Annotated in this window: 45 protein-coding genes; 19 read left to right on the forward strand and 26 right to left on the reverse strand. The window is 71.8% G+C overall.

Annotated elements, in window-relative coordinates; translation table 11 throughout:
• Window positions 1-269 precede the first annotated feature (269 nt).
• From ACFC0D_RS27270 to ACFC0D_RS27290, 5 genes are read right to left on the reverse strand one after another with little or no spacing between them, the layout of a single operon-like run.
• Complete coding sequence (locus ACFC0D_RS27270) at window positions 270-1,547, reverse strand: phosphoribosyltransferase family protein (RefSeq protein WP_376441137.1); 1,278 nt, start codon at window positions 1,545-1,547, stop codon at window positions 270-272.
• A 58-nt stretch (window positions 1,548-1,605) separates the two neighbouring features.
• Window positions 1,606-2,718, reverse strand: coding sequence for a CapA family protein (locus ACFC0D_RS27275; protein WP_376441140.1), 1,113 nt, complete (start codon window positions 2,716-2,718; stop codon window positions 1,606-1,608).
• 40 nt (window positions 2,719-2,758) lie between these two features.
• Entirely contained in the window at window positions 2,759-3,415 is a 657-nt protein-coding gene (locus ACFC0D_RS27280) for a lactate utilization protein C (protein WP_376441143.1), read from the reverse strand.
• Complete coding sequence (locus ACFC0D_RS27285; protein ID WP_376441146.1) at window positions 3,412-4,896, reverse strand: lactate utilization protein B; 1,485 nt, start codon at window positions 4,894-4,896, stop codon at window positions 3,412-3,414. Before ACFC0D_RS27285 ends, ACFC0D_RS27280 begins: the two co-directional genes overlap by 4 nt.
• A complete protein-coding gene (locus ACFC0D_RS27290) occupies window positions 4,893-5,648 on the reverse strand; it encodes a (Fe-S)-binding protein (protein WP_376441149.1) in 756 nt (251 codons plus the stop codon). Before ACFC0D_RS27290 ends, ACFC0D_RS27285 begins: the two co-directional genes overlap by 4 nt.
• Window positions 5,649-5,892: 244 nt before the next feature.
• Between ACFC0D_RS27290 and ACFC0D_RS27295 the strand changes: the two genes are divergently transcribed.
• Window positions 5,893-6,591 carry an alpha/beta fold hydrolase gene (locus tag ACFC0D_RS27295; RefSeq protein ID WP_376441152.1) on the forward strand — a complete coding sequence of 233 codons (699 nt, stop codon included), beginning with the start codon at window positions 5,893-5,895 and terminating at the stop codon, window positions 6,589-6,591.
• Window positions 6,592-6,664: 73 nt separating this feature from the next.
• On the opposite strand, the gene ACFC0D_RS27300 is transcribed toward ACFC0D_RS27295, so the two are convergent.
• From ACFC0D_RS27300 to ACFC0D_RS27310, 3 genes are all read right to left on the reverse strand, one after another.
• Window positions 6,665-7,582, reverse strand: coding sequence for an AAA family ATPase (locus ACFC0D_RS27300; protein WP_376441155.1), 918 nt, complete (start codon window positions 7,580-7,582; stop codon window positions 6,665-6,667).
• 2 nt (window positions 7,583-7,584) lie between these two features.
• On the reverse strand, window positions 7,585-8,805 hold the full coding sequence (locus tag ACFC0D_RS27305; RefSeq protein WP_376441158.1) for an RNA ligase: 1,221 nt from the start codon (window positions 8,803-8,805) through the stop codon (window positions 7,585-7,587).
• Between the two features lie 153 nt (window positions 8,806-8,958).
• Window positions 8,959-9,423 (reverse strand): hypothetical protein, encoded by a 465-nt coding sequence (locus tag ACFC0D_RS27310; protein WP_376441160.1) that lies wholly within the window; start codon window positions 9,421-9,423, stop codon window positions 8,959-8,961.
• Between the two features lie 241 nt (window positions 9,424-9,664).
• Here ACFC0D_RS27310 and ACFC0D_RS27315 point away from each other — a divergent pair, with 241 nt between their 5' ends.
• The 6 genes from ACFC0D_RS27315 to ACFC0D_RS27340 all read left to right on the forward strand — a co-directional run bounded on the left by ACFC0D_RS27315 (window position 9,665) and on the right by ACFC0D_RS27340 (window position 15,652).
• Entirely contained in the window at window positions 9,665-10,288 is a 624-nt protein-coding gene (locus ACFC0D_RS27315) for an ankyrin repeat domain-containing protein (RefSeq protein ID WP_376441163.1), read from the forward strand.
• Window positions 10,285-11,463, forward strand: coding sequence for a YncE family protein (locus ACFC0D_RS27320; protein WP_376441166.1), 1,179 nt, complete (start codon window positions 10,285-10,287; stop codon window positions 11,461-11,463). Before ACFC0D_RS27315 ends, ACFC0D_RS27320 begins: the two co-directional genes overlap by 4 nt.
• Window positions 11,464-11,611: 148 nt before the next feature.
• Window positions 11,612-12,547: an endonuclease/exonuclease/phosphatase family protein gene (locus ACFC0D_RS27325; RefSeq protein WP_376441169.1), complete on the forward strand. Its 936-nt coding sequence runs from the start codon at window positions 11,612-11,614 to the stop codon at window positions 12,545-12,547.
• Window positions 12,548-12,714: 167 nt separating this feature from the next.
• Complete coding sequence (locus tag ACFC0D_RS27330; protein WP_376441172.1) at window positions 12,715-13,431, forward strand: flavodoxin family protein; 717 nt, start codon at window positions 12,715-12,717, stop codon at window positions 13,429-13,431.
• Window positions 13,432-13,556: 125 nt separating this feature from the next.
• Window positions 13,557-14,831: a VWA domain-containing protein gene (locus ACFC0D_RS27335; RefSeq protein WP_376441175.1), complete on the forward strand. Its 1,275-nt coding sequence runs from the start codon at window positions 13,557-13,559 to the stop codon at window positions 14,829-14,831.
• Window positions 14,831-15,652, forward strand: coding sequence for a hypothetical protein (locus ACFC0D_RS27340; protein ID WP_376441178.1), 822 nt, complete (start codon window positions 14,831-14,833; stop codon window positions 15,650-15,652). The genes ACFC0D_RS27335 and ACFC0D_RS27340 overlap by 1 nt, the downstream gene beginning before the upstream one ends.
• Before the next feature lie 76 nt (window positions 15,653-15,728).
• On the opposite strand, the gene ACFC0D_RS27345 is transcribed toward ACFC0D_RS27340, so the two are convergent.
• From ACFC0D_RS27345 to ACFC0D_RS27365, 5 genes are all read right to left on the reverse strand, one after another.
• Window positions 15,729-16,406: a response regulator gene (locus ACFC0D_RS27345; RefSeq protein WP_376441181.1), complete on the reverse strand. Its 678-nt coding sequence runs from the start codon at window positions 16,404-16,406 to the stop codon at window positions 15,729-15,731.
• Window positions 16,403-17,734 (reverse strand): sensor histidine kinase, encoded by a 1,332-nt coding sequence (locus tag ACFC0D_RS27350; protein ID WP_376441183.1) that lies wholly within the window; start codon window positions 17,732-17,734, stop codon window positions 16,403-16,405. Before ACFC0D_RS27350 ends, ACFC0D_RS27345 begins: the two co-directional genes overlap by 4 nt.
• Window positions 17,727-18,893 (reverse strand): acyltransferase, encoded by a 1,167-nt coding sequence (locus ACFC0D_RS27355; RefSeq protein ID WP_376441185.1) that lies wholly within the window; start codon window positions 18,891-18,893, stop codon window positions 17,727-17,729. The genes ACFC0D_RS27350 and ACFC0D_RS27355 overlap by 8 nt, the downstream gene beginning before the upstream one ends.
• A complete protein-coding gene (locus ACFC0D_RS27360) occupies window positions 18,886-19,836 on the reverse strand; it encodes an alpha/beta hydrolase (RefSeq protein ID WP_376441188.1) in 951 nt (316 codons plus the stop codon). The genes ACFC0D_RS27355 and ACFC0D_RS27360 overlap by 8 nt, the downstream gene beginning before the upstream one ends.
• A gap of 148 nt (window positions 19,837-19,984) precedes the next feature.
• Window positions 19,985-21,214 (reverse strand): MFS transporter, encoded by a 1,230-nt coding sequence (locus ACFC0D_RS27365; protein ID WP_376441191.1) that lies wholly within the window; start codon window positions 21,212-21,214, stop codon window positions 19,985-19,987.
• Between the two features lie 64 nt (window positions 21,215-21,278).
• On the opposite strand from ACFC0D_RS27365, the gene ACFC0D_RS27370 reads away from it, so the two are divergent.
• Entirely contained in the window at window positions 21,279-21,665 is a 387-nt protein-coding gene (locus tag ACFC0D_RS27370) for a MerR family transcriptional regulator (protein WP_376441194.1), read from the forward strand.
• A 27-nt stretch (window positions 21,666-21,692) separates the two neighbouring features.
• Here ACFC0D_RS27370 and ACFC0D_RS27375 read toward each other — a convergent pair whose 3' ends face one another.
• From ACFC0D_RS27375 to ACFC0D_RS27385, 3 genes are all read right to left on the reverse strand, one after another.
• Window positions 21,693-22,967 carry a YncE family protein gene (locus ACFC0D_RS27375; RefSeq protein WP_376441195.1) on the reverse strand — a complete coding sequence of 425 codons (1,275 nt, stop codon included), beginning with the start codon at window positions 22,965-22,967 and terminating at the stop codon, window positions 21,693-21,695.
• 178 nt (window positions 22,968-23,145) lie between these two features.
• Complete coding sequence (locus ACFC0D_RS27380) at window positions 23,146-23,625, reverse strand: (2Fe-2S)-binding protein (RefSeq protein WP_376441198.1); 480 nt, start codon at window positions 23,623-23,625, stop codon at window positions 23,146-23,148.
• A 14-nt stretch (window positions 23,626-23,639) separates the two neighbouring features.
• Window positions 23,640-25,994 carry a molybdopterin cofactor-binding domain-containing protein gene (locus ACFC0D_RS27385; protein WP_376441200.1) on the reverse strand — a complete coding sequence of 785 codons (2,355 nt, stop codon included), beginning with the start codon at window positions 25,992-25,994 and terminating at the stop codon, window positions 23,640-23,642.
• A gap of 163 nt (window positions 25,995-26,157) precedes the next feature.
• On the opposite strand from ACFC0D_RS27385, the gene ACFC0D_RS27390 reads away from it, so the two are divergent.
• Both ACFC0D_RS27390 and ACFC0D_RS27395 read left to right on the forward strand, forming a co-directional pair.
• On the forward strand, window positions 26,158-26,853 hold the full coding sequence (locus ACFC0D_RS27390) for an NADPH-dependent F420 reductase (RefSeq protein WP_376441203.1): 696 nt from the start codon (window positions 26,158-26,160) through the stop codon (window positions 26,851-26,853).
• A 107-nt stretch (window positions 26,854-26,960) separates the two neighbouring features.
• Window positions 26,961-27,785, forward strand: coding sequence for a class I SAM-dependent methyltransferase (locus ACFC0D_RS27395; RefSeq protein WP_376441206.1), 825 nt, complete (start codon window positions 26,961-26,963; stop codon window positions 27,783-27,785).
• 130 nt (window positions 27,786-27,915) lie between these two features.
• Here the strand turns inward: ACFC0D_RS27395 and ACFC0D_RS27400 are convergent, their stop codons facing one another.
• Window positions 27,916-28,911, reverse strand: a complete 996-nt coding sequence (locus ACFC0D_RS27400; RefSeq protein WP_376441208.1) for a glutamate ABC transporter substrate-binding protein — start codon at window positions 28,909-28,911, stop codon at window positions 27,916-27,918.
• Window positions 28,912-29,013: 102 nt separating this feature from the next.
• A complete protein-coding gene (locus tag ACFC0D_RS27405; protein ID WP_376441211.1) occupies window positions 29,014-29,403 on the reverse strand; it encodes a hypothetical protein in 390 nt (129 codons plus the stop codon).
• Window positions 29,404-29,551: 148 nt separating this feature from the next.
• Here ACFC0D_RS27405 and ACFC0D_RS27410 point away from each other — a divergent pair, with 148 nt between their 5' ends.
• The gene (locus ACFC0D_RS27410) at window positions 29,552-30,301 is read left to right on the forward strand and encodes a type 1 glutamine amidotransferase (protein ID WP_376441214.1); all 750 of its coding nucleotides are present in this window, start codon (window positions 29,552-29,554) and stop codon (window positions 30,299-30,301) included.
• Between the two features lie 100 nt (window positions 30,302-30,401).
• Window positions 30,402-30,842 (forward strand): OsmC family protein, encoded by a 441-nt coding sequence (locus ACFC0D_RS27415; protein ID WP_329124246.1) that lies wholly within the window; start codon window positions 30,402-30,404, stop codon window positions 30,840-30,842.
• Window positions 30,843-30,857: 15 nt separating this feature from the next.
• On the opposite strand, the gene ACFC0D_RS27420 is transcribed toward ACFC0D_RS27415, so the two are convergent.
• Window positions 30,858-31,550 carry an RraA family protein gene (locus ACFC0D_RS27420; protein WP_376441217.1) on the reverse strand — a complete coding sequence of 231 codons (693 nt, stop codon included), beginning with the start codon at window positions 31,548-31,550 and terminating at the stop codon, window positions 30,858-30,860.
• Window positions 31,551-31,807: 257 nt separating this feature from the next.
• Here ACFC0D_RS27420 and ACFC0D_RS27425 point away from each other — a divergent pair, with 257 nt between their 5' ends.
• Window positions 31,808-32,569 (forward strand): metallophosphoesterase, encoded by a 762-nt coding sequence (locus ACFC0D_RS27425; protein WP_376441220.1) that lies wholly within the window; start codon window positions 31,808-31,810, stop codon window positions 32,567-32,569.
• A 77-nt stretch (window positions 32,570-32,646) separates the two neighbouring features.
• Complete coding sequence (locus tag ACFC0D_RS27430; RefSeq protein ID WP_376441223.1) at window positions 32,647-33,210, forward strand: DJ-1/PfpI/YhbO family deglycase/protease; 564 nt, start codon at window positions 32,647-32,649, stop codon at window positions 33,208-33,210.
• 69 nt (window positions 33,211-33,279) lie between these two features.
• Here ACFC0D_RS27430 and ACFC0D_RS27435 read toward each other — a convergent pair whose 3' ends face one another.
• Window positions 33,280-34,728, reverse strand: coding sequence for a carboxylesterase/lipase family protein (locus ACFC0D_RS27435; RefSeq protein ID WP_376441225.1), 1,449 nt, complete (start codon window positions 34,726-34,728; stop codon window positions 33,280-33,282).
• Window positions 34,729-34,950: 222 nt separating this feature from the next.
• On the opposite strand from ACFC0D_RS27435, the gene ACFC0D_RS27440 reads away from it, so the two are divergent.
• Window positions 34,951-35,310, forward strand: coding sequence for a hypothetical protein (locus tag ACFC0D_RS27440; protein ID WP_376441228.1), 360 nt, complete (start codon window positions 34,951-34,953; stop codon window positions 35,308-35,310).
• Window positions 35,311-35,412: 102 nt separating this feature from the next.
• On the opposite strand, the gene ACFC0D_RS27445 is transcribed toward ACFC0D_RS27440, so the two are convergent.
• The 4 genes from ACFC0D_RS27445 to ACFC0D_RS27460 all read right to left on the reverse strand — a co-directional run bounded on the left by ACFC0D_RS27445 (window position 35,413) and on the right by ACFC0D_RS27460 (window position 37,399).
• A complete protein-coding gene (locus tag ACFC0D_RS27445) occupies window positions 35,413-35,814 on the reverse strand; it encodes a DUF4440 domain-containing protein (RefSeq protein WP_376441231.1) in 402 nt (133 codons plus the stop codon).
• Window positions 35,811-36,341 carry a GNAT family N-acetyltransferase gene (locus ACFC0D_RS27450; RefSeq protein WP_376441234.1) on the reverse strand — a complete coding sequence of 177 codons (531 nt, stop codon included), beginning with the start codon at window positions 36,339-36,341 and terminating at the stop codon, window positions 35,811-35,813. The genes ACFC0D_RS27445 and ACFC0D_RS27450 overlap by 4 nt, the downstream gene beginning before the upstream one ends.
• Window positions 36,342-36,409: 68 nt before the next feature.
• Window positions 36,410-36,925: a DinB family protein gene (locus ACFC0D_RS27455; protein WP_376441236.1), complete on the reverse strand. Its 516-nt coding sequence runs from the start codon at window positions 36,923-36,925 to the stop codon at window positions 36,410-36,412.
• Window positions 36,926-37,033: 108 nt separating this feature from the next.
• Complete coding sequence (locus tag ACFC0D_RS27460; protein ID WP_376441239.1) at window positions 37,034-37,399, reverse strand: cupin domain-containing protein; 366 nt, start codon at window positions 37,397-37,399, stop codon at window positions 37,034-37,036.
• A 565-nt stretch (window positions 37,400-37,964) separates the two neighbouring features.
• On the opposite strand from ACFC0D_RS27460, the gene ACFC0D_RS27465 reads away from it, so the two are divergent.
• From ACFC0D_RS27465 to ACFC0D_RS27480, 4 genes are all read left to right on the forward strand, one after another.
• Window positions 37,965-38,351, forward strand: coding sequence for an SPW repeat protein (locus ACFC0D_RS27465; RefSeq protein WP_376441242.1), 387 nt, complete (start codon window positions 37,965-37,967; stop codon window positions 38,349-38,351).
• A 210-nt stretch (window positions 38,352-38,561) separates the two neighbouring features.
• Window positions 38,562-38,921, forward strand: coding sequence for a DUF805 domain-containing protein (locus tag ACFC0D_RS27470; RefSeq protein WP_376441244.1), 360 nt, complete (start codon window positions 38,562-38,564; stop codon window positions 38,919-38,921).
• A 190-nt stretch (window positions 38,922-39,111) separates the two neighbouring features.
• Window positions 39,112-40,404: an ATP-binding protein gene (locus ACFC0D_RS27475; RefSeq protein WP_376441247.1), complete on the forward strand. Its 1,293-nt coding sequence runs from the start codon at window positions 39,112-39,114 to the stop codon at window positions 40,402-40,404.
• A gap of 143 nt (window positions 40,405-40,547) precedes the next feature.
• Entirely contained in the window at window positions 40,548-41,126 is a 579-nt protein-coding gene (locus tag ACFC0D_RS27480) for a YdeI family protein (protein WP_376441249.1), read from the forward strand.
• A gap of 4 nt (window positions 41,127-41,130) precedes the next feature.
• On the opposite strand, the gene ACFC0D_RS27485 is transcribed toward ACFC0D_RS27480, so the two are convergent.
• Window positions 41,131-41,631: a GNAT family N-acetyltransferase gene (locus tag ACFC0D_RS27485; RefSeq protein WP_376441252.1), complete on the reverse strand. Its 501-nt coding sequence runs from the start codon at window positions 41,629-41,631 to the stop codon at window positions 41,131-41,133.
• Window positions 41,632-41,671: 40 nt separating this feature from the next.
• Window positions 41,672-42,082 carry a hypothetical protein gene (locus ACFC0D_RS27490; RefSeq protein ID WP_376441255.1) on the reverse strand — a complete coding sequence of 137 codons (411 nt, stop codon included), beginning with the start codon at window positions 42,080-42,082 and terminating at the stop codon, window positions 41,672-41,674.
• Between the last annotated feature and the right edge of the window lie 829 nt (window positions 42,083-42,911).

The raw sequence follows: 42,911 nt of genomic DNA on the forward strand, positions 1-42,911 counted from the left end.
GCGGGGATGTCCAGGACGGCGGAGACCGGGGCGGTGGTGGCGAACTTCTGCATGGTGCTCTCCTCGTGTCAGCAGCGCGCACTCCGTCGGCCCGCCGTTTCTGATGATGGAAAGCTACGTTGCGTTCATGAACTTGGCAACAGACTCGTTGCGCAAAATCGCCATCACTGCAGGTGAATTGAGGGAAATCGTTGCAACGACTCTGCCGCCTAACGCAACGACCGTTACGCTACTCGTTGCAACGGATGGGCGCTGAACGCTACGGCCGTTCAGAAGTGGTCACCGAACCAACCGGCCGCGAGTTCACCGACGCGCTCCAGGGTCCCCGGCTCCTCGAAGAGATGAGTGGCGCCGGGGACGACGACGAGCTCGTTCTCGCAGCGCAGTTGACGTTGTGCCTCCTCGTTCAGGTCCACGACGAGGGGGTCGTGGCCGCCCACGATGAGGAGAGTGGGGGCGCGTACGGCCGCCAGGCGTGGACCGGCGAGGTCCGGGCGTCCGCCGCGGGACACCACGGCGGACACGGTCGCGGCAGGGTCGGCGGCGGCCCAGAGGGCGGCCGCCGCACCGGTACTGGCGCCGAAGTAGCCGGTGCGCAGCCCGCCGACGCCGGGCTGTCCGCCGAGCCACGCCGTGGCCCGGGCCAGACGGTCGGCCAGGAGTTCGGTGTCGAACACGTTGGCGCGGTCTGCTGCTTCCGCCTCGGTGAGCAGGTCGAAGAGGAGCGTGCCGAGGCCGGCTCGGTTCAGGTCCTCCGCGACGGCGCGATTGCGGGGGCTGTGCCGGCTGCTGCCGCTGCCGTGGGCGAACAGGACGACCCCTGCCGCGCCCTGAGGCACCACCAGATGCCCCGCCACTTCCAACTCCCCCACCTGGATGCGCACTTCTGCGTCCGTCGCGCCGGATCCGCGCGCGGCACGGTTGCGCGCCAGGCAGGCGAGGACCTCCTCGTCGGCGGTCTGCGAGAAGTCCTCGTAGAACTGGCCGATCGCGTAGAAGAACTCCGGCTCGTGCACGCTGGCCGTCTCGTCCGCCTCCCCGCCGATGCGGGCCGGCCAGCCGGCCGGGGCGACCGGGACCGCGAGCACGATCCGCTCGGCCCCCCGTGCGCGGACGACCCGGCAGGCGGCCAGTGCCGTGGCGCCCGTCGCCAGCCCGTCGTCGACCACCACGGCCGTACGGCCGTCGAGGCGGGCCGGTGGTGTCGTCCCGCGATAACGCTCGGCCCGTTGACGCAACAGCACCCGTTCCCGTTCCTCGACAGCGGCGACGTCACGGTCGGAGACGCCTGTCTCGATCAGCACGTTCTCGTTGAGGACCCGTACGTCTCCCTCCCCGATGGCGCCCATGGCCAGCTCGGGCTGGAAGGGCACTCCCAACTTGCGTACGAGGCAGACGTCGAGAGGTGCCCCGAGTGCGTCGGCAACCTGTTCGGCGACCGGCACGCCGCCGCGCGGAAGGCCCAGGACCACGACGTCGTGGCCCTTCAGATGGTCCAGGCGGGCGGCGAGTTGCCGTCCGGCGTCCGTACGATCGGTGAAGTACATGTCCCGCTCGTCTCCCTGGTCCGGAGCGTGCGCGCGGCCGGTGCCGTGCCGTGTCCCGTCAGGCGGGACGGGCGACGAGGGTTCCGTCCTCGTCGAGGGCGACCTGCGCGCCGTAGGGCCGGCTCGTCCGGCCGAGTACGTCGTGGAGCCACCGCGCATCCCGGCCGGGGGCGTGCTCCAGCCTCATGCGCCGGGCCCGCAGGGGAATGATGCGCACCTCCTGGAGTCCGCCGTCTTCGGGCCTCACCGAGGCGACGGGGAGCAGCCGCAGGTCGTCGCGGTACTGCTCGTAGCCCGTGATGCCCTCGTAGTCGTTGATCAGGTCGCCGCAGCCGTGGAGGACGAGTCTGCCCCGGTACACCTCCACGGGCCGGGAGTGGTGCGAGGAGTGTCCGTGCACGATGTCGGCGCCGCTGTCGATCAGGGCGTGCGCGAAGTCGACGTCGGCACGGGAGAGCGCGTATCCCCAGTTCGAACCCCAGTGGACCGACACCACGACGATGTCGCCCGGTCTCTTGGTCTCCCGTATGCGGGTGGTGAGGCGGGTGGCCGTGGCGTCGGTCGACGCGCCGGCGAAATGGACGCCGCCCAGCTCGTCCGTGGCGGCCCAGTAGCTCGGGATACCGCTGGAGGCCATGCCCAGGGCGTGGACGACGAGCCGACCGCCACCGGGAAGGTCCACGACTGCGGGCCGACCGGCCTCCTCGGTGTCCCGGCCGGCGCCCACCGTGCGCAGCCCGCTCGCGGAGAGAGCGCCGAGGGTGTCGTCGAGACCGACCCGGCCGTAGTCCAGGACATGGTTGTTGGCCAGCACACAGACATCGGGGCGGACGGCCGCCAGGCTCGGCAGGTTCTCCGGGTGCATCCGGTAGTGGACCGCCTTCCCGGGGGCGAACTCGCCGTTCGTGGTGACGGCCGTCTCCAGGTTGGTGATCCGGACGTCGGGCGCGGCATCGTCGAGGGCGCCGAGCGCGACACCCCAGGGATAGGCGAAGTCCACGCGGTGGGGAATCGGTCCGTTCACCGCCTCCGCGAGCGCCACATAGGACCGTGCATCATGCACATACCGCTCGCGGAGGGCCGGATCGCCGGGATGGGGAAGGATCTGGTCGACCCCGCGGCCGAGCATCACATCACCGCAGAGGAACAGTCCGACCAGGTCACTGCCCATACACCCAGGGTAGACGCGGTGGGGCGGGGGCGGCCGGGGATCAGGCCCCGCCCACCAGTACGACCTCCAGCGTGCGCGGGCCGTGCACTCCTTCCACTCGGTCGAGTTCGATGTCGCTGGTCGCGGAGGGGCCGGAGATCCAGGTGAGCGGGCGGGTGGGGTCGAGTCGTTCGAGGGCTTGGGGGACGGAGGAGACGACCTGGTCGGGGACGCGTACGACGCAGATGTGGTGGTCTGGTACGAGGGTGATGCGGCGGCGGCCCTGGTCGGGGCTGCCGTCCAGGACGATCGTGCCCGTCTCGGCGACGGCGATCGCACAGCCTGTGACGACGCTCTCCACCTGGTCGAGGTCGTGCGAGGTGCTCGCGGCCCGGTCGTGGACCCGGGTGGGATCCGCGGCCGACATCCACTCGGGCGGCAGCCCGGGAGGGACGAGGACGTACCTCGACCCCCGTGCGGCGAGCAGCCTCATGATCAGATACGGAAGCTCCTCGGCGTCCGTGCGGTGCACGATCGCCCGGTAGTCGGCGAGGTTCTCGGCCAACAGGTCGACCATCTGTTCCGTCGTCCGTGACCCGTGCTCGCGCAGATAGCCGCGGTCGATGGCCTGCTCGACAGCGTGCTCGTACGTGCCGGGGCCCTCGTGCGGGCCGAGCGCGCGCCGAATCCGCCCCAGAATGACGTCCCTGCCGCTCATCGGCCGGTCTCCTTCGCAGCCGAGCCGTGCGTACGCTGCCACCAGTCGCGGAACGGTTCGGGCGGCAGGGTCGGCAGGTCCCTCGTCGCCGTCCAGGCACGGCCCGGACCCGGCACCGTACGGGGGTGGAAGCGGCGGGTGCGTGCGGCCAGGCGTTGGCCGGTGGCGAGCGCTGCGGGGTGGCGGAACGCCCACTGCGCGGCCCGCATGGCGGCACGCTCGGCCGCGTGTCCCTTGGCGGGTTCGAGGATGACCTTGCTGCCGGCGCGGGTCGTCGGCCCGCCTTGGACGATGCGTTCGCGCAGATGGACCAGGACTTCGGGGATGTCGATGGCGACGGGACAGACGTCGTAGCAGGCGCCGCACAGGGTCGAGGCGTACGGGAGTGAGGCGTCGATCTCGCTCGCGGTGCCGCGGAGTTGGGGGCTGAGGATCGCCCCGATCGGGCCGGGGTAGACGGAGCCGTAGGCGTGACCTCCGGCCCTCTCGTAGACCGGGCAGACATTGAGACAGGCCGAGCAGCGGATACAGCGCAGTGCCTGACGGCCGACGTCGTCGGCGAGGGTGTCGGTGCGACCGTTGTCGAGCAGGACCAGATGGAAGGCCTGTGGACCGTCGCCGTCGGTGGTACCGGTCCACATCGAGGTGTACGGGTTCATCCGTTCGGCCGTCGAGGAACGCGGCAGCGTCTGCAGGAACACCTCCAGATCGCGCCAGGTCGGCACGACCTTCTCGATGCCCACCACCGAGATCAACGTCTCGGGCAGCGTCAGGCACATACGGCCGTTGCCCTCGGACTCGACCACCACAAGGGTCCCGGTCTCGGCAACCATGAAGTTGGCACCCGAGACCCCGACCTTCGCGCGCAGGAACTTCTCCCTCAGGTGGAGCCGGGCCGCCTCCGCCAGCTCGGCGGGTGTGTCCGTCAGACCCTCCGGCGCCGGACGGCCCCAACGACCCATCTCCGAGCGGAAGATGTCGCGAATCTCCCCACGGTTGCGGTGAATCGCCGGCACCAGGATGTGGGACGGCCGGTCCTCACCCAACTGCACGATCAGCTCGGCGAGGTCCGTCTCGTACGCGGCGATCCCTTCCGCCTCCAGAGCCTCGTTGAGGCCGATCTCCTGGGTCGCCATGGACTTCACCTTGACGACCTCGCTCTCGCCCGTCGCCTTCACCAGGCCGACCACGATCCGGTTCGCCTCCGCGGCATCCGCCGCCCAGTGCACCGTCCCACCCGCCGCCGTGACGGACTCCTCCAACTGGACCAGGTACCTGTCCAGATGACGGAGCGTGTGGTCCTTGATCTGCTTCCCGGCCTCCCGCAGCTCCGCCCAGTCACCCAGCTCGGCCACCGCCTTGCTCCGCCGCTCGCGGATCGTGTGGGTGGCGTGCCGCAGATTCGCGCGCAGAGTGGGGTTCCGTACGGCATCGTGCGCGGCCTTCGGAAAGGACGGCATCCCCACGAACGTCCCGCTCATGCCACCGGCTCCGATTCCGTGCTCGCCAGGATCTCGGCGATGTGAACCGGCCGCATCCCCACCTCGAGGCGCGTCATGGTCCCGCCGATGTGCATCAGACACGAGTTGTCCGCCGCACAGAGCATCTCGGCCCCCGTCGACACCGCATTCCGCACCTTGTCGGCCCCCATCGCCGCCGAAACGTCCGCGTTCTTCACCGCGAAAGTGCCACCGAAGCCGCAGCACTCCTCCGCGCCCGGCAGCTCCACCAACTCCAGCCCCTTCACCGCCGTCAGCAGCCGCAGGGGCCGATCGCCGAGTCCGAGACTCCGTAGGCCGTGGCACGTCGGGTGGTACGTGACCTTGTGCGGGTAGTACGCGCCGACATCCGTCACCCCCAGCACATCCACCAGGAACTCCGTCAGCTCGTACGTCTTCGGCACCACCGGCGCCAAAGTGGCCGTGAGCGAGTCACCCCGGCCCTCAGCCCGCGCCCGCTCCCCCATGCGCGGATACAGCTCCCGCACCATCGCCCCACACGACCCCGACGGCGTCACGATCGCGTCGTAACCACCGAACACCTTCGCGAACCGCCGAGCCAACGGCTCCGCCTCATGCCGATATCCGGTGTTGTAGTGCGCCTGACCACAACACGTCTGGCCCATCGGAAAGTCCACATCCACACCGAGGCGCCCCAGAAGCCTCACCACCGCCCGACCGGTGTCCGGATAGAGCGTGTCGTTCACGCAGGTCAGGAACAGTGCGACACGCATCGGGCTCCTTCGTATGGGACGGACGGCCTCCTCCGAGGTTCATACCGCACCGGCGGTCGGATGGGGAACTGCGGCTCAGGACGTGGACGGTGGCTTCGACGGCCAGGCCGGTCGGGGCGACGTCGAGGCGTTGCTCCTGGGTCTCGGGGGTGAGCAGGGTGCCGGTGGCGAGAACGCGCCCTGCAGAGCGTGCACGGCGAGTGCCGTCGGCCCGATTGTCGGACCCCTCCGCTACGTTGCCGCCATGAGCGAATACGTATTGGTGGCAGGTACATGGCTCGGAGCGTGGGCGTGGGATGCGGTGGTGCCCGAGTTGCGGGCGGGCGGTCACGGTGCCCATGCGGTGACGCTGTCCGGGCTCGCCGAGCGGCAGGGCGTCGCCGCGGGGCAGCAGACACATGTGGCGGACATCGTCGACGTGGTCGAGCGGCTCGATCTGCGTGACGTCGTCCTGGTGGGGCACAGCTACGGGGGCATTCCGGTCGGGCAGGCCGCCGAGCGGATCGGGGACCGGCTGGCCCGGGTGGTCTTCGTGGACTCCAACGTGCCGACCGACGGCGGGTCGTTCGTCACCGCGTGGCCGGACGGCAGGGCGATGGTGGAGGGTTCGATCGCCGAGAACGGCGGCTTCTGGGCGCCGCTCGGCGCGGCCGACTATGCGGGGCAGGGCCTCGACGACGCCCAGATCGCCCGGATCGTCGGCGGCTCGACGCCACACCCGGGCGCCTCGCTCACCGAACCGGCCGAACTGGCCCGCCCGCTCGGCGAGCTGTCGGCGACGTACATCAAGTGCCTTCTGGACGGCGCCGAACCGAACGACGACGTCGCGGCGTTGCTGAAGAGCGAGCGCTGGGAGCTCGTGCGGATGGACACGGGCCACTGGCCCATGTTCTCCCAGCCGCACGAGCTGGCCCGGATCCTGCTCGACGTGGCCCGGAAGTAGCGGTCCCGGAGGTCGCCGTGGGCCCTCCGGGGCCCTACGGGACGCACGATCACGTTGGCCGACCGGCCGCGTCCTAGAAGTTGCCGTAGTTGACCTGCCAGGTCGGCAGGCCCATGTGGCGCCAGAGGGCGACCACGCGGTCGCGGTCGTCCAGCGAGACCCGTACGGCGTACCGGTGGCGCACGTGCGCGTCGAAGAGTTCGGCCTTCACGATGTCGTCGCTGCGGCCGTCGTCCGAGGCTCGCATCCACAGCTCGTCGTAGGGGACTCCGTGCTGGGCGAGCCACGCCTCGGTCATCGGCCGGTGGTCCTCGCTACGGCCCGAGACCAGGACGATCGTGTCGTTCTCCGCGCTGCGGAAGGCCCGCAGGGCCTGCCGTACCGAGACGTTGATGAGGTCGAGGTCGCAGCGCGTGAAGTCGTACGGACCTCGGTCACCGCGCAGCGCGAGCGTGCCGTCGATGTCGCACATCACCGCCGAGGGCAGCGCCGGGTCGGGGACGTAGGGCGCGGCCGAGGGCCGCTTGCTCAGCCACTCGGCGGTCAGCCGCCAGCCGCCGCGGGTGGCCTTGGCGTGCTTGTCGGCCAGGATCCGGATGATCTCCTCGCCGACGGATCGCTCGCGCGCGGCGTCGCGGCGTACGCACTCCTCCACGGGCACGTCGGTGAAGTCGTGGACGACGAAGTCGGCGTCGAGGCCGGTGACGGACGCGATGAGCCGCTTGGGGATGTGCGGGGTCAGGTGCGTGTTGTCGACGACCACGTCGAAGCCGCCCTCGACGGCCGAGCGGACCGCGGCGTCCTGGATGTCGAGGACGGTCCGCTCGTGCGCGTGCGAGCGCCCGCGCTCGGGGGCCGGGATGTCGAGCATCGTGCGCAGGTCGTCGAGGTTGACGCGGCGCATCCGGCCCTCGGACTCCGACTGCAGCCGCCGGGCGGCCGTGGTCTTCCCCGAGGCGGGGAGTCCCGTCATGACGTGTACTACGGGCACGGTCAGTTCTCCTCGTCGGTCGTGAACGGGTCGGCCGCCTCAGGCCTGACGGCGCGCCAGACGACCAGGTCGGTCGGTCGCGCGTCGAGGCGCAGGAACATGGCCGAGCGGATCTCCGGGGCGACCGGCAGCTCCTTGACCGCCCGGGCGAAGGCGCCCCGGTCGGCAGCCAGGTGGGTGACGCGCTTGTACGCCTCGTCGATGGCGTGCTCGCGGGCCGCCGCCTCGTCCTCGAGCCGGGCGATGACCCCGCGCACCCAGGTGTCGAACTCGTCCGGCACCTGTTCCAGCAGGGCGTCCAGCGGCCGGCCGCCCGTGGCCCTGATGCCGCCGAGTTCGGCGACCGAGCACCCCAGGCCCGACGCCAGCCGCTTGACGGACATTCCGGCGAAGCGCTGGATGCCGTGGCTGCGCCAGATGTCCCGCTCGGTGACCCCGGTCAGTACCTTGTGGAGCCGTACGTACTCGCTCAGTTTGGCCTTGGCCCGTACGCCCGAGGCGTACCGCAGGACGAAGCCCTCGGCGTCGGTGCCGGTGGCTGCGTGGCCACCGGGCAGCGTGTTCGACTCGGTGAGCGCGATCAGTTCGGTGAGGGACATCGCGGGCCAGGTCCGTACGACCGTTCCGATCCCGGTCCAGGCGGTGGCGGCCTCGGCCAGGGGCACCTCGGTGCCGTCGGGGCCGAAGGCGGCGAGGAGGACCAGGTCCCGGCGGTCGCCGTAGTCCACGACGATCCGGTTCTGCGGGTAGAGGATCTCGGCGAGGTACGTGACTCCGGGGGTCAGCGCGCCGGTGTCCCGGGCGTCGAGTCGGCGCTGCGCCCAGGTCGCCTGGGTGCTGATGAAGGAGCCCTTGGAGGCCACGTGCCAACGGCCCGCGTAGTGGAAGATCACCGCGAGGCTGCCGTCGACCTTGTCGTAGACGTCGAAGGGCTCGTCGGGCAGCGCGGGCGCGTAGGGCTGACCGGCTTCGTGCTCACCGATGTTGAAGAACTTCGGCAGGGGCAGTGCGACGATCTCGCCCGTGGTGTCGTCGGCGACCAGTCCACGGCAGCGCGTGGTCACCCGGTTCCAGATCCGCTCGTACTGGCAGGCCCGGGTGTAGGTGTAGATCGACAGCGGCAGCTCGGGGTGTGCCTTGCGGGTGACGTGCCCGGCGTCGATGGCCGCGGTCAACTCCTGCGGCGGCAGCAGCTCCTGGAGAGTCAGGTATGCCTGGCTCATGGGTTCCTCCTGGTCGGTGATGGTCCATTCTCACCTGCGAAGAACCTGGTCGGACACTGCTTTTCGGGTGGGCGCGGGAGGGGAGGGGTGCCCTTCCCCGGGCTCTCCTCCCCTCCGCTCATGCGAACTCTCGGCTCGTACGAGCCGCCGGGGTCAGCCCGGGAAAGGAACGTTGTCCTCGTCCGAGATCGGGTTGTTCATCACGCGCGTGGTGTGGCAGTACGAGACGGCGCCGTTGCTCACCTTGACCTTGCAGACCTCGAAGTAGGCGTAGCTGATCCAGCCGCCGGGGGCCGCGTAGGTCGTCCACGAGGCGGTGTCCTGGCCGGACGGGATGGTCCGCATCCGCCACGTGATCTTGCCGTTCGCGCCGCCGGTGACCAGCCGCGCGCCGACCGCGTAGCCGTCGGTCCGCTGGTCCCGAAGCGTGATCTTGACGGGGTCCAGCTTGTCCGCCCGCCAGCCGATCTCGAAGCTTCCGGAGAACGAGAAGTCCCCCGCCTCCACGGAGTCCCCCGTGGTCGGGACGGCGGCCGCTGCGGGCGTGGCGGCGAGCGGCACGATCAGGGCGGCCACGGCCGTCGCACAGGCGGCAGCCACAGTGTGCTTGAAACGCACGAATCCCCCAAAACAATGAACAGAGTTGGTCGTAAGTGATCACTTTAGCGCCACATAAAGGGTCGTCCGATCGGATGACCCCGCCGTCCACCGGACGGTTCCCCACAGAGATCCACCGGGTCGATCGGTGGTGGCTGTCGGCGGACGCACGATGGTGAGGAGAGCGGACCGACCCGCCTCCGCCGTCCACCGGGAAGGGACGACGCCCGTGCTGCCGACAGCCGTGACAAGGAGAACGTCCATGGATCCGAACGACCGGCTGCTGCTCGCGGCCGCCCACCGCGGAGACATCGCCGGGGCCGCTGCCGCGCTCGGTGCCGGAGCGGACGTCGAGTGCCGTGACGCGGAGCGTCGCACCCCCTTGCTGCTGGCCGCACGGGCGGACCGGGTCGACGTCGCCTCGCTGCTGGTCGAGGCGGGCGCCGATCCCGACGCGCCCGACAGCCGGGCGGACACACCGTGGCTGGTCACCGGGGTGACGGGCAGCGTGGCGATGATGCGCGTGCTGCTCCGCGCGAACCCCGATCTGACCCTCACCAACCGCTTCGGCGGGACCTCGCTCATCCCCGCCGCGGAGTGCGGCCATGTCGCGTACGTACGGGCCGTCCTGCGCGAGACCGACATGGACGTCGACCACGTCAACCGGCTCGGTTGGACCGCCCTGCTGGAGGCGGTCATCCTCGGCGACGGCGGTCGCCGGCACGAGGAGATCGTCGAGCTGCTGATCACCGCCGGGGCGGATCCCCTGCTGGCGGACCACGACGGTACGACTCCGCTCGCCCACGCGCGGCGGCGCGGTTTCGACGGCATCAGCGGCCTCCTCGAGGCGGCGTCGGCGCGCGTGGGACGGAAGGCCGCCCGATGAGCCACCTCCGGCCGTGGCGCGCCGCGCGCGCCCTCGTACCCGCCGCCGCGGTCGCGGCCGTCCTGGCAGGCTGCGCACCGAGCCAGGGTGCCGACGCCCCGGCCGGTGGCACCCCGGCCCCCGCCTCCTCCGCCTCCTCACCCACGACGCCTCCCGGGGTGGCTCCCACGCCCACCCCCGCCGGCACCCTCCTCGTCGCCGACTTCGGCTCCGACACCGTCACCTTCGTCGACCCGAAGCGCGGCTCGCTCGGCTCCGTCGAGGTGGGGACCGCGCCGTACGGCCTGGTCGTCGGCGCGGACGGACGCGCTTGGGTGGCCACCGCCGAGGGCGTCGCCGTCGTCGACACCCGCACCCGCGAACGGCTCGCCCTCGTCCTGTACGAGACCGACACCGGCCCCGTCACCACCGGCGAGTACCGCGGCGGCGGAATGGGCATCGCACTCTCCCCCGACGGCAGGCGCGTCTACGTCGGCGTCAACGTCCCGGGCGGGAACGGCACCCTGGAGGTCATCGACACCGCGAGCCGCGAGGTGACCGCCACCGTCCCCGTCGGCCGGCGTCCCTTCGACATCGACGTCTCGCGGGACGGCTCCGAGGTGTACGCGACGAACCACGACTCGTTCGATGTGACGGTCGTCCGGGCGGACACGCTGGACCCGCGCCGCATCGAGGTCGCCCCGTACGGCACGGAAGGCGGTCTCGGCTCCTGGCTCAAGCCCCACTACACCGCCGTACGCCCCTCGGACGGCAGGCTGCTGCTCCCCTTCGAGGGCGAGCGGCTCGCGGTGGTCGACCCGCGGACCGGTCGCACGGAGATCGAGACGATGACCGCCGACACCCACCAGCACGGCGCCGCGATCACCCCCGACGGCACCCTCCTCGTCGTCGGCACGGGCCCCATCGACCCCGACGAGGACGAGGGCCCCTCGCTCACGGTCCGGGCTCCCGACGGCACCGAGAGGATCCACCCGCTCGACGGCCCCCACGAGGAAGTCACCGTGTCGGAGGACGGCCGCACCGCGTACGTCACGGGCGGCTTCACCCGGGACGGCTACTGGGACGGGATCACCGTGGTCGACCTGGAGACCGGGGGCACCCGGCGCCTCGCCGTCGGGGAGCGGCCGCTCGGCATCGCGGTCCTGCGGCCGGGCGGGCCGTCCGCGGGTCCCTGACCCGGAATCCGACCCGCCGTCATGGCACGCGTCCCCGCGACGCGCGCCTTCCCCGGCTCCACCCGCGCACGGTCCCTGACCACGGACAATGCCCCCGGCACGGGAACTGGTTCCGCCCGAACCACGTCCTCACCCCGGGAGGCATGTGATGGAAGAGACCAGAAGGACGCGGGGGCTGGTCACCGGGACGGTGCTGGCCGTCGTCGGCGGACTGCTGCTGTTCGCCTCCTCCGTGCCCCGCCTGCCGGGGAACGTGATGAGCCTGGTGGAGACCTTCCTGCCCTGGCTGGGCCTGGCTGTACCGGTCGGGCTGGTCGTGGCCGTCGTCCGCCGGTCGGTCGTCGCGGCGGTGGCGTCCCTGGTGGTCGCCGCCGTCTGGCTGGTCGTGTTCCGGTCGGCGCTGCCGCCGGCATCGGCGGCCGGCGCCCACGACATGACCGTCGTCCAGCACAACGTGAGCGACGAGAACACCAGCCCGTCCCGCGTCGCGAGGATCCTGCTCGGCCCGGACCCCGATGTCATCGCGCTCGAGGAGCTGACGGAGACCGGCCTCCCCGCGTACCGCATCGCCCTCGGCCGGACGCATCCGCATCACGCGACCGTGGGGACGGTCGGGCTGTGGTCGAAGTATCCGCTGACGGACATCGCCCGGGTCGACATCAAACCGCGTGAGGTGGGCGACGGTTGGGACCGCGGGCTCCGCGCCGTCGTGAACGGCCCGCACGGGAAGGTGGCGACGTACGTGGCCCACCTGCCGTCCGTCAGGGTGCGGCCCACCGAGGGATACGCGACGGAGTGGCGCGACGAGAGCGCGGGGCGGCTCGGCCGCGCGCTCGCCTCGGAGCGGGCCGCCGCGGTGCTGGTCCTCGGCGACCTGAACGGCACCACGGCCGACCGGGGACTCGGTCCGGTAATGGACCAGGTGCGGGGCAGCCGCGGCGAGTTCGCCTTCAGCTGGCCCGCCGCCGTGCCCCTCGCGCGGATCGATCACGTGCTGGCCAGGGGCGCCGAGATCACCACGACGTGGACACTGCCCGACACCGGCAGCGACCATCTGCCGGTGGCCGCACGCGTGCGCTTCTGACGCCCGGCCCGCCTTCCACGGGGACGACGGAGACGGACCCGCGCCGACCTTGTCCGTCATCCGACCGGTCGCGCCTGGATGGCCGGTCCTGCCCCAGGTGGAGAGGCTGGTGAGGGTGTCGCGCCACGGCGGTGCCCTCAGCCTCACGCCCCGCGAGGAGACGGCCGATGTCCGCGACTCCGTACCGCTACGACGATCTGCGCGCCCTGTACGTCAACTGCACGCTCAAGCGCTCCCCGGAGGTCAGCAACACCGAGGGGCTGATCGACCGCAGCAGGGCCGTGATGGAGCGGCAGGGCGTGGCGACCGACCTCGTGCGGGCTGTCGACCACGACATCGCGACCGGGGTGTGGCCCGACATGACCGAACACGGATGGGAGTCGGACGCCTGGCCCGCGCTGTACGAGCGGGTCATGCGGGCGGACATCCTCGTGCTGTGCGGTCCGATCTGGCTCGGCGACAACAGCTCGGTGATGAAGCAGGTGATCGAGCGCCTGTACGCCTGCTCCAGCCTCCTCAACAGCGAGGGCCAGTACGCCTACTACGGCCGAGTGGGCGGCTGCCTGATCACGGGGAACGAGGACGGGATCAAGCACTGCGCGATGAACGTGCTCTACAGCCTCCAGCATCTGGGCTACGTGATCCCGCCGCAGGCGGACGCCGGCTGGATCGGTGAGGCGGGCCCCGGGCCGTCGTATCTGGACCCGGGCTCGGGCGGCCCCGAGAACGACTTCACCAATCGCAACACCTCGTTCATGGCGTGGAACCTGATGCACCTGGCCGCGATGCTCAAGCGCGCCGGCGGCATCCCGGCGCACGGCAACCAGCGCACGGCCTGGGACGCCGGCTGCCGCGCGGACTTCCCGAACCCCGAGCACCGCTAGCGCCGCCGGCGCCGAGGCGCCGAGCGCGATCGGAACAGGCAGGCCGCCCGTGCGCGGACACCCCTCAGGCGTCCGCGCACGGCGTCGTTTTGGATTGTCGGACGATCATCCCTACGATCCGGCAGATGATCACGAGAAAACGGCTGGCGACCGGAGCCTGCGCGCTGCTCGCCGCCCTGGCCGTCGGGCTCGTCCCGACCGGCGCCGCCGCCGACGAACCGGCGGCGAAGGAACCCCCCAAGGTCGAGCTGGTCCTCGACGTCAGCGGCTCGATGCGGGCCCGCGACATCGACGGCCAGTCCCGGATGGCCGCTGCCAAGCAGGCCTTCAACGAGGTGCTCGACGCGGTACCCGAGGAGGTACAGCTCGGCATACGCACCCTCGGCGCCAACTACCCGGGGCCGGACCGGAAGAAGGGCTGCGAGGACACCAAGCAGCTCTACCCCGTCGGCCCCCTCGACCGGACCGAGGCGAAGACGGCGGTGGCCACCCTGGCCCCCACCGGCTGGACCCCGATCGGCCCCGCCCTGCTCGGGGCGGCCGAGGACCTCAAGGGGGGTGAGGCCACCCGCCGGATCGTGCTCATCACGGACGGGGAGGACACCTGCGCCCCGCTCGACCCGTGCGAGGTAGCGCGCGACATCGCCGCCAAGGGCATCCACCTGACCATCGACACGCTGGGTCTGGTGCCGAACGCCAAGATCCGGCAGCAGCTCACCTGCATCGCCGAGGCGACCGGTGGCACGTACACCTCGGTCCGGCACACCGAGGAACTCTCCAAGCGGGTCCGCCAGCTGGTCGACCGTGCCGCGGACCCGGTGGTCACCCCGGTGGCCACCGAGGGCGCCGAGCGCTGTGCGGACGCCCCGCAGCTCAAGGCCGGGCTCTACACCGACCGTCAGGTCTTCGGCCGCCACCGCTGGTACCGGGTGGACGTGCTGCCCGGGCAGGAGCTGCGCGCCTCGGTGAGCGTCGCCGCCGACCGCGCCGTCAACGACGACTACGGCGTCCTGCTGCGCGCGGTGACCGTGCACGGCCGTGAGGTCGTGCGGGGCTCCGAGGCGGGCGACGGACGCACGGACGTCATCTCGACCGGTCTGCGCTATCCCAAGCCGCCGCTCGACGACGTCGACGCGGACACCAAGCCCGCGGCGGAGACCGTCTGCCTCCAGGTCAGCAACTCGTTCTCCGCGCCGCCGTCGGTGAAGACGACCCCCGGTATGCCGATCGAGCTGACCGTCGACCTGGTCGACGCGCCGGACCAGGCGTCCGACGTGGCCGCCTTCGGCCTCGGCCGTGGCTGGTGGCTGCTCGGCGCGCTGGTACTGGCCGGATTCGTGGGCGGTCTGCTGTGGGGCTGGCTGTCCCGCTGGCGCGTCGCCGTCTGGAGGACCAACTGATGCGTACCGTACGCACGCTGACCACCGTCCTCCTCGCGGGAGCCGGGCTCCTCGGTCCGGCCGTCGCGCCCGCCCTCGCGGACACCCCGTCCCCGAGCGGCAGCGCGAGCGCCGCCGCGACGGCAGGGCCGACGGAGGCGGGCACCACGTTCCGCACCGCCGCCGCGTTCAAGCAGGGCCAGCAGGCCACGGCCGAGGCTTCCACGGGTGACTACCTCTACTGGGTGTTCCCCGCGGACACCGGGCAGCGGCCCACCGTGACCGCCTCGGTCGCGCTCCCCGAGGCCGCCGCCCGGCACGGTGCCTCGACCTGGCGGATCGACGTCTACGACGGACTGCGCCGCCGGCAGCCGTGCATGTACGGGATGCAGTCCCGGGCCGCGGGGAAGGACGCCACCTCCGTGGAGCTGTCCTGCACCCTGCGCACGGTCCGCCCCTGGGCCGAGACCTGGGACAACGATCCGCTGCCCGGCAGCTACTACGTCCGGCTGACGGTCACCGGAATCCCGGAGGACGACCTCGGTCAGCCGTTCACGGCCCGGGTGGGTGCGGTCTCCGCCGACCAGGGCGGCGCGTACGCGGGCGACGGCACGCTCGCCGCCCCGCTCGTGCCGGGTGCCACGACGGAGGACGCCGCCGCGGGCGACGCGCCGTCGGCGGTCGAGGCGGCGGCTCCCGAGGACGGCTGGTCCTCGGGCTGGTGGTCCGACCGCTGGGTCTGGACCGCCGTCGGCGGAGTCCTCGGCGCGCTCGCCGGCATCGGGGGCTACTCCCTGACCCGCGGCTCCGGGCGCCCGTCACGGGTACCGCCGGCCGTCTGACAACTCGATACGAGCGGCCGCGATCGTCCTCGACGGTCGCGGCCGCTCCCCGTTCCGGAACGGCGTGCCGCGCGTGTCAGTGGCCGGCCGGACGGACAAGTCCGGTGTCGTAGGCGTACACCGCCGCCTGGGTGCGGTCGCGCAGGCCGAGCTTGATCAGGATGCGGCTCACATGGGTCTTGACGGTCTGCTCGGCAACGACCAGGCGGGAGGCTATCTCGGCGTTGGACAGACCATGCGCGATCAGGCTGAGGACCTCGGTCTCGCGTTCCGTCAGACCACCGACACGGTCCAGGTGCGGGGTGCGGGGTGCGGCGCTGAGCCGGGAGAACTCGGCGATGAGCCGCTTGGTGACATTGGGGGCGAGCAGCGCCTCGCCACCCGCCACCACCCGTACCGCGTGGGCGAGTTCGTCGGCCGATGCGTCTTTGAGCAGAAACCCGGACGCGCCGGCGCGCAGCGCCTCGTACACGTACTCGTCGAGGTCGAAGGTGGTCAGGACGAGCACCTTCACGGTGGCGTCGGCGGGCCCGGTGATGAGGCGGGTGGCCTCGATGCCGCCGATGCCGGGCATCCGGATGTCCATCAGGACGACGTCGGGGGCGAGTTCGGCAACCTTGGCGACCGCGTCCTCGCCGTCCACGGCCTGTCCGACGACCTCGATGCCAGCCTCGGCATTGAGCAGCACGGTGAAGCCCTGACGGACCATCATCTGGTCGTCGACGATGAGGACCCGGATCGTACTGCTCGTCATGTTCCGTCCTTGCAGGGCTCGATGGGGAGGGTGGCGGTCACCTCGTAGCCGCCGTCCGGGGTGGGACCGGCCGACAGTTCGCCGCCCAGCATGGCGGTGCGCTCGCGCATGCCGAGCAGCCCGTGTCCCAGTCCCGGCGAGAGCGGGGCCGAGGAGGGATCGACGGGTCGGTCCGGTGGGGTGTTGGCGATCCGGAGGGAGAGCCCGGCGGCGAGATAACCGGTCTCCACCCGCACCCGTGCCCCCGGTGCGTGCCGCATCGCGTTGCTCAGCGCCTCCTGGACGATGCGGTACGCGGAGAGTTCGACGCCCGGCGAGAGCGGACGGCGTTCTCCCGTGGTGGTCGCGTCGACGGCGAGCCCGGCGGCGCGGACGTTGTCGAGGAGTTCGTCGAGCCGGTCCAGGGTGGGCTGGGGGGTGTGCCGTACGCCGTCGGCGGCGGGGTCCTCCGCCCGGAGGACACCGAGGACGCGACGTAGTTCGGTCAGCGCCTCGACGGCGTTCTGGCGGATGCCGGCGAGGTTCTCGCGCAGCTCGTCGGAGGGGTTCTCGACCAGGTGCGGGGCGACCTGGGCCTGGATGGAGATGACCGACATGTGGTGGGCGACGACGTCGTGCAGCTCGCGGGCGATCCGGCCGCGCTCCTCCAGAAGGGTGCGCCGGGACCGTTCCTCGGCGGTGATGACCTCCTGGGCGACGAGCTGTGTCCGCGCGACTCGGCTCATTCGCAGTGAGGCTCCCACCACCGCCGCGGTCGCGAACGCGATGGCGCCGCCGCCGAGGTCCTCGTTGTGGGGAAAGCCCGTGGGAACGACGGTGTTGACCACGCCCGACAGCACGGTGATCACCAGCGTGACGACCGTGACCCGCAGCGGGACCCGCAGGGCGAGCAGCAGCACGACGAAGGTGTGGACCACGATGCCCCAGACGCTCCAAGGCCACACCAGGTCGGGTCCGACGGTCGCCTCGCCGATCTCCGCGGTCAGGAACAGCGTGACCGTGGAGAGCCACCAGGCCGGCACGGGGCGGCTCAGTGCGAGGACCAGAGCCGCCGCTTGGAGGACGACGAGCACTTGCATCGGCCCCGAGACCACGGGAATCGCGCTGCTGTACTCGGCCATCTTCGCCAAGCCCGCGACGAGGGCGAGCAGCACGAGGTGTCCGTGCGGCAGCCAGCCGAACCACGTCTGGCGGGGCAGCGGATCGCGGGCCATCGTCCAGAGGTCCTCGCGCAGGGCGCGCGGCACCCGGCCCAGGGCGGCGATCAGCGACCGCCCGTAATCGTCCCCCACCCGTTCCCCCTTGTCCGCTGCGTCCACCCTAGGCACGTCGGATCTCCTTTCTCGCCTCGGGTCGCCCTTTGCGGGCGGGGCGACGGCCACCCTCTTCGTACGTACGGAACGCGGCGACGCACACCAGCAGCGCGAGCGCGAAGAGCGGCAGCCAGCCGAGTCGGGCCAGGACCCAGCCGTACCCGTCGGGCACGCTGTGCAGACCGAGGAGCGGTCCGTGGCCGAGGAGTTCGCCGGCCATCAGTCCGGTGGCGGTGACGGCGATCATCGCGGTCTGGTGCCAGAGGAAGACGGTCATCGCACTGATGTTGAGCAGTGCCACCGCGGCCCAGGCGGCGGGCCGGCGCAGTGCACGGCGCAGTGGGCCGAGCAGCAGCAGGGCTCCGCCGCACTGGGCGAGGCCGAAGGTGACGGCGGCGAGCGTGGGCGGGTTGAGGTTGGATATCGGCGCGCCGGGCACGCCGACCATGGAGCCGGGGTAGCCGGCGCAGAGGACGAGGAGGGCGGTCGCAGCGGCTCCTCCGAGCAGCAGGACCCAGCCGGTCGTCCGGCCCTTGAGCCCGTGCCGTGACCAGGCGGTGCCCAGGCAGTACGGGACGAGCCAGCCGGCGGCCACATTGATCCAGCCGAGCCAGGCCGGTCCGTCGAGGCCGAAGCGGATCACGTCGACGTGGAGGACGACGGCCAGGGGCCAGAGCGGATTCACACGGGCGACGAGCGGGGTCGCCGCCGTGAGCGCGGCGAAGACGAGCAGGAACCAGAGCGGCGAGAGCACGAGCTTGCCCAGGGCGTACACGGTCGGCCACGGCACACCGGTGGCGAGCATGGTCGGCGCCACGACGATCCACACCGCGAGCACGGCGGTGACGGGCCGGAAGAGTCGCCCCAGCCGGGCCGCGAGCCAGCGGACGTAGCCTTCCTGCCGGGCGCGGGAGGCGGCGTGGCTCCTGGCGGCCACCTGTCCGCCGACCAGGAAGAAGACGGCGAGGGTCTGGAACACCCAGGAGACGGGGGTGAATTCGGGAAGTTCCTGCAAGGGGCTGGCGACGCGTACCGTGCCGCTGTCGGCGATCAGGGCGGTGACCAGCCAGTGGCCGAGGACCACTCCGAGGATGGCGAGGCCCCGCAGGGCGTCGAGGGCGCGGTCGCGGCCCGGTGGGGTGGCGGCCTCGATACGGCGGACGAGTTCACGCATCGGCCGGCTCCCGTCCCATGACGATGCTCGCAAGTCGCTTCAGCGGTACGGAGCCGGGGACGAGGTAGTCGCTGTGTCCGCCGTCGCCCGCGTCGAAGACCCGGGCGCCGAACTCCGGTGCGAGGGGGTCCGCGCCGAATCCCAGCTCTCCGGAGGGCAGGGGCACGCGGAGGTGGGGCACCCAGGCGATCCAGTCGGACCCCCCGCGCCCGGCCCAGACGGTGGCCGTGGTCCGCAGGTCCGCCGCGCTGTCGGCGCCGGTGCCCGGGCTTCCGTAGAGGACGATGCCGGCGACGGGGAGCCCGGGCGCCGCCTTGGCGCAGACGACGGAGCCGTAGGAGTGACAGAGGAGGGTGAGGCGGGCGGCGGGCTTGGCGGCCTTCAATTCCCGGACGAAGTCCCGCAGTCCGGGGGCAGCCTCCTCGGCCCGCCCGGAGGTGATCGCGGCCACGCTCGCGGTGGCGGGGGTGGGGTAGCCGAGCCAGGCGAGGACGGCGGCTCGCTCGCCGAGCCGGTGCTGGAGGGCGACGGCGCCGTCCCGGAAGCGCTCGCTGCCGAGCGCGGTGTCGGAGCCGGGGACGAGGACGGCGATGTGTTCGGCGCGCGCGAGGTCGCCGACGACCTCGACGCTGCGGCCGCCGTCGCGGCCGTCGAAGGAGAGGAAGTGGCGGTTCGGGCCCGCCATGGCGCGCAGGGCGGCGGCCCGCTTCCGGTCGCCGTAGTCGGCTGCGGTCCGTTCGGCGGCGCGGACGGCGTCGCGGTTGGCGGCGTACCGCGCGTCGAGGTCTGCGGCCGTGACCCGGACGAGGGGGCCGAGTTCGGCCGGTGCGGGCGCCGGGACGGCGGCCGGGCGGGCGGCGCCCGCCGTCGGCACCGCCACCGATGCGGCGACGAGTGCGGCGAGCAGCGTGCGGCGCAGGCGGCTGCGCTGGCGGGACGCCATGGTGTGGTCCTTCCGTACCGGACGAAGTGCTTCGTTCCGGTGCCGAACGTATGGATCACGCCCTGTAGTCGGCGTCCCGCCGGAGGGGACAGTCGGCGGGTAGCTCTGAAGTACTACGGGTAGGGGTGGGGCCTCGAGGCTGCGGCGCTCATGCGCCGGAGGGGCCTCGGCGGGCGGGGAATCCGTGGGTGCGGGCGGCTGCCACGACGATCAGGACGGGGACGAGGAGCAGCAGGACGCTCCCGGGCAGCGAGGCGGCGCCGAGCCGATCGAGGAGGAGGCCGCCGACGACGCCTCCTCCCGCCATGGCGGCGTTCCAGAGGCTGACGAGCATGGTCTGCGCGGTGTCCGCCGCCTCACCGCCGGCGTCGCCCACGGCGGTCTGCAGCAGGGTCGGTGCGCCGCCCCAGCCGAGCCCCCACAACGTGGCGGCGGCGTAGACGAGGGCGGTGCTGTCGGCGGCCACGGCGAGGACGCCGGCCGCGACGGCGAAGAGCACGATCCCGGCGAGGGTCAGGGTCCGCAGTCGGCGGTCGATGTGCAGACCGGTGAACCAGACGCTCAGCAGGGAGGCTCCGCCGAAGACGAGGAGGACGAGTCCGGTGGAGCCACCCATGCCGAGGTGGTCGAGGAAGGCGGCCACGTAGGTGTAGAGGATCGTGTGGGCGAGGACGAGGACGAGGGTGACGAACAGGACGGGGGCCACGCCGGGGACGGCGAGGGTGCGCAGGATGGGCACACGGCCGCCCCTGGGCCGGCCGGGATGGTCGGGGACCGTGAGCACGATCCAGGCGAGGAGGACGACGGCGAGTGCGGTCATGACCAGGAAGGTGACCTGCCAGCCGAGCGCGGCGCCGAGGAAGGTGCCGGCGGGCACCCCGAGGGAGAGCGCGAGCGGAATGCCCGTCATGACGACGGCGATCGCCTTGCCCTGGAGGTGGACGGGCACCATGCGACGGGCGTATCCGGCGAGCAGGGCCCAGGCGAGACCGGCGGCGACCCCCGCGAGGAACCGGGCGGCCATGGTGAGGGGGTAGTGGGTGGAGACGGCGGTCACCGTGTTGGCGACGGCGAATCCCGCGACCGCCGTGAGCAGCAGGCGCTTGCGCCGCCAGCCGGCGGTGGCCGCGGTGAGCGGGATCGCGGTGAGCGCGGTCCCGATCGCGTAGATGGTGACGGACTGGCCCATGGCCGCCTCGCCGACGCCGAGGTCGGCGCTCATCGCGGGCAGGACGCCCGCGGGCAGGGTCTCGGTCAGGCTGGTGACGAAGACTGCGGTGGACAGGGCGAGGAGAGCGGGCAGGGGCAGCCTTCCCGCGGGTTCGGGCTTCTTGACGCGTGCCGGTGAACCGGCCTTCGATGCCGTGTGGTGGCTCATGCCTCGTATGCTGAAACCTTCACATCGGTGTGAAGGTCAAGCGAGATCCCGTGAGGTGAACCACATGCGCATCGGAGAGCTGTCGGAGCGCACCGGCACCCCGCGCAGGCTGCTGCGCTACTACGAGGAGCAGGGACTCATCGTCGCCGATCGCACGGCCAACGGCTACCGCGCCTACGACGAGTCGAACGTGGACCGGGTCGTGCAGATCCGCGGACTCCTGGACGCGGGGCTGCCGACGCGGATCATCAAGCAGATCCTGCCGTGCCTCGACAAACCCCGCGTCATCCACTTCCCCGACGCCACACCGGAGATGCTCGCCACGCTCGAGAACGAGCGCGACCGGATGACCGAGCGCATCCGTTTCCTGACCCGTAACCGGGACGCGGTCGCCGAGTATCTCGACGCGGTACGCGAGAAGTTGGCGACCGGGTCCGTCGCGGCGGACTGACGGCGAAGGGCGCCCGGGTGAGTACCCTCAGCGCGCCGCCGGGCCGGTCCAGTCGGCGGGCACGTGCGCGAGGCGGACCCGCTGCGGGTGGTCGCCGACGGGCACCGAGGCGACGCGGCGGCCGGTGGCGAAGTCGATCGCCGTCACACGGTCCGTGCCGCTCTCCGAGATGACGCAGGAACGGCCGTCGCCGCTGACCGTCGCCCAGTACGGCTTGGACGCCTCCACCAGCGGGCCCTCCTTCAGGGTCTCGCGGTCGACGACGGTGGCGTAGTCGTCCATCGTGGCGGCGATGCAGAGCCGCTTGCCGTCGGGGCTCATGGACATGCCGTGGTGGCGGGAGTCGTTGACCCAGGTGGTGCGGTCCGGATCGGTCGCCGGGTTCTGGGGGAGCGTCTTCACGCGGGTGATCCGGTCGGTGGCGATGTCGTACTCGAGGAAGCCGTTGAAGAACGAGACCTGGAAGTAGAGCTTCGACTCGTCGGGGGTGAACGCGACGGGGCGCACGGCGTCGGAGAGGTCCTTGCGGCCGAAGGCGTCGAGCCGGGCACGCATGTCGATGACACGGACCTGTTCGAAGGTGCGTGCGTCGACGACGGTGATGCGGCGGTCACCCTTGGTCCAGTCCCAGAACGGGTCGTCGAGGGCGGTGGTGACCTCGCCGATGGCCATGTTCCAGAGATGGCGGCCGTCGGCCGAGAAGACGTTCTCGTGCGGCTTGTCACCGGTGGCGAAGGATCCGATCTGCCGGCCCGTCGTGATGTCGAGGACGTGCACCGTGTTGGAGGTGGAGGCCGAGACGGCGACCCGGGTGCCGTCGGGCGAGACGGCCATGTGGTCGGAGCGGAAACCGGATACGGGGAAGCGCCAGTTGAGCCGGCCCGTGCGCAGGTCGATCGAGACGACGTCGGCGAAGCTCGGCCGGGACACCACCATCGCCGAGCCGTCCGGCGTGGCGTACATGTCGTCGACGAACTGGTCGTGGCCCTCGCCCGGGCCTTGCCGGATGCCCAGGAAGAAGGCCAGCTTGACCGGGTTGAGCCCGATCTCCCACATCCGCGCTTCGCGGTCAGGGATGACGTTGATGCGGCCGATGCGGGCGAAGTCGCCGGTGGACTCGATGACATCGGCGGTGCCGTCCCAGTTGTTCCCCACGAACATCACCTCGCGCAGCCCGACCGGTCGCGGTGACTCGGCGGAGGATGCGGCGACGGTGCCGCCCCCTGTGACGGTGAGTGCGAGGGCGGTAGCGAGGGAGCCGAGCAGGAGGCGGCGCGCACCACGCGTCCGGGCAGCAGGCATGGGGGGGTCCTTCCGGGAGACGTGCGACATCGAACACCCCGCCGGTCGGGGCAACTTACCCGACGGTAAGGAGTTGTCACGCCCACGACAAGACGTCGGTGCGCAGGAAGTCGCGGCGACGCGGAACCGCCCACGCCCACTCGGCGAGTGGCGCGCTCGTCCTGGGTCGCTGTGGGCGTCAGGCCATACGGCGGGCTCCCGCCACGATCGCCTCACGAATCCGGTTGTATGTGCCGCAGCGGCAGATGTTGCGGATCTCGTCGAGGTCGGCCTCCTCGATCTCCCGTCCGGCCTCACGGGCCCTGCGGACCTTGGCGACCGCCGTCATGATCTGCCCGGGCTGGCAGTAGCCGCACTGGGCCACATCGAGCTCGAGCCAGGCCTCCTGCATCGGGTGGAGCTCCTGTCCGACGGTCGCGGGCAGGCCCTCGATGGTGGTGATCTCGTCGGTGGCCGCGATGTCCTTGACCGGGACGGAGCAGGGGTTGAACGCCTTGCCGTTGATATGGCTGGTGCACGCCTGACAGACGCCGAGCCCGCAGCCGTACTTGGGTCCGGTGACGCCCAGGACGTCCCGGAGCACCCACAGCAGCCGGACGTCGTCCTCGACGTCGGCCGTGACGGCCTTGCCGTTGAGGATGAAGGTGTGTTGCGGCACGGTGGCTCCTGCTCCTAGAAGGCGCGGTCGAGGCCGTCGACCGGCGAGGCGGGAATCGGCGGGGTGGTGGGCAGCGGCTCGAATCCGAGCGGCTCGGCGTGGTTGACCGGGAACGTCGTCGGCATCGTGCCGGTGGCCCGGCCGTACGCGCAGGCGACCGCGGCCATCGCGCCCGCGACGGCCAGCTCACCCGCGCCGCCCGGCCGGTCCGAGGTCGGCGGCATCACGACGATCTCCAGCTCGGGCGGGGTGTTCCACTGCCGGGTGTAGAAGTAGTTGTCCCAACTACCCTCCTGGAAATGTCCGTTGCGAAGGTGCAGTCCCGAGGTGAGGGTGACGGCGATGCCGTCGATGATGCCGCCCATCATCTGGGCCTGGAGGCCGCGCGGGTTGACGGCCAGGCCGACGTCGACGGCGCACACGACCTTGGTGACGCGAGGTCCCGTGTACGCGTCCTCGATCTTCCGTCCGGTGGTCTCGGGCCGGCAGTCGATCTCGGCGAGGACGGCGACGAAGGCGTGGTACTCGGGATGGACCGCGATCCCCTGGGCCATGCCGGCGGGGAGTGAGCGCCCCCACTCCCCCACCTCCGCGACCTTGTCCAGGACGGCCCGCGCGCGCTCGTCCTTGAGGTGACGGCGGCGGAAGTCGTACGCGTCCTTGCCCATCCGTCGTGCCAGCTCGTCCACGACGAGCTCCTGCGCGCACCGGACGTTGGGCGAGTAGATGTTGCGCATGGAGCCCGTGTTGAACCCCTTGTCGGTCTCGCTCAGCAACTGCGTGGTGACCCCGAAGTGGTACGGGCTCTGCTGGGTCAGCTGGAAGATCGTCTCGGAGAAGGTGAGGTCGCCGACGGGCAGTTGGGCGGCAGTGGAGGTGATGATCTCGCCGAGGCCATGACCGAAGTCCGTGGCGACGGAGGTATGGCGCTGCTCGTACGTCAGCACCTCGCCGAGGCTGTACGTGGCCCGGACCCGGGAGGTCGACATGGGATGCGTACGGCCCTGGCGGAAGTCGTCGGTCCTGTGCCACATCAGCTTCACGGGCTTGCCCATGGCCCGGGAGATCTCGGCGGCCTCGCCGGCGGCATCGTGGAAGAGCTTGCGGCCGAACGATCCACCGCCCTCGGTGACATGGACCTTGACGGCGGTGATCGGGAGACCGAGCCGCAGGGCGATCTGCTCCTGGGCGACGATCGGCGACTTCAGGCTCGCCCAGATCTCGGCCGTGTCCGCACGCACGTCGGCGATGGCGCAGTTGGTCTCCAGGGCGCTGTTGCTGGCGAAGTGGAAGGTGAAGCGGGCGTCGACGGCCTTGGTGAGGAGCGGCAACGGAGGTACGACGAGAGGGAGTTCGGCGGATCGGAGCTTCTTCAGGACGGTCGTGTCCGAGGCGCCCTCGGCGGTGCCGGGGCCCCAGGTGACCCGCAGGGCGCGGACGGCGTCGATGCACTGGCCGAAGGTGCGGCCACGGACGGCGACGCCGGTGGAGATCCGCACGACGTCGGTGATGCCGGGCATGGACCGGACCTCGTCCAGGTTCTCCACCGAGCGGACCGTGCCGTTGATCGTCGGCGGCCGGCAGACCATCGTGGGCAGCGCGTCGGGCACCTGGACGTCCATCGCGAACTTCTTGCGCCCGGTGACGGCCTCCAGGGCGTCGATCCGCCGCTGCGCGGTGCCGATGACCTTGAACTCGGAAGGCTTCTTGAGGGCGACGCCGACCGCGGTGTCGGTGAAGGAGGCGGCCTTCACGGCGAGTTCGCCGTAGGACAGGCTTCGGCCGGTCGTCGAGGAGACGATCGCCCCGGCCTTCGCCGTGAGCGAGCCCACCAGCTCCCCGAGCTCCAGGGCGGCGGCGCGCAGCAGCCGGCCCCGGGCGACGGCGGCGGCGACGCGGATGGGCGTGAAGGTGGAGATGGTGGTGTTGGAGCCGCCGGTGAGCTGGTTGAACAGCAGCTCGGGGCGGGCGTCGGCGAGGGTGACCCGCACCTTCTCCAGCGGCAGATCGAGCTCCTCGGCGAGCAGCATCGCGGAGGAGGTGGTGATGCCCTGGCCGACCTCGGCCCGGGGCAGGGCGAACGAGGCGGTGCCGTCCGGGTCGATCCGGACGGTGATCAGGTTCGCGGTCGGCAGGGCGGCATGGGTGAGCATGTCGTTGAGGTCGTAGATCTCGGACGGCCCGGGCAGGGACGGCACCACGGAGGGCGCCGCGGCGGCGGCAGGGGCGGGCGCGAGGACCGCCTCGCCCAGCTGTGCGGCCACGGTCAGGGTCGGCGCCGCGAGCACGTAGCCGAGGAACCGTCGCCGGTCCGGGCCGCTCGCGGACTCCTCCCGCGGGTGCTGCTGCGCATCGTCGCGCGCTGTCATCGGCTGCCCTCTCGACGAACCACGAAGTCCGACGGATCATCGCGCACGCGGCGCCGTGCGCGCACCGGAAGGCACAGGATTCACTCGGGGCACGCCAAGCCCTCACGACACTGCGGGCGGCAGCGGGGAATAGCGCACCCGAGGCGGACGGTTGTGAGCGCACGTGGCACACGGCCGCACCGGCTCGGAAGGAAGCTCCATGAAGATCGGCATCATCGGCGCAGGAAACATCGGCGGCAACCTCACGCGCCGCCTCACGGCCCTCGGCCACGACGTGTCCGTGGCCAACTCCCGCGGCCCGGAGACCCTCACCGCACTCGCCGAGGAGACCGGCGCGAAGCCGGTGACCGTCGGCGAGGCGGCGCGGGGTGCCGAGATCGTCGTGGTGACCGTCCCGCTGAAGGCGGTGCCGGACCTGCCCGCAGGGCTCTTCGACGGCGCGGCGGAGGGCTTCGCCGTGATCGACACCGGCAACTACTACCCGCAGCAGCGCGACGGCCGGATCGCGGCCATCGAGGACGGTCTCACCGAGAGCCGCTGGACCGAGCAGCACCTCGGCCACCCGGTGATCAAGGCCTTCAACGGCACCTATGCCCAGGACATCCTGGACAGGCCTCTCCCGGCCGGCGACCCCGAGCGCATCGCGCTGCCCGTCGCGGGCGACGACGAGGTCGCCAAGAAGACGGTCCGAGCCCTCATCGACCAGCTGGGCTTCGACACCGTCGACGCGGGCGGCATCGACGACTCCTGGCGCCAGCAGCCCGACACCCCCGTCTACGGCCTCCGGGACGGAGTCGCAGCCGTCACCAAGGCCCTCACCGAGGCCTCACCCGACCGCCCGGCGTCGTTCCGGGGCTGACGCCGCGGGGACCGTGCGCGGTACGTGTGCCCCTTTCGGCCGAGTGGGGCGGGGCGCCGTCGACAGCGGTGGATCGGGCCGTCAGACTGCTCGCGGAGGTGACGCGGGTGGTGGAATCGAAGGACATGCGGGCCGCGGTTCGCACGACGTACGGTCCGGCCGACCTCAGTTCGGTCCCGGTGTTCGCCGGAGGGTTCATCAACTTCGGGTACTGGCGCTCGATCGACCTGGCCGGACCGCTCACGGTCGACGACCGGGTCCGCAGCCAGGAGGACATGTACCGGCATGTGCTCGACGCCGCCGGACCGCTCGCCGGTCGGCGGATCGCCGAGGTCGGATGCGGGCTCGGTGTCGGCTGTGCGCTCGCCCTGCGCGAGTACGAACCCGAGCAGGTGACCGGTATGGACATCCATCCGCAACAGCTGGACCGCGCCCGCCGGACCAACGCGGATCTGCTGAGGACCACACCGTCGGGGATCCGGTTCGTCCTCGGTGCTGCGGAGGAAATGCCCTTCGATGACGGCGAGTTCGACTGCGTCTACAGCGTCGAGGCCGCTCAGCACTTCGACGACATGAGCGCCTTCACCCGGGAGACGGCCCGCGTGCTGCGGCCCGGCGGGCGGGTGGTCGTCGCGAGTTTCTTCACCCCGGACGACGCCCCGGACGGCGGAGCCCGGCTCGCGTCGTACCTGGAGTCGTTCGCCGACGGGCTGGACATCGCGCGTCCCGTGACGCACGTGACCGATGCGTTCGCCCGGGCGGGCCTGACGGACGTGCAGGCCGCGTCCATCGGGCCGGACGTGTGGCAGGGATGGGACCGCTGGCTGTCGGACCAGTGGAAGCCGGGCACGTGGCCGCGGAACTTCCTGAAGTCCTACGAGCAGGGCATCCTCGACTACTACGTCGTCACGGCCACCCGCCCGAAGGCCTGATCTCCCGGACCCGGATCCGCCGTCGCGCACCCTCGCCGCCCGCGCGAGGCGCATGTGGCCCATCGCGGTCGTCACCGGGGCGGTGGCGGGGGCATGCCGGACGGCCTCCCCCGCCACTTTCACACCAGGGCTACGATCCCGGGGCGTACGCGGCCGGTGGCGGGCCCTGGGGCTGGGCGCCCAGGGACGGTGCGAGCCACTGGTTGTACGAGGTCGTCCAGGGGCTGGCGGCACCGCCCCTGCGGTAGTCCTCCAGGACCGCGTTGACCCGGCGCGCCAGATCCGTGTCCTCCTTGTTCATGGCCACCCCGTACAGGGAGGTGTCCAGACGCGGGCCGACGAGCTGGAGGTTGGGGTCCTGTGCGACGAGCCCGGCGGCCAGGGTCGCGTGGGTGAGGATGGCGTCGACGTTCCCCTGCTGGAGCTCGACGAGGCAGTCCAGGTGGCTCGCCGTCTCCACGGCGACGGCGCCGGTCCTGGAGCCGCTCAGGAGATCGGCGGCCGAGCTTCCCTTGCTGAGACAGACGCGCCGGCCTCGCAGCTTCGGGTCGAAGCCCGTGATCTCGGAGCCTTCGGGTACGAGCAGTTGATGGCCGGTCTCGAAGTAGACGCTGGAGAAGGCGATTTCGGTCAGTCGCTCGCAGGTGATGCTCATCGTGCGGACGACGACGTCGACCTGGCGGGCCTGGAGCCGGGAGATCCGCTGGCTCGGCGGCATACTGACGAAGCGGACCGTGGCCTTCGGGCCGAGGATGTCACGGGCGATCGCCCGGACGAGGTCGATGTCGAAGCCGACCGGTTCGCGGGTCCGCGCATCCAGTGAACCCCAGAGATAGCTGTTCAGGTCCACCCCCGCGACGAGATGGCCGCGCTCGCGGATGCGCCGCACGGCCGGACCGTCCACGCGTGAGGGCCGCGGACTCGCCCGCCGCGGATCGCACGCCGGGGCACGGGCGGGCGGCGCGGCCGCGGTTCCGGCGGTCGCGCGGAGGGCGGCGGACGGTCCTGGCGTCACGGCGGCGGCCGGAGCCGCGGCCAGGACCATCGCCGTGAGCAACATCCACAGTGTGGAGCGGCGGCCCAGCGGCCACCTCCCCCGGCGTACCGACTCGGATCCAGCAGTCACAAGCCCCACCCCCGCGCAGCCGACTCCCGAGGCACAAGGCTACGCAGCGCAGCACCAACACGCGGGCCGGATCGGAGAGTTGACCGTATGTTGGGACAGCCTTCACCGTCCCCGCAGGGCAGGCAGCGACGGCAGCGCGAGCTTCCGGCCCATCTGCGCGAGTCCACCGACCCGGGCGCTCAGACCCTCCGCAACCCGCCGGCCCTCCGATGCACCTAGCCCCTCCGACGCGTCCCGGCCCCTCTGGGCACGCCCGCCCACCCGCATGCCACGGCCGTCCCGCATCGGTCGCACCGCGCGGAGCTGACAGCGCGACAGCCTGGCGCGCTGGCCGCCACTCGCGATCAGCGCGTTCACCGATGTCATCGGGTCGGCGCCCACGCTCCGCGCCAGCAACATGCCGACAGCGAGCGGAAGCAGCGCCACGGCCAGCGCCGAGCCGGTGGTGGTGACGTGCTGCATACGGCGGTTGCGCCGGTCGTCCGAGGTCATGACCGTATTCGACCAGCGGCGGCAGGTCCCCTGTATCGGCCGACGTACTCAGTCGGCCGTACGCACATACTCAGTCCGGGGGTTGTCGGCCGCCGCCCCGGGGATGCACCCTGGCGATCGGGCATCGGACAACGGAGGCGCGACGACTGTGACCCCCATACCCGGCGCGGCACCGTCCGTGCTCGTGGTCCAGCACGAGGACGGCACGGGCCCCGGTCTCGTCGGCGATCGTCTCCGGCGGACCGGACTCCACCTCGATGTCGTCCATCCCTGGCGCGGCGACCCGCTGCCCGACTCGCCGCACGGCCACGCGGGCCTCGTCGTCCTCGGCGGTTCCGCGAACTGCGAGGACGTCACGGCCATGCCGTGGCTGCCACAGGTCCGTGAGTTGATCCGCGCGGCGGTTGCCGAGGAGATCCCGCTGCTCGCCATCTGTCTCGGCGGCCAGATCCTCGCCCATGTGCTCGGTGGCGCCGTCGCCCCGCGCCCCCAGGGCCCGGAGATCGGTGTCGTCCCCCTGCGCCGGCTGCCCGCCGCCGACGCGGACCCCGTCCTCGGCGCGGTCCCCGAGGGCGCGTCGGCGGCGCAGTGGCACTGGGACGACGTGGTGCGACTGCCGCCGGAGGCGGTGCCGTTGCTCACCGGGGACGACTGCCCGATCCAGGCGTACCGGGTCGGATCGGCGGCCTGGGGTGTGCAGTTCCACCCCGAAGCGCTCGCCGGCTCGCTCGCCGATTGGGCCCTCACCGACGGTGCGGAGGCCCGGTCGGCCGGTGCCGATCCGGAGGCCGCCGTCGCCTCCGTGCGCGCGGCGGAGCCCGAACTCCGTACAGTCTGGGGGGCGATGGCCGACGCGTGGGGCGCCCTCGTCCGCGCCCGCACACGAACCGCTTCCTGACCTCCGGTGTGTCCCGGCGCGTCCGCTTGGCGGGCCGGTCCCCGTGGGGTTGCGTGGGCCGTCGACCGCACCGTACGCACACCGAGGAGTCCACGACACCATGGCCGACTACCGCATCGAGACCGTCCGCACCGGCTACCGCACCTGGATCGCCCGCAACGACCGGGGCGCGGAGGTGCGGATCGGCGCGGCCGACGACGCGGACGCACAGCCCTCGTTCACCCCGGTCGAACTGCTGCTCGCGGCCATGGGAGGCTGCGGCGGCATGGTGGTGGACCGGACGGCCCGGGCCGTCGACCACGACGATCTGCGGATCGTGGTCGAGTCGGTGTCGGGGCCGGAGGACGACGGCCGGCTGGGCCGGATCAGGGTCAGTTACGAGTTCGAGCTGCCGGAGAGCAACCCGAAGGCGGCGGAGGTCTTCGCCCGCGGGGTGCGGCTGACACACGAAAAGTTCTGCACGGTGAGCCGGACGGTCGAGCACGGCGCGACGGTGGAGGCGGTGCTGCCGGACGGCACGATCGGCTTCCGGGCCGGCTGATCCACGCCGCGGGACCTACTCCTCGATGGCGCCACCGGTCCGGCGCAGATGCTGCCGGAAGGTGTACGACGGGTCCGCCTCCCGCTGCGCGAGATACTCCGCGAACCGCGTCTGCGCGCGCAGTGTCTCGCCGGCCCTGATCCTGCGCGCCTGTTCGCGCTCGGTGCGGTGGATGCCGTGGGCGGTCTCGAGGACGGCGTCGACCCGGTCGGCGGCCACGAACAGCACACCGTCGTCGTCGCCGAAGACGATGTCGGCGGCGCTCACCAGGTGCTCGCCGCACCGCGCGGTGCGCAGGGCTTCCGGCTCCCGTGCGTCCACGCGGACGGGTCCGGGCGCATGGCTGCCGTAGGAGAAGACGGGCAGCCCTATCTCGACGAGATCGGGCGTGTCGCGGTGCAGCCCCCAGACGACGAGACCCGCGACACCGGCCGCCTCGGCCTCCAGCACGGCGAGGTCCCCGACGCAGGCCTCGTCGCGGCGCCCCGCGTTGTCGACGACGAGCACGTCCCCGGGCTCGGCCGCACCGAAGGCCTCCAGGAAGACGTCGACGCTTCCGTAGTGCCGGGCCGGCAGCACGCGTCCGGCGAGGCGCTGCCCCGGCACGACGGGAGCGATTCCGGCGGGAGCGGCACGCAGCGGTTCGCCGAGCCGGACGCAGGCGTCGGCGATCAGGGGCGTGGAGAGCTCGGCGAAGTCCTTCAGCATCGGTGGTGTCCGTTCTCCGACGGGGTGCCCGCGCCCGACGACCGGGGGCGCGGGTGACGCGGGCGGCGGCTGTCGCCCGATGCTATGCGCCGGAATGCGGCGCGGTCCCGGGCCACTTGTGCCGATGTGGCCCGCGCGGCGGTCGGGCGGGCGGCAGTAGTTTCACGGCGGGGACGCGGAGGCCGTCCCGTGGTTGCCGGGGACGCGGAGGCCGTGCGCGGTCCTCGCGGCCTCGCGCCGGAGAGGGGTTCACCGCCGTGATCGTGATCGCGCATCTCAGCGACATCCACATCGACAGCTCACCGCGCAGCGCGGAGCGCACCAGGTCCGTGATGGCCTATCTGGAATCGCTCGGCATCGACCTCGACGCGGTCGTGGTGACCGGTGACATCGCCGACCACGGTCTGGAGTCGGAGTACCTCCATGTACGGGAGTTGCTGCGGACCCGGCACCCGCTGCTCGTCTGTCCGGGAAACCACGACGTGCGGGACGAGTTCCGCCGCGCGCTCCTCGGCGAGCCCGTGAGACGGGCCGGCGCCCCGGTGAACCAGGTGCTGCGCGGAGCCGGGTTCGTGCTGGCGCTCTGCGACTCGTCGGTGCCGGGGAAGGACGAGGGGTTCCTGGAGGACGAGACCCTCGCCTGGCTGGAGTCCGTACTGGACGAGACGCCGGAAGAGGTGCCCGTCCTGGTCGGGTTCCATCACCCGCCGACCGCGCTGCACATCCCGTTCGTGGACGGCATACGCCAGTTCGGGGAGCACCGCCTCGCCGAGCTGGCCGAGCGGCGGCACGGCATCGTCGCCTTCCTGTGCGGGCACGCGCACACGGCGGCCGCGACCACCTTCGCCGGGCTCCCCCTGCTTGTCGCGCCGGGGGTGATCTCGACGTCGAAGCTTCCCTGGGAGTCGTCCGGCCCCGGTGTTCATGTGTACCGGGACGAGATGGCGCCGTCGCTCGCCTTCCACGTCCTGGACGAGGGGGGCAGTATCACCACCCACTACCGGAGCATCCCCGTCTAGCGTCCCCGTTTAGCGGCGCGGAGCGCGGAGACTCGCGTGAGTGTGGCCTGTGCGCGGCCCACAGGCAGGAGGCTGCCGTGTCCCTCGACGGAAAGCACGTCCTCGTCCTCACGACGAACTACGGCACGGAGCAGGACGAGCTGAAGAAGCCCGTGGCGGCCCTGCGCGAGGCGGGCGCCCGGGTGACCGTGGCGGCGCGGAAGGCCGAGCCCGTCCACACGCTGGTCTCGGACCGGCGGCCGGGTGATGTCGTACAGCCCGATGCGACGTACGGCGAGCTGTCGGCGGACGGCTTCGACGCGGTGGTCGTGCCGGGCGGCACCGTCAACGCCGACCGTCTGCGGGTCGACCCGGCGGCCCAACGGCTGCTGTCGGCGTTCGCCAAGACCGGGAAGACCGTGGCCGCGATCTGCCACGGTCCGTGGCTGCTCGTCGAGTGCGGGCTCGTACCGGGCAAGGAAGTGACCTCGTACCCCTCGATCCGTACGGATCTGGTGAACGCGGGCGGGACGTGGGTGGACCGCGAGGTCGTGGTCGACACGTCCGGCGGATTCCGGCTGATCACCTCGCGCAGGCCCGCCGACGCCCGGCGCTTCGCGGAGGCGATCCTCGAAGCCCTCGGCGGGGCTCCGTCGCCGTGAGGCTGCGCTCTCGGCCGCGTGGCGCCCGGGCCGGTGCGGTGCGAGGTCGGGCGGCCGCGCGGTACCGGGTCAGGTGAGCCAGATCTCGCGGACCTGGCGCAGCGGGTCCCGCTCGACGCGCGGCTCCGTGTCCCAGACCATCGTGGCGCGGCCGGCGGCCGTGTAGCGCGGCCAGGACTCGCCCGGGTCCTGGTCCCGTACGAAGGAGACCCAGGCGCGGTGCATCGCGTCGGCGAGGGCGCGCGGCGGCGCGTCGCCCGCCGCCGCCGTGACGCCCTCTGTATCCAGGAGGTCGAAGGCGTACGGCAGGTCGAGGCAGTGGAAGGCCATCGAGTTGACCGGCGACTCCCACACGAACTCGTAGAGCCAGGTGGGTCGTTCGCGCGCTGCGCGGGCGTCGGCCACGGCCAGGGACGGGGCGCGGAAGGTGGCGTCGGTCAGCGCCTGCCCGAAGAGGCGCTCGGGGCCGTCCGCGGCGTAGGCGGCGGTGAAGGACTCCACCCGGTCCGGCGCCAGGCCGACGGCGCCGAGGAGGGCGGGCACGGGCGGGCCGTCGGGTCCCGGGGAGGGGATGGCGTTGAACTCGTGCGCCGTGAAGCCCAGCATCAGCGGGACGTCGGCGCCGGCGTCGCCGTCCGTCAGCGCGTCGAGGACCGGTTCCGGGATCAGCTTGCCGTCCGCGAAGGGTGCGAGCGCCAGCATCGGAGGCAGCCCCTCGCGGTCGGGTCCGGGCTCGCCGAGCCGGTCCTGGAGGTCGAGCAGCTCGTCGTCGTGCAGGTCGCGCAGGGCGGCGGCGGGGACGCCGGTGCGGGCGGTGAAGAGGCGGGCGGCGGCGCGGGCGACCTCGGGTCCGTCCGGACGCATGACCGCCCCGGAGACGGAGAGCGCGCCACGGAACAGGTCGCGGGCGGCGGGGACCGCGAGCAGGGTCTGGACGGCGCCGCCGCCCGCCGACTGGCCGGCGACGGTGACCTTGGCCGGGTCGCCGCCGAAGCGGGCGATGTTGTCGCGGACCCATTCCAGGGCGGCGATCCAGTCCAGGACGCCACGGTTGTCGGGCGCGTCGTCCAGGTGCAGGAAGCCCTCGATGCCGAGCCGGTAGCCGAGGGAGACCAGGACGACGCCGTCACGGTTGAAGGCCGAGCCGTCGTACCAGGGGCTGGCCGCCGATCCGGCGACGTAACCGCCGCCGTGGATCCAGACCAGGACGGGCAGGCGCGCCTCGGGGTCGGGCTCGGGCGTGAAGACGTTGAGGTTGAGCACTCCGGCACCGGGGACGGAGGGCTCGGGGATGGTGGTGACCTCGGCGAAGGGGCGCCGCTGGGCGGTCGGCCCGTACGCGGTGGCGTCGAGGGGCTCGGTCCAGGGCTCCGGCGGCACCGGCGCGGCGAAGCGGAGGTCGCCCACGGGCGGCTGCGCGTAGGGGATGCCGAGGAAGCGGACGCTGCCGTCGGCGCGCCGCTCGCCGCGGACGGGTCCGCGGGTGGTGGTCACGAGGGGCGCGGCGGTGGGCGTCATGGAAGCTCCTGGGGGTCACGTGACGCGGGCGCGCCGATGAGGACGAGAGGAAGGTAACACGTGTCACCATCACGTGTCACCCATCGCCGCGACCGAGACGTCACCGACGGACGGCGCGGTGACTCGCGTACGGGCCAATGCTCTTGACGATCCGTCCGTGGTGTCGCCCTCCCGAGCGCGGGTAGGACCGTGACGGACGGCGTGGCGGCAGGGGGTGGCGGCGTGGACGCGTCGACGGTGGTCGGGGTCCTTGTGGTGGCCGGCGGGGCGGCTCTGATGGCGACGGGTGCCGTCCGGAAGGGGCGGGCGGTCCGTCCGCTGCGCCCGGCCCGGGCACGGGCCGCCGCGGAACGCGCGGACTCCCGTGTCCTGCTGCGCGCGGCGGGGATGGCGATCGCATCGGCACGCGACGCGGCAGGCCACGGCGAGCCGGCCATCGTCACCGTCGAGGACGTGATGCGCCTGACGGTCGAACACTTCGGCCGCACCGACGTCCCCCGCGAGCAAGCGGCGGCGGCCCTCCGTCGCCAGTACGAACGCGCCGCCTGCGCGACGGACTGCGTGACCGACGCGTTCGGCTGACGCGCGGGGTCCTGGGACTGCTGCGGCGCGCGCGGGCACGCGTCACATGTGCGGCGCGCCCGGGACGACGGCCTCGAGTTCGGCGATGCTCGTCTGCCCGTCCTACTCCACTTCCGGTGGGACGGGCGTTGCCTGGTGGTAGTACATGCGCCAGCCCGTACCGTCGCCGGCCCGGCGCCAGAGGGAACTGCGGCGGGCGCGCAGGCCGTCGATGACCGTTTCGTAGGTCAGGTGGACCAGACCGGGGGCCAGGAGCGTGCCGGACATCGCCGAAGGTTCGTAGCGCGGGCCGTCGTCCGTGCCGCCGGGGAGATCGGGCAGTGCGGCGAGCATCCGGTCGTACGTCCAGCGGCGGCCTGAGGCGCCGACCTCGACGAAGTCGGGGTCGAGCAGTTCCCGGGCGAGCGCACGGGACGTGCGCACGGAGGGCTCCATCAGCCGAAGTTCCGCCGCGACGGCTTCGGCGATGTCGGCGGCCGAGGCGGCCTCGAACGGCGCGCTCACAGGGCGATCCAGTAGCGCCGCTTGCGGCCGAGCTCCGTCTCGCGGGTGTCCTCCAGGACGCCGCCGTTGCGCTCGATCGTGCGCGCCGAGGCGATGTTGTCCTCGTCGCAGGTCACAAGGACTCGGTCGAGGCCGAGGGCGCGGGCCTCGGGGAGGACCGCGCCCAACGCCCAGGTGGCGAGACCGCGGCGGCGCGCGGAGGGCCGGATGCTGTAGCCGATGTGCCCGCCGGCGCGCAGCAGGAAGTCGTTGAGGTCGTGGCGCAGGTCGATCGCGCCCGCGTACGCGCCGTCCTCGACGATCCACCAGTGCGTGGCGTGCACCCAGCCCTCCGCGAGCGGGCGTGTCGCGTCGGACTGCGCACGCAGTCGCCCCACCCAGGCGTCGAAGATCTCGGGATGGGCGAGGGCGTCCCCTTCCGCCAGCCTCATCCCGGCGCCGTCCTGGTGGACACCGGGGCTCCACTCGGCATGTGCTTCGAGCCAGGAGGAGTGAAGACGCGAGGTGGGGGCGACCAGTTCGGGCATAGGCGGGACCATAACAGGCCAACGTGCCCCTGGAGCAGGGCATTCACGGCGCCTGTCGGGCGACCGCACTACTCGCCGGTGAGCCCGTCGATGCGTTCGCGGAGCAGGTCCGCGTGGCCGTTGTGACGGGCGTACTCCTCGATCATGTGGGCCAGGACATAGCGCAGGGAGTACACCTCCTCGCCCAGGTGTCCGCGGTCGTCGAGGGAGTCCGCCGCGGCCACGACGGCACGGGCCCGGGCGCACTCGTCCCGCCACACCGCGAACGCCTCGGCGACCCCGGCCTCGTCGAGGTCGTCGACATCGAAGTCCGCCCACTCCGTCGAGCCGGGCGGGGTCCAAGGGCTGCGGCTCCGCTCACCGTTGACCACATTCCGGAACCAGCCGCGTTCGACCTCGGCCGCATGTCGCACCAGGCCGACGAGGGAGAGTCCCGAAGGCGCGATCGCGCGCCGCTTGAGCTGCTCCACCGTCAGCCCCGCGCACTTCATCTCCAGGGTGTCGCGCTGGAACTGCAGCATCGCGGTGAGAGTGGCGCGCTCGTCGGCGGTACGGGGCGGTGGTGTGCGGCGATCTTCGTCCATCGGGTCATCGTGCCGGAGCGCACCGGCGGCGGTCCCCGCATTTCCCCGGGGTGGTTCGCCGAAGCGTCCTGCCTCACGGGACGTCGGCCGAACGCGGCCGCGGCCTCCTCAGGCGCGTTGGGCGTAGTTGCCGAAGCCGACCCAGTCCAGGGCCACGCAGGGCTCGTCGCCGAGCACCCAGGCGTCGTGCCCCGGTGAGACCGTGAAGAAGTCGCCGGGGCCCACCTCGAGCGATGCGCCGTCGTCCATGACGATCTTCATCCTGCCGCTGACGACATAGCCGACGTGGTCCGCCTGGCAGCTGTCCGTACCGGCGATGGGCTTGACGTGCTTCGACCACTGCCAGCCCGGCTCGAAGACGGCCCGGCCGACCGCACCGCGATCCGTGTTGACCAGGTCCAGCCTGCCCTTGCCGCCCTCGAAGGGACGGGTCTCATCTGCGGAGTCGAAGCTCCGGGACGCGATTCCGGTCATGTTCGTCCGCCTCCAGGCGGTGAGACGTGCCAGCCCCCGAGTCCTCTTCCAGGTTACGCCGAAGGGCCCGCGCGGGGCGTCCTGTTGCCGCGAGCGGGCCCAGCACCGCCGCGGGACGGGCCCGCGCCTCGGTCGCCTTCCGCGTCCACGGGCCTCCCGGCGTACGGATCCGGCATACGCGCCTCCGCGGTAAGGAGCCGGCCCGTACGGAACTCCGCGCACTCGATGTACGTCGTACACCACCGACGGTGATTCCCCGTCGCGCACGAGAAAGGCCCACGACGGCACCGGGGCACATATCGATACGCGTCGACGCTTGGCCTTTCACCGGCCATTCATTGAACAGTCACCTTCTTTGGCGGTTCCCCGCTAATCCGTCACGCAATTTCTGTACAGATCCCTTATCGGACAGATCTACACATAAAGGCTAGATAAGAGCACAATGAAACCGCGGTATCACGCCGCAAGCACGATCAGACGTGCAGGACGCCAGAAGGAGGCGAGTCGTATGTCTGACGTCTCTCACCGCCCCGGTGATATCAGGGGCCACCCGGACGCACCGGAAATGCGTGACCGCTACTCCCGAATGCTCCAGACCCGTGGTGTCGCCGCGGTCGAGGAACTGGTCATCCTGGCCGGCATCTGGGCCGCCGTGTCCGCTTACACGGTCCACTTCGCGGGAACCCACCCGGACCTCGCCCTCAGCAACCTGATCGTCGGCATCGCTCTCGCCGGTCTCGGGCTCTGCATGTCGATGGCACCGGAGCGGTCGGCGGACCTCAACTTCGTCGCCCTGGCAGGTGGCGTGTGGCTGATCATCTCCCCGTGGGTAGTCGCACGGAACGCAGACACTGGCGCGATCGTGAGCAACGTCATCACCGGCGCATGCGTCTGCCTCTTCGCGCTCACGGCGGGCGGACTCCTGATGAGCAAGACGAGGAAAACGGGATGAAGTTCTGATCCTCCCCCCAAAGCGGCGTCACATCCCTTCATCGGGATGCGACGCCGTCGTCGTCCCCCCGGGCAAACCAGACACATCACCCCCCAACGCCCCTCGCCAGGTAACGAATTGACCGACGGCGTTTCGGCCACATAAGTTCTGCGTAAGCTTGCTCCACAGGGACAGGCTCCCGCTCGCATTCCCAGTCCTTGGGGGGACTAAGTGAACTGGTACCTCGACGTTCTCAAGAAGTACGCCACATTCAGCGGTCGCGCGCGACGCCAGGAATACTGGATGTTCACGCTGTTCAACGTCATCGCGGTAGTCGTCCTCGCGATCATCGACAACGCGGTCCTGGGTGTCTACCCCGCGCTGACCGCCGTCTACATGCTCGGCGTGCTGCTCCCGACGCTGGCCGTCACGGTGCGACGCCTGCACGACACGGGCCGCTCGGGCTGGTGGTACCTGATCGCCTTCGTCCCGCTCGTCGGCGGCATCATCCTCTTCGTGTTCACCGTCCTCGAGGGTGAGGGCCAGCCGAACGCCTACGGCGACAACCCGAAGGCCATCGCCGCGTACTAAGCAGTACCGCCCGAAGCCCCCGGAAGGTTCCCCTTCCGGGGGCTTCGGGCATTTCCGATGCCGTACGCCCAGTGACGGTTCGTAGCATTTGCCGCTCGCGCCTTGTGCACCATGGAGCACGACCCGCCTCCTCGCACGCCCCTAGCCTCGCCGCAGCGGCGCGCAATGGAACGAACGAGGGGCGGTAACGATGAACTGGCTCATCCACGACTACCGCGAGAGCGATCTCGCCGCAGTGGTCCACCTGATCGACACCACGGCCGAACTCGGCCAGGAATCCGTCTTCTCCCTGGCCGAATGCATCGGCGCCCTGACCTCCCGCCAGCCGGCGGTCGTCGCCGTGCACCAGGGCGTGCCCATCGGAACGGCGCTCGCCTGTGTGGCCGGGGAGCGGGCCTGGGTGATGCGGATCGCGATCGCCTCCGCCTGGCGGGGCCGCGGCCTCGCCAGTGCGCTTCTGGTCGAGCTGGAGCGACGCCTGGTCGCGGCCCGGGTCGGCCGGATCGCCTACGTCCTGCCCGAGGAGGACCTCCTCGGCGAAGGACTTCTCAACGCGGGTTACACCCGCCAGCCGGCCGTCGCCTACTTCGAGAAGGTCGAGCCGCTGCACGGACCCGCCGCCAACCTCCTCGACGACCTCGGCGGCAGGCTGCTGCCCGGGGACCTGTGGGCGAAGGTCGCCGGCATGGAGCGCGAGAAGGATCTGATCGAACGACGGGTCGTGCTGCCCCTCGCCGAGCCGGAGCGCGCGGCGCGGCACGGTGTCCGACCGCCGCGCGCCGTGGGCCTGTTCGGCCCGCCGGGTACCGGAAAGACGACGTTCGCCCGTGGAATCGCCTCGCGACTCGGCTGGCCGTTCGTGGAGATCCTGCCCTCCCGGCTCGCGGACGAGGGCAATCTGGCGGCGGCGCTGCGCTCGGCGTTCGCCCGGATCGCGGAGTTGGAACGGGTCCTGGTCTTCATCGACGAGGTCGAGGAGATCGCCCCGGTCCGTCAGGAACCGGCGCAGCCCGGCGGGATGCACGGGGTGACGAACGAACTGCTCAAGCTGATACCGGGTTTCCGGGAGCGGGACGAGCGGCTCCTGGTCTGTGCGACGAACTCGATCCGCTCCCTCGACCCGGCCTTCCTCCGCCCCGGCCGTTTCGACTACCTCATCCCGATCGGCACGCCGGACAAGGCGGCCCGGGCCGCGATCTGGGCGCGGTACACCGACGGCCGGCCGGACGTGGACATCGACGAACTGGTGGCGGCGAGCGACCTGTTCACGCCCGCCGACATCGAGCACGCGGCCCGGATCGCCGCCCAGAACTCCTTCGAGCGCGATCTGGTCTCCGTCGGTGGACGGACGGCCGCCGAGGAACGGCTGCCGGGAGCGAGTACGGCGGACTATCTGAAGGCGATCGGCCAGTGCCGTCCGACGGTGACGTCGGAGATGATCACCCAGTTCGAGTCGGACATCACCACGCACGCCCGGTTCTGACGGGTTCCGCTCGCGGGTGGTGTGCCGCCCCTCCCGGTCGGGTGCCGGCGTTCGGCCGGTATCCGACCATGTCGATCACGGCCCGAATATCTTGGTCACGAGCGGATTCCGCGACGACAGACCGACAGAGGGGGACTGGTCCCATGGAGCAGTACGAGGGGCTCGAGCTCATGACCGTCACGAAGACCGAGGAGCTGGAGTCCTGGCTGGAACAGCACCATGCCGACACTCCCGGGATCTGGCTGAGAATCGCCAAGAAGGGTAAGGGGGGCGAGTCGCTGACGATTCCGGAGGTGCTCGACTGCATGCTCTGTTTCGGCTGGATCGACGGGCAGCGCAAGGGCGGGGACGGGGCTTACTACTTCCAGAAGTACACCCCGCGCCGGGCGCGCAGCCTCTGGTCGCTGGTGAACGTCCGCAAGGTCGACGCGCTGGTGGCCGCGGGCCGGATGCGCGAGCCGGGACTCGCCGAGGTGCGGGCGGCGCAGGCGGACGGCCGGTGGGAGTCCGCGTACCCCTCCCAGGCGGAGGCGACCGTGCCCGACGACCTGGCGGCGGCGCTGGCGGCCGACGAGAAGGCGCGGACCTTCTACGAGCAGCTCGGGAAGACCGATCAGTACATGGTGATCCTGCGGCTGTGGCAGGCGCGCACGCCCAAGAACCGGGGCGAGCGGCTCGAGCGGATGATGGCGAAGCTGGCGGCCGGCGAGAAGGTCACCTGACCGGTCACGCCGTCCGGCGGTAGAGCACCTGGGGGGCCTCGAACTCCACGAAGGAGGCCGCGTGGACCATCCCGATGGCCTCCAGGAGCCGTCGCGACCGTTCGTTCGCCTCCTGGGTCACCGCGACCACACTCCGGGTGCTCTCCAGCGCACGGTCGACGGCCGCTGCGACGGCCTCGCGCGCGTAGCCCTGCCCCCAGTGCTCGGGCAGGAACTGGTACGAGACCTCCGTCTCCCCGTCCCGCGACGCCGGCTCCACGGTGACGAGGCCGAGCAGCGTCCCGTCGGAGGCCCGGACGACCGCGTGGACGCCGGGCGCTCCGACGATCCGTTGCTGCCGGATCCGTACGACCTGGTCGATGACCGGACCGCCCAGGTGGAACCGGACGTCGGGGTCGGTCCACAGCCGCGTGACGGCCGGCACGTCACGCGCCCGCACCGGGCGCAGCAGCAGTCGCTCGGTGGCGAGGGCGACGTCGGCGGGCGGGGCGGAAGACGTGTTCATACGTACGATCATCTCAGCTCGGCCCGGCCGTACGGGCGGGTCAGGGGCGCATCCGGCGCTGTACGGCGGCCAGGGCGCCGGCCTTGCGGCCCGGGACGCGCTCCCGCAGCGCGACAAGCGCGGGTCCCAGCTCGCGGGCCCGAGCGGGGTCCTCGATCTGCTCCCACTGGTGGTGCGCGCGGTCGACGGCGCCCTCGACATCGGGCTCCCCGGGCTCCTGGCTCAGCCCGAGCCGGGCCTGGGCGGCCGCGATCCACAACTCGCAGCTGCGGGCGGGCTCCCCGGCGAGCCGTGCGAGATCTGCCCGCACCTCCATCCAGTGCACGGCCTGCTGCGACCGAGGCCCATGCCGCCGCAAGGCCTCCTGCTCCCACGCGACGGCCACCGCCACGGCCTCCCCGTGCCTCCCGGCCTGCGCGGCGGCGAGGATGGCGGGGTGCGGATCGGGCACGCCGACGGGTACGGCGGCGGGCGTCGGCCGGGCGGGGGGATTCCCGGAGCGGGCGGGAGCCCCGACGGGCGAAGCGGCCGTGAACGGGCCGGCCGGGACGTGTACGGGTGCTCCGTAAGGAGCTGACTCCGGTACGGCCACGGGTGCCGTGCCCGGAGCAGGCAGTGTGGCGGGGGCGGGCGCTCCACGCAGGCCGGGCATCGGGCCGGGCGCCGGGCCCGCGAGGGGAACGGGCACCGCTACCGGCCCCGATGCCCGATGAGAGGCGTTCCCTGGGACGGTCACCGGAGCCCCGTGCGGAACGGACTCCGGAACCGGCCCGACGCCACTCTGCGCAACGGGCAAGGCGACGGGGGCGGAAGCCCCGTGAGGAGCGGCCACCGGGACCGGCCCGGGGCCGGGCACCGCTACCGGCCTGGGCGCCCCGAGCGAAGCCGACGCCCCGACTGGCCTGGGCGCCCCGTGCGAAGCCGTCTCTGCGACGGGCGCAGACGCCCCGTGTGGAGCCGACGCCGCGACCGGCCCCGGGCCACCCTGGGAACCCGGTACCGGCCTACTCGCCGCCACGCCGCCACCCGGCCTCGCGGCCTGCGGCCCACCGGCGAAGGCCGGCGCCGGGCCGGGCCCCGGCAGTGGCAGCCCGCCGGACGCGTCGGCACCGACCGCCGGGGTCAGAAGCAGCGACTCCATCCCGCCCTGCTGAGTCGCCGCCTCCGCGTGGAGGTGGGGCAGGGGCGGGCGGGCGCCCGTGCGCCAGACCGTGGCGAAGTGGCGGAGGTACTCCGGGGTCGGGGGGGGGGCGCCCGCCCGGGGCGGGGGGGGGCCCCCC

Source organism: Streptomyces sp. NPDC056222, assembly GCF_042264065.1.
GTDB lineage: Bacteria > Actinomycetota > Actinomycetes > Streptomycetales > Streptomycetaceae > Streptomyces.

What these genes read in the sequence shown, in the direction of transcription:
- ACFC0D_RS27480 (WP_376441249.1), top strand. Translation starts at nt 40,548, where the DNA reads ATGGAGCAGTACGAGGGGCTCGAGCTCATGACCGTCACGAAGACCGAG.
- ACFC0D_RS27305 (WP_376441158.1), bottom strand. Translation starts at nt 8,805, where the DNA reads ATGAGCCAGGCATACCTGACTCTCCAGGAGCTGCTGCCGCCGCAGGAG.
- ACFC0D_RS27360 (WP_376441188.1), bottom strand. Translation starts at nt 19,836, where the DNA reads ATGGCGTCCCGCCAGCGCAGCCGCCTGCGCCGCACGCTGCTCGCCGCA.
- ACFC0D_RS27345 (WP_376441181.1), bottom strand. Translation starts at nt 16,406, where the DNA reads ATGACGAGCAGTACGATCCGGGTCCTCATCGTCGACGACCAGATGATG.
- ACFC0D_RS27355 (WP_376441185.1), bottom strand. Translation starts at nt 18,893, where the DNA reads ATGCGTGAACTCGTCCGCCGTATCGAGGCCGCCACCCCACCGGGCCGC.
- ACFC0D_RS27465 (WP_376441242.1), top strand. Translation starts at nt 37,965, where the DNA reads ATGCGTGACCGCTACTCCCGAATGCTCCAGACCCGTGGTGTCGCCGCG.
- ACFC0D_RS27475 (WP_376441247.1), top strand. Translation starts at nt 39,112, where the DNA reads ATGAACTGGCTCATCCACGACTACCGCGAGAGCGATCTCGCCGCAGTG.
- ACFC0D_RS27315 (WP_376441163.1), top strand. Translation starts at nt 9,665, where the DNA reads ATGGATCCGAACGACCGGCTGCTGCTCGCGGCCGCCCACCGCGGAGAC.
- ACFC0D_RS27285 (WP_376441146.1), bottom strand. Translation starts at nt 4,896, where the DNA reads ATGAGCGGGACGTTCGTGGGGATGCCGTCCTTTCCGAAGGCCGCGCAC.
- ACFC0D_RS27405 (WP_376441211.1), bottom strand. Translation starts at nt 29,403, where the DNA reads ATGACCTCGGACGACCGGCGCAACCGCCGTATGCAGCACGTCACCACC.
- ACFC0D_RS27290 (WP_376441149.1), bottom strand. Translation starts at nt 5,648, where the DNA reads ATGCGTGTCGCACTGTTCCTGACCTGCGTGAACGACACGCTCTATCCG.
- ACFC0D_RS27420 (WP_376441217.1), bottom strand. Translation starts at nt 31,550, where the DNA reads ATGCTGAAGGACTTCGCCGAGCTCTCCACGCCCCTGATCGCCGACGCC.
- ACFC0D_RS27270 (WP_376441137.1), bottom strand. Translation starts at nt 1,547, where the DNA reads ATGTACTTCACCGATCGTACGGACGCCGGACGGCAACTCGCCGCCCGC.
- ACFC0D_RS27275 (WP_376441140.1), bottom strand. Translation starts at nt 2,718, where the DNA reads ATGGGCAGTGACCTGGTCGGACTGTTCCTCTGCGGTGATGTGATGCTC.
- ACFC0D_RS27295 (WP_376441152.1), top strand. Translation starts at nt 5,893, where the DNA reads ATGAGCGAATACGTATTGGTGGCAGGTACATGGCTCGGAGCGTGGGCG.
- ACFC0D_RS27370 (WP_376441194.1), top strand. Translation starts at nt 21,279, where the DNA reads ATGCGCATCGGAGAGCTGTCGGAGCGCACCGGCACCCCGCGCAGGCTG.
- ACFC0D_RS27330 (WP_376441172.1), top strand. Translation starts at nt 12,715, where the DNA reads ATGTCCGCGACTCCGTACCGCTACGACGATCTGCGCGCCCTGTACGTC.
- ACFC0D_RS27460 (WP_376441239.1), bottom strand. Translation starts at nt 37,399, where the DNA reads ATGACCGGAATCGCGTCCCGGAGCTTCGACTCCGCAGATGAGACCCGT.
- ACFC0D_RS27280 (WP_376441143.1), bottom strand. Translation starts at nt 3,415, where the DNA reads ATGAGCGGCAGGGACGTCATTCTGGGGCGGATTCGGCGCGCGCTCGGC.
- ACFC0D_RS27340 (WP_376441178.1), top strand. Translation starts at nt 14,831, where the DNA reads ATGCGTACCGTACGCACGCTGACCACCGTCCTCCTCGCGGGAGCCGGG.
- ACFC0D_RS27320 (WP_376441166.1), top strand. Translation starts at nt 10,285, where the DNA reads ATGAGCCACCTCCGGCCGTGGCGCGCCGCGCGCGCCCTCGTACCCGCC.
- ACFC0D_RS27455 (WP_376441236.1), bottom strand. Translation starts at nt 36,925, where the DNA reads ATGGACGAAGATCGCCGCACACCACCGCCCCGTACCGCCGACGAGCGC.
- ACFC0D_RS27375 (WP_376441195.1), bottom strand. Translation starts at nt 22,967, where the DNA reads ATGCCTGCTGCCCGGACGCGTGGTGCGCGCCGCCTCCTGCTCGGCTCC.
- ACFC0D_RS27385 (WP_376441200.1), bottom strand. Translation starts at nt 25,994, where the DNA reads ATGACAGCGCGCGACGATGCGCAGCAGCACCCGCGGGAGGAGTCCGCG.
- ACFC0D_RS27435 (WP_376441225.1), bottom strand. Translation starts at nt 34,728, where the DNA reads ATGACGCCCACCGCCGCGCCCCTCGTGACCACCACCCGCGGACCCGTC.
- ACFC0D_RS27365 (WP_376441191.1), bottom strand. Translation starts at nt 21,214, where the DNA reads ATGAGCCACCACACGGCATCGAAGGCCGGTTCACCGGCACGCGTCAAG.
- ACFC0D_RS27325 (WP_376441169.1), top strand. Translation starts at nt 11,612, where the DNA reads ATGGAAGAGACCAGAAGGACGCGGGGGCTGGTCACCGGGACGGTGCTG.
- ACFC0D_RS27335 (WP_376441175.1), top strand. Translation starts at nt 13,557, where the DNA reads ATGATCACGAGAAAACGGCTGGCGACCGGAGCCTGCGCGCTGCTCGCC.
- ACFC0D_RS27450 (WP_376441234.1), bottom strand. Translation starts at nt 36,341, where the DNA reads ATGCCCGAACTGGTCGCCCCCACCTCGCGTCTTCACTCCTCCTGGCTC.
- ACFC0D_RS27415 (WP_329124246.1), top strand. Translation starts at nt 30,402, where the DNA reads ATGGCCGACTACCGCATCGAGACCGTCCGCACCGGCTACCGCACCTGG.
- ACFC0D_RS27485 (WP_376441252.1), bottom strand. Translation starts at nt 41,631, where the DNA reads ATGAACACGTCTTCCGCCCCGCCCGCCGACGTCGCCCTCGCCACCGAG.